Source organism: Paenibacillus sp. GL_099_B (assembly GCF_057835695.1).
In genome coordinates this window covers 4,264,154-4,321,824 of sequence record NZ_CM174430.1, presented here as the reverse complement: position 1 = coordinate 4,321,824, position 57,671 = coordinate 4,264,154, and the positions used below count along the sequence as shown (strand labels likewise).

At 44.8% G+C, this 57,671-nt stretch carries 52 protein-coding genes and 2 riboswitches (1 of these 54 cut by a window edge); of the genes, 42 read left to right on the top strand and 10 right to left on the bottom strand.

Annotation, left to right across the window (positions count from 1 at the left end; all coding sequences use genetic code 11):
- From AC3ITG_RS19515 to AC3ITG_RS19455, 13 genes are all read left to right on the top strand, one after another.
- Positions 1 to 2,052, top strand: partial view of a hypothetical protein gene (locus AC3ITG_RS19515; RefSeq protein ID WP_489251087.1) — the 3' portion only. 15 nt of this gene lie to the left of the window's left edge; the window shows 2,052 of its 2,067 coding nt (coding positions 16-2,067); its start codon lies off the left edge, out of view; the stop codon is at positions 2,050 to 2,052.
- 55 nt (positions 2,053 to 2,107) lie between these two features.
- The gene (locus tag AC3ITG_RS19510; protein WP_063562843.1) at positions 2,108 to 2,593 is read left to right on the top strand and encodes a hypothetical protein; all 486 of its coding nucleotides are present in this window, start codon (positions 2,108 to 2,110) and stop codon (positions 2,591 to 2,593) included.
- Positions 2,594 to 2,715: 122 nt separating this feature from the next.
- A complete protein-coding gene (locus AC3ITG_RS19505) occupies positions 2,716 to 3,009 on the top strand; it encodes a hypothetical protein (RefSeq protein ID WP_489251086.1) in 294 nt (97 codons plus the stop codon).
- Complete coding sequence (locus AC3ITG_RS19500; RefSeq protein WP_489251085.1) at positions 3,006 to 3,560, top strand: hypothetical protein; 555 nt, start codon at positions 3,006 to 3,008, stop codon at positions 3,558 to 3,560. The genes AC3ITG_RS19505 and AC3ITG_RS19500 overlap by 4 nt, the downstream gene beginning before the upstream one ends.
- A gap of 695 nt (positions 3,561 to 4,255) precedes the next feature.
- Positions 4,256 to 6,061 (top strand): group II intron reverse transcriptase/maturase, encoded by a 1,806-nt coding sequence (gene ltrA, locus AC3ITG_RS19495; RefSeq protein ID WP_489251084.1) that lies wholly within the window; start codon positions 4,256 to 4,258, stop codon positions 6,059 to 6,061.
- Positions 6,062 to 6,082: 21 nt separating this feature from the next.
- On the top strand, positions 6,083 to 7,126 hold the full coding sequence (locus AC3ITG_RS19490) for a hypothetical protein (RefSeq protein ID WP_489251083.1): 1,044 nt from the start codon (positions 6,083 to 6,085) through the stop codon (positions 7,124 to 7,126).
- A 132-nt stretch (positions 7,127 to 7,258) separates the two neighbouring features.
- Positions 7,259 to 8,809: an ABC-F family ATP-binding cassette domain-containing protein gene (locus AC3ITG_RS19485; protein ID WP_063562839.1), complete on the top strand. Its 1,551-nt coding sequence runs from the start codon at positions 7,259 to 7,261 to the stop codon at positions 8,807 to 8,809.
- A 135-nt stretch (positions 8,810 to 8,944) separates the two neighbouring features.
- Positions 8,945 to 9,054: riboswitch (TPP riboswitch) on the top strand.
- A gap of 236 nt (positions 9,055 to 9,290) precedes the next feature.
- Positions 9,291 to 9,968 (top strand): thiamine phosphate synthase, encoded by a 678-nt coding sequence (locus tag AC3ITG_RS19480; RefSeq protein ID WP_489251082.1) that lies wholly within the window; start codon positions 9,291 to 9,293, stop codon positions 9,966 to 9,968.
- A gap of 4 nt (positions 9,969 to 9,972) precedes the next feature.
- A complete protein-coding gene (gene thiO, locus AC3ITG_RS19475) occupies positions 9,973 to 11,202 on the top strand; it encodes a glycine oxidase ThiO (protein ID WP_489251081.1) in 1,230 nt (409 codons plus the stop codon).
- Complete coding sequence (gene thiS, locus AC3ITG_RS19470; RefSeq protein WP_063562837.1) at positions 11,199 to 11,402, top strand: sulfur carrier protein ThiS; 204 nt, start codon at positions 11,199 to 11,201, stop codon at positions 11,400 to 11,402. Before thiO ends, thiS begins: the two co-directional genes overlap by 4 nt.
- Positions 11,403 to 11,405: 3 nt before the next feature.
- On the top strand, positions 11,406 to 12,173 hold the full coding sequence (locus tag AC3ITG_RS19465; RefSeq protein ID WP_489251080.1) for a thiazole synthase: 768 nt from the start codon (positions 11,406 to 11,408) through the stop codon (positions 12,171 to 12,173).
- A complete protein-coding gene (locus AC3ITG_RS19460; RefSeq protein ID WP_489251079.1) occupies positions 12,170 to 13,219 on the top strand; it encodes a ThiF family adenylyltransferase in 1,050 nt (349 codons plus the stop codon). Before AC3ITG_RS19465 ends, AC3ITG_RS19460 begins: the two co-directional genes overlap by 4 nt.
- A gap of 409 nt (positions 13,220 to 13,628) precedes the next feature.
- Positions 13,629 to 14,081 carry a winged helix-turn-helix domain-containing protein gene (locus tag AC3ITG_RS19455; RefSeq protein WP_413379718.1) on the top strand — a complete coding sequence of 151 codons (453 nt, stop codon included), beginning with the start codon at positions 13,629 to 13,631 and terminating at the stop codon, positions 14,079 to 14,081.
- Positions 14,082 to 14,207: 126 nt separating this feature from the next.
- Here AC3ITG_RS19455 and AC3ITG_RS19450 read toward each other — a convergent pair whose 3' ends face one another.
- Positions 14,208 to 14,708: a C40 family peptidase gene (locus tag AC3ITG_RS19450; protein WP_053780904.1), complete on the bottom strand. Its 501-nt coding sequence runs from the start codon at positions 14,706 to 14,708 to the stop codon at positions 14,208 to 14,210.
- A 281-nt stretch (positions 14,709 to 14,989) separates the two neighbouring features.
- The gene (locus tag AC3ITG_RS19445) at positions 14,990 to 15,631 is read right to left on the bottom strand and encodes a thiamine diphosphokinase (protein WP_489251078.1); all 642 of its coding nucleotides are present in this window, start codon (positions 15,629 to 15,631) and stop codon (positions 14,990 to 14,992) included.
- A 187-nt stretch (positions 15,632 to 15,818) separates the two neighbouring features.
- Here AC3ITG_RS19445 and AC3ITG_RS19440 point away from each other — a divergent pair, with 187 nt between their 5' ends.
- Together AC3ITG_RS19440 and AC3ITG_RS19435 are read left to right on the top strand one after the other, a co-directional pair.
- Entirely contained in the window at positions 15,819 to 16,487 is a 669-nt protein-coding gene (locus AC3ITG_RS19440; protein ID WP_063563197.1) for a trimeric intracellular cation channel family protein, read from the top strand.
- A 1-nt stretch (position 16,488) separates the two neighbouring features.
- A complete protein-coding gene (locus AC3ITG_RS19435) occupies positions 16,489 to 16,959 on the top strand; it encodes a low molecular weight protein-tyrosine-phosphatase (protein WP_489251077.1) in 471 nt (156 codons plus the stop codon).
- 160 nt (positions 16,960 to 17,119) lie between these two features.
- Here the strand turns inward: AC3ITG_RS19435 and AC3ITG_RS19430 are convergent, their stop codons facing one another.
- Complete coding sequence (locus AC3ITG_RS19430) at positions 17,120 to 17,854, bottom strand: alpha/beta hydrolase (protein ID WP_489251076.1); 735 nt, start codon at positions 17,852 to 17,854, stop codon at positions 17,120 to 17,122.
- A 255-nt stretch (positions 17,855 to 18,109) separates the two neighbouring features.
- Here AC3ITG_RS19430 and pdhA point away from each other — a divergent pair, with 255 nt between their 5' ends.
- From pdhA to AC3ITG_RS19385, 9 genes are all read left to right on the top strand, one after another.
- The gene (gene pdhA, locus AC3ITG_RS19425; protein ID WP_053780908.1) at positions 18,110 to 19,177 is read left to right on the top strand and encodes a pyruvate dehydrogenase (acetyl-transferring) E1 component subunit alpha; all 1,068 of its coding nucleotides are present in this window, start codon (positions 18,110 to 18,112) and stop codon (positions 19,175 to 19,177) included.
- A 105-nt stretch (positions 19,178 to 19,282) separates the two neighbouring features.
- Entirely contained in the window at positions 19,283 to 20,260 is a 978-nt protein-coding gene (locus tag AC3ITG_RS19420) for an alpha-ketoacid dehydrogenase subunit beta (RefSeq protein ID WP_062325380.1), read from the top strand.
- A gap of 175 nt (positions 20,261 to 20,435) precedes the next feature.
- Positions 20,436 to 21,749 carry a dihydrolipoamide acetyltransferase family protein gene (locus AC3ITG_RS19415; RefSeq protein WP_489251075.1) on the top strand — a complete coding sequence of 438 codons (1,314 nt, stop codon included), beginning with the start codon at positions 20,436 to 20,438 and terminating at the stop codon, positions 21,747 to 21,749.
- A 3-nt stretch (positions 21,750 to 21,752) separates the two neighbouring features.
- Positions 21,753 to 23,168, top strand: coding sequence for a dihydrolipoyl dehydrogenase (gene lpdA / locus AC3ITG_RS19410; protein WP_024630356.1), 1,416 nt, complete (start codon positions 21,753 to 21,755; stop codon positions 23,166 to 23,168).
- Positions 23,169 to 23,456: 288 nt separating this feature from the next.
- The gene (thyA, locus tag AC3ITG_RS19405; RefSeq protein WP_489251074.1) at positions 23,457 to 24,251 is read left to right on the top strand and encodes a thymidylate synthase; all 795 of its coding nucleotides are present in this window, start codon (positions 23,457 to 23,459) and stop codon (positions 24,249 to 24,251) included.
- Between the two features lie 25 nt (positions 24,252 to 24,276).
- Positions 24,277 to 24,765 carry a dihydrofolate reductase gene (locus AC3ITG_RS19400; protein ID WP_489251073.1) on the top strand — a complete coding sequence of 163 codons (489 nt, stop codon included), beginning with the start codon at positions 24,277 to 24,279 and terminating at the stop codon, positions 24,763 to 24,765.
- Positions 24,766 to 25,390: 625 nt separating this feature from the next.
- Positions 25,391 to 26,878 (top strand): glutamate synthase subunit beta, encoded by a 1,488-nt coding sequence (locus AC3ITG_RS19395; RefSeq protein WP_413372124.1) that lies wholly within the window; start codon positions 25,391 to 25,393, stop codon positions 26,876 to 26,878.
- 305 nt (positions 26,879 to 27,183) lie between these two features.
- Positions 27,184 to 27,651, top strand: coding sequence for a ferric iron uptake transcriptional regulator (fur, locus tag AC3ITG_RS19390; RefSeq protein ID WP_024633997.1), 468 nt, complete (start codon positions 27,184 to 27,186; stop codon positions 27,649 to 27,651).
- A gap of 125 nt (positions 27,652 to 27,776) precedes the next feature.
- Entirely contained in the window at positions 27,777 to 30,125 is a 2,349-nt protein-coding gene (locus tag AC3ITG_RS19385; RefSeq protein WP_489251072.1) for a type IA DNA topoisomerase, read from the top strand.
- A gap of 92 nt (positions 30,126 to 30,217) precedes the next feature.
- Here the strand turns inward: AC3ITG_RS19385 and AC3ITG_RS19380 are convergent, their stop codons facing one another.
- Both AC3ITG_RS19380 and AC3ITG_RS19375 read right to left on the bottom strand, forming a co-directional pair.
- The gene (locus AC3ITG_RS19380; protein WP_489251071.1) at positions 30,218 to 30,982 is read right to left on the bottom strand and encodes an HAD family hydrolase; all 765 of its coding nucleotides are present in this window, start codon (positions 30,980 to 30,982) and stop codon (positions 30,218 to 30,220) included.
- Positions 30,983 to 31,021: 39 nt separating this feature from the next.
- On the bottom strand, positions 31,022 to 31,942 hold the full coding sequence (locus AC3ITG_RS19375) for an ArsR/SmtB family transcription factor (RefSeq protein WP_413372121.1): 921 nt from the start codon (positions 31,940 to 31,942) through the stop codon (positions 31,022 to 31,024).
- A gap of 201 nt (positions 31,943 to 32,143) precedes the next feature.
- On the opposite strand from AC3ITG_RS19375, the gene AC3ITG_RS19370 reads away from it, so the two are divergent.
- The 5 genes from AC3ITG_RS19370 to AC3ITG_RS19350 all read left to right on the top strand — a co-directional run bounded on the left by AC3ITG_RS19370 (position 32,144) and on the right by AC3ITG_RS19350 (position 37,681).
- Complete coding sequence (locus AC3ITG_RS19370; RefSeq protein WP_489251070.1) at positions 32,144 to 33,343, top strand: MFS transporter; 1,200 nt, start codon at positions 32,144 to 32,146, stop codon at positions 33,341 to 33,343.
- Between the two features lie 83 nt (positions 33,344 to 33,426).
- Positions 33,427 to 34,152: a phosphonate ABC transporter ATP-binding protein gene (locus AC3ITG_RS19365; RefSeq protein ID WP_024634002.1), complete on the top strand. Its 726-nt coding sequence runs from the start codon at positions 33,427 to 33,429 to the stop codon at positions 34,150 to 34,152.
- 67 nt (positions 34,153 to 34,219) lie between these two features.
- Entirely contained in the window at positions 34,220 to 35,497 is a 1,278-nt protein-coding gene (locus tag AC3ITG_RS19360) for a hypothetical protein (RefSeq protein ID WP_413372119.1), read from the top strand.
- A complete protein-coding gene (locus tag AC3ITG_RS19355) occupies positions 35,490 to 36,188 on the top strand; it encodes a response regulator transcription factor (RefSeq protein WP_024634004.1) in 699 nt (232 codons plus the stop codon). Before AC3ITG_RS19360 ends, AC3ITG_RS19355 begins: the two co-directional genes overlap by 8 nt.
- Positions 36,185 to 37,681 (top strand): sensor histidine kinase, encoded by a 1,497-nt coding sequence (locus AC3ITG_RS19350; RefSeq protein ID WP_413372118.1) that lies wholly within the window; start codon positions 36,185 to 36,187, stop codon positions 37,679 to 37,681. The genes AC3ITG_RS19355 and AC3ITG_RS19350 overlap by 4 nt, the downstream gene beginning before the upstream one ends.
- A gap of 106 nt (positions 37,682 to 37,787) precedes the next feature.
- Here AC3ITG_RS19350 and AC3ITG_RS19345 read toward each other — a convergent pair whose 3' ends face one another.
- On the bottom strand, positions 37,788 to 39,014 hold the full coding sequence (locus AC3ITG_RS19345; protein ID WP_413372116.1) for a glucose-1-phosphate adenylyltransferase: 1,227 nt from the start codon (positions 39,012 to 39,014) through the stop codon (positions 37,788 to 37,790).
- A gap of 195 nt (positions 39,015 to 39,209) precedes the next feature.
- Here AC3ITG_RS19345 and glgB point away from each other — a divergent pair, with 195 nt between their 5' ends.
- The 3 genes from glgB (at position 39,210) to AC3ITG_RS19330 (ending at position 44,450) form a co-directional block, all read left to right on the top strand.
- On the top strand, positions 39,210 to 41,231 hold the full coding sequence (gene glgB, locus AC3ITG_RS19340; RefSeq protein ID WP_489251069.1) for a 1,4-alpha-glucan branching protein GlgB: 2,022 nt from the start codon (positions 39,210 to 39,212) through the stop codon (positions 41,229 to 41,231).
- Positions 41,228 to 42,670, top strand: a complete 1,443-nt coding sequence (glgA, locus tag AC3ITG_RS19335) for a glycogen synthase GlgA (protein ID WP_413372114.1) — start codon at positions 41,228 to 41,230, stop codon at positions 42,668 to 42,670. Before glgB ends, glgA begins: the two co-directional genes overlap by 4 nt.
- A 73-nt stretch (positions 42,671 to 42,743) precedes the next feature.
- Positions 42,744 to 44,450 (top strand): NosD domain-containing protein, encoded by a 1,707-nt coding sequence (locus AC3ITG_RS19330; protein ID WP_489251068.1) that lies wholly within the window; start codon positions 42,744 to 42,746, stop codon positions 44,448 to 44,450.
- Between the two features lie 89 nt (positions 44,451 to 44,539).
- Here the strand turns inward: AC3ITG_RS19330 and AC3ITG_RS19325 are convergent, their stop codons facing one another.
- Together AC3ITG_RS19325 and AC3ITG_RS19320 are read right to left on the bottom strand one after the other, a co-directional pair.
- Positions 44,540 to 46,291 carry an alpha-glycosidase gene (locus tag AC3ITG_RS19325; protein WP_489251067.1) on the bottom strand — a complete coding sequence of 584 codons (1,752 nt, stop codon included), beginning with the start codon at positions 46,289 to 46,291 and terminating at the stop codon, positions 44,540 to 44,542.
- Positions 46,292 to 46,536: 245 nt separating this feature from the next.
- Positions 46,537 to 47,712, bottom strand: a complete 1,176-nt coding sequence (locus AC3ITG_RS19320) for a M20 family metallopeptidase (protein ID WP_413372110.1) — start codon at positions 47,710 to 47,712, stop codon at positions 46,537 to 46,539.
- 181 nt (positions 47,713 to 47,893) lie between these two features.
- Between AC3ITG_RS19320 and AC3ITG_RS19315 the strand changes: the two genes are divergently transcribed.
- The 3 genes from AC3ITG_RS19315 (at position 47,894) to AC3ITG_RS19305 (ending at position 51,201) form a co-directional block, all read left to right on the top strand.
- Positions 47,894 to 49,351: an ABC transporter substrate-binding protein/permease gene (locus AC3ITG_RS19315; protein ID WP_489251066.1), complete on the top strand. Its 1,458-nt coding sequence runs from the start codon at positions 47,894 to 47,896 to the stop codon at positions 49,349 to 49,351.
- A complete protein-coding gene (locus AC3ITG_RS19310) occupies positions 49,338 to 50,060 on the top strand; it encodes an amino acid ABC transporter ATP-binding protein (RefSeq protein ID WP_413372108.1) in 723 nt (240 codons plus the stop codon). The genes AC3ITG_RS19315 and AC3ITG_RS19310 overlap by 14 nt, the downstream gene beginning before the upstream one ends.
- Positions 50,061 to 50,345: 285 nt before the next feature.
- A riboswitch (cyclic di-AMP (ydaO/yuaA leader) is annotated at positions 50,346 to 50,542 on the top strand.
- Between the two features lie 2 nt (positions 50,543 to 50,544).
- Positions 50,545 to 51,201 carry a 3D domain-containing protein gene (locus tag AC3ITG_RS19305; RefSeq protein ID WP_413372106.1) on the top strand — a complete coding sequence of 219 codons (657 nt, stop codon included), beginning with the start codon at positions 50,545 to 50,547 and terminating at the stop codon, positions 51,199 to 51,201.
- A gap of 132 nt (positions 51,202 to 51,333) precedes the next feature.
- On the opposite strand, the gene AC3ITG_RS19300 is transcribed toward AC3ITG_RS19305, so the two are convergent.
- The gene (locus AC3ITG_RS19300) at positions 51,334 to 52,122 is read right to left on the bottom strand and encodes a polysaccharide deacetylase family protein (RefSeq protein WP_413372105.1); all 789 of its coding nucleotides are present in this window, start codon (positions 52,120 to 52,122) and stop codon (positions 51,334 to 51,336) included.
- A 147-nt stretch (positions 52,123 to 52,269) separates the two neighbouring features.
- On the opposite strand from AC3ITG_RS19300, the gene lpdD reads away from it, so the two are divergent.
- The 5 genes from lpdD (at position 52,270) to AC3ITG_RS19275 (ending at position 55,200) form a co-directional block, all read left to right on the top strand.
- Entirely contained in the window at positions 52,270 to 52,614 is a 345-nt protein-coding gene (gene lpdD / locus AC3ITG_RS19295) for a prenylated flavin chaperone LpdD (RefSeq protein ID WP_489251065.1), read from the top strand.
- A gap of 129 nt (positions 52,615 to 52,743) precedes the next feature.
- On the top strand, positions 52,744 to 53,415 hold the full coding sequence (locus AC3ITG_RS19290) for a PspA/IM30 family protein (RefSeq protein WP_024634017.1): 672 nt from the start codon (positions 52,744 to 52,746) through the stop codon (positions 53,413 to 53,415).
- Positions 53,416 to 53,510: 95 nt separating this feature from the next.
- Positions 53,511 to 53,912, top strand: coding sequence for a DUF350 domain-containing protein (locus tag AC3ITG_RS19285; protein WP_063562809.1), 402 nt, complete (start codon positions 53,511 to 53,513; stop codon positions 53,910 to 53,912).
- 23 nt (positions 53,913 to 53,935) lie between these two features.
- On the top strand, positions 53,936 to 54,442 hold the full coding sequence (locus tag AC3ITG_RS19280) for a DUF4178 domain-containing protein (protein WP_163757911.1): 507 nt from the start codon (positions 53,936 to 53,938) through the stop codon (positions 54,440 to 54,442).
- Between the two features lie 11 nt (positions 54,443 to 54,453).
- Positions 54,454 to 55,200: a DUF4247 domain-containing protein gene (locus AC3ITG_RS19275; RefSeq protein WP_072733273.1), complete on the top strand. Its 747-nt coding sequence runs from the start codon at positions 54,454 to 54,456 to the stop codon at positions 55,198 to 55,200.
- Between the two features lie 113 nt (positions 55,201 to 55,313).
- On the opposite strand, the gene hlpB is transcribed toward AC3ITG_RS19275, so the two are convergent.
- Positions 55,314 to 55,604, bottom strand: a complete 291-nt coding sequence (hlpB, locus tag AC3ITG_RS19270; protein WP_489251064.1) for an HNH nuclease-like protein HlpB — start codon at positions 55,602 to 55,604, stop codon at positions 55,314 to 55,316.
- Between the two features lie 171 nt (positions 55,605 to 55,775).
- On the opposite strand from hlpB, the gene AC3ITG_RS19265 reads away from it, so the two are divergent.
- Together AC3ITG_RS19265 and mobB are read left to right on the top strand one after the other, a co-directional pair.
- Positions 55,776 to 57,044 carry a molybdopterin molybdotransferase MoeA gene (locus AC3ITG_RS19265; RefSeq protein WP_413379715.1) on the top strand — a complete coding sequence of 423 codons (1,269 nt, stop codon included), beginning with the start codon at positions 55,776 to 55,778 and terminating at the stop codon, positions 57,042 to 57,044.
- A gap of 7 nt (positions 57,045 to 57,051) precedes the next feature.
- A complete protein-coding gene (gene mobB / locus AC3ITG_RS19260; RefSeq protein WP_489251063.1) occupies positions 57,052 to 57,597 on the top strand; it encodes a molybdopterin-guanine dinucleotide biosynthesis protein B in 546 nt (181 codons plus the stop codon).
- Positions 57,598 to 57,671 lie beyond the last annotated feature (74 nt).

The following is a 57,671-nucleotide window of genomic DNA, read 5'->3' as shown; positions in this document are numbered from 1 at the left end:
GTTCTTCTTTTGGTGCTGGGGATATGTGCAGGTGGCTTGATAATCACGCTACTTGTACTGAACCTGTTACGTCATAGAGGAGGAGACAATGCAAGTAAATCTATCGGGATTGCTACGCTAAACGGCACTCGTACGCTGCGGTGGGGATCGGTCCTGTTACAGTCTTATCGGTGGGGCATGAAAGTGCCGCTATTCTCTGCTTATATTTTACAAGTACAGAAACGAATCTCATTCCGGCATGTCGGCGACGAACTAGCATTAAGACGAATGACTATGAACGTGGTTCTAATTATCTTCGGAGGATACGGGAGTATCAGTGTAATCCTTTTCCTTATGCAGCCGGGTATCGCCTTTGTTATATTGTCGGTACTCTGCGCTGTAGTTCTAAACAGCCTTGTACTGGATATGTGTCTGAATCGTATGGAGAAGCGACTGTTGGTACAGATGCTGGACCTGTTTGCCGACGTGAGACATCGGTATCATCAGCATGGAATGGTAGAGGAGGCACTTTATGAAGCGGCGGAAGCAGGTAAAGGAGAGGCTGCCGAGCAAGTGCTGTTGATCTATGAAGCATTGGCTTCTCCGGATCCGAACGAAGCTTTGGAACGGTACTATGAGATTGCGCCAAATCGCTTTCTTAAAGGTTTTGCCGGTATTTCATATATGGTGATGGAGTTCGGGGATAAAGACAGAGCACAGGGTTCGATTTACTTGAAAGGCCTGGGGAATCTGACGCAGGAAATTCATCTGGAGATTTTGCGGCGGGACAAATTGGACTATCTGTTAAAAGGGTTGAATATCATCGCCCTGGCCCCCGTTCTATTCACAGCTCCAATCGAACGTTGGGCCAGAGGAAGTTTTCCAACTATGGATGAATTTTATCGCAGCAAAATCGGGTTTGTAACCAAAATATCGATCTACGTCATTATCATACTTGCCTACCTGCTTTTGCAAAGACTTCAGCAATATGATGAAACTCGTTATCGGACAGGGCGCAAACATTCCAGGATCGATCAGTTCCTATACAAGCAGATGTTCATTCGTAAAGTCGCGATGTTGTTCGTGGCCAAACCTGGCAGTACCCATTACAGTCAAACCGTAAGACTGATGAGGGAAAGTAGCTCGGAACTGAAATATGAATGGCTGGCTATACGAAGGCTGATGTTATTTGCAAGTTGTTTTGTACTGACCATTGGCTGTGTCTTTCTACTGCATCAGGTTGAACGAAATCACATCTTACATGATCCCGTCAGAGATGACCGGATGTTTGGCGCGATGGGAGAGGCGGAGTTGAAGCAGGCTACAGAAAAGACAAGCTTGGATCAAGCTGTACTCGAGCGCATTGAAATGAAGCGAGGAGCAACTTTTGATGAGATCTCCATTGCATTGCAGTCCGTGAATCCCGTTCAACTGGATCATGATACACAGAATGAAACTATTGCACGCATCCTTCAGAAGCTGGAAGGTTACAACAAGCAATACCTTCACTGGTGGGAGTTAATTATTGCAATGATGATAGGTATAGCGGGTTATCACATGCCGATCTGGCTAATGATGTTCCAGCGCAAGATGAGAAGTATGGACATGAGGCATGAAATCTATCAGTTTCAGACGGTTATATCGATCTTGCGGGAGATGGATCGTATGTCTGTAGAGGAGATATTGGAATGGCTCAATCGCTTTGCAGTTATTTTCAAAAGACCACTGCAAAAATGTCTGTTGCACTTTGAACATGGGCCGGAGCATGCACTTGAACAATTGAAAGAAGATGCAGGCCTGCCTGAATTTCAGCGTTTGGTTGAAAAACTGCAACTTGCACTTGGGAAAATTTCGATTCGAGAAGCATTTGATGATCTGGATAGTATGATGGCCTTTTATTTTGAACAACGGAAGCAGGAATACACCAAGATGATTGATGTTAAAGCATCATGGGGAAGAATGATCGGGTTTACACCGATGTATGCCCTGATCTTTCTCTACCTGGTCATTCCGCTGGTAGGCATGAGTTTCCTGCAAATGAACATTTATTATGAACAGATTCAGAAACTGTAACGAACATGTACGTCACAGTCTGAAATAAATTAAAAACGATATAGGAGGATTTATCATGAACAATGCATCAAGCGCTTTAAAGGTGGCAGCCGGCATCTTTCTGACCATCGCCCTTATTACGATTGTGGTTCTATTGTTTATTTCGGCTCAGGAGGCGACCAAAACGGCACAGAACAATTTTGCCGATATCCAGACCGAGTTGTCCCAAGCTGCATTTACAGTTTATGACGGAACAACCATTAGCGGATCACAGGTCACAAACGCGTTGCGTAAATATGCGGACAAGGATCAGTTCGGTATTCAAGTTATTACAGGTAAAAACAAGGGAGGTCAATGGTATGGCAATCAGTTGAATATATCCCAGGATCTCAATAACGCAGATTACGGTTCAGTTATTTCTCCAGATGATAAAGTAGGCATTATTAATCAAACTATGAGTGAAAAAGACAACCAATATGTCAATCCAAGTGGTAAATTCAAAGCAATTATCGTAAAAGACAGATCCAATGTGGTAAGAGGGCTTATTTTCCAGCAATCCTGACAGGAGTTGGTTTAACATGTCCCCAGAATACACAGCAGCTCATGTTGTTCTGTACGGCGGTTGTCCTATTTGTGACAGCCTGCCTGTACGGGCAGCAGAATGTTAGGGTTCTATCAGACGCTTTGAATCATTTGGTGCAGACGACAGAAGACATGGAAGGACGGCTGAATACCACTCTGCGTATAAGCGAGCCAATCCGTTATAGTGGTGCTGAAGTCTTACACACTGTGAGGCAAATGACAGGAACAGCGGTCAGTGTGGAGGTGAACGGGAATGCATATGTCATTGATCCCCTTGTAAACAGAAGAGGAACCATACCTGTCCAGCTTGCTGCTTCGTATAGACCCGAGTTCATAAGAAGTGAGGCTGGCGAACTGCTGAAGATTGCATTTTGGAAGGAGGCCAGTACCCCTTGATTAATGCTGCATCCAAGCTGCTTGCTGTTTTGCTGGCAGTGATTTTACTTTATGTATACCCGGCAGCAGAGACTGCTGATCGACAGGATGACATGGCACGTATGACCGTTGTTCAGACGGTTACCCGTTTTGTTGATGCGGTCAGAACAAAGGGATACATTTCCCCTGCCATGTATGCAGAGTTCGAAGAACAGATGGCCCGAACGGGGAACGCCTATGAGATTTCCATGGAGCATTTGCACAAAAAATATGTTCCTCATTACTCAGATCCGATGGATCAAAGCACATTCTCTGGTACCTATGAAACTGTGCAAGATGGATATTATTCAGCCCAAATTAAAGCAAAGCTGTTTCCTTCGTCCGGTGTGCTAGCTTTAGACGATCCTGGGCGCAGATATACACTGGCAATGGGGGATTTCTTCACAGTAACCGTCAAAAATACCAATCGCACACCTGCCATGTTGATTCGTGAGTGGTTGAACGGGTCTGCGCAGGCTGCAGCCGTGTTTACCACATATGGGGGTATGGTGCTCAATGAAGATTACGTGTGACTTGTTCCGCTATAACCGAACAACTCGGGAAAAGCGGGGACTTAATTAAATAAGTCCAACTTTGCGACCGAGAATTGGAAAGAGGGAACCATGTATCCTGAAACAATTCCGTTAATCTCCTGCGTGCGTGACACGGACAGCGTGTTGGGTATGAAGCACAGGTGAAGTCGGCAAAAGGGAAGCTAAAGCCACTCCTTCGAGAAGGTATGCTAACTGATATGCCGGATGGCTGAAAAGCGGACTATGGTGAGAATGGTTTTAAAACCTGACGAACCTCCGAATGTACGGGTCTAAATTCATAACATATGGAAACATATGTACTGACAAAAGTCAGGGTGGATAGCGTAGAGTACGACTGTAATCTAGGAAACACGCTATATCGAACAATGGCGATATCAAGTCCACAGGCTCAAAGGAGGCACCTAAGGTCTAGCAAGCATAGCTAGGTCTCAAGGTACAAGGAAAGCAAGGAACGTCGGCTTAAAGGACTGTCATCCTAGACGTCTACTATAAGGCAGAAACTTTGCTGAAATGTACTAATCCTTGTGAGAGTAGAGGCACGACCAATGAAGCGGCTGTAATGGTTGTGGAGGAACAGCCTCAAGTCTTTTTAGATAATAAACAATTTTTCCGAAAAGTGAATTGCACCGATCAGGTAAGAACGTGGGGAATCACCGTAAGGAGGTGAAGCCACAGTGCAAACTCTTCGATACTGGGATTACTATGACATGACGAGTACCTTCACTGATTTACACGAAAAAGCACTAGCTAGGAAGAAGTTTGATAATCTATACGGACTTATAAACTCAAGTCAAAACATTCTCCTAGCCTTTCGAACAATTAAATCAAACAAAGGCTCACAAACACCTGGAACAGACGGCAAAACGATAGAGGATATAAAGACACTAACAGAAGAAGACATTGTGAATCACGTAAGAAACAAGCTGTTGAATTATCAACCCAAAAAGGTTAGACGAGTCTATATACCAAAACCTAACGGAAAGAAAAGGCCATTAGGTATTCCATGTATAGTTGACAGAATTATTCAGCAATGTTTTAAACAAATCATTGAACCCATTGCGGAAGCCTACTTCTATAAACACAGTTATGGATTCAGACCTGTAAGATCAACGCATAACGCTTTAGCAAGAGTACAACACCTCATAAACCAGGTGAACCTTCATTATGTTGTTGATGTAGACATTCAGGGATTCTTTGATAATGTCAACCACACATTGCTTCTGAAACAAATATGGAATATGGGTATTAGAGACAAAAGAGTACTTCGAATCATCAGCAAAATGCTTAAGGCTGAAATTGAAGGTGAAGGAATCCCGTTGAAAGGAACACCACAAGGTGGAATCCTATCTCCGCTCCTGTCAAATATAGTACTCAACGACCTGGATCATTGGGTAGCAGGACAATGGATCAACTTCAAAACTCAACATGTCTATGCAGGAGACTTCCACAGGATCAGAGCACTTAAGAAAACCAATCTTAAAGAGGGATACATCGTGCGATATGCCGATGACTTTAAAATTCTTTGTCGGGATTGGAGATCGGCTCAAAAGTGGTATCACGCTGTGAAACTCTATCTTAGAGACCGTCTCAAACTTGATATCTCACCTGAGAAATCACAAATTGTAAATCTTAGGAAACGTAAATCTGATTTCCTGGGCTTCACAATATGGGCCGAGAAAAAAGGAAAAAGAAGAGTTGCCTATACGGGTATAAACGAGAAGAAGAAAGCAGAAATCAAGAAACAAGCAAGAGAACGCATAAAGATTCTGCACAAGTCACCAATTACTCAAAACGCTCTTCTTTTCAACAGCTTTGTACTTGGTTTACACAATTACTTCTCACGTGCAACACATGTTAGTGTGGAATTCTCACGACTTGCTTATGATCTGAAGGCATTCACATACAATCGTCTCAAAGTAATTGGTAAGTACCAATATCCTGATAATGCCCCACCAACCTACAAAAAGTTCTACAAGAACAGGTATAGAACTTTTAAGGTCGCAGGAGTATATCTCTTCCCCTTCAGGGATGTAAAAACGGTAAATAACTTATGCTTTCAGCAAACGTTAAATCCGTATACACCAGAAGGAAGAAAAAGACTCCATAAGGAACTAAACATGGATATTCGATATGAACTAATTAAGCTAATGCAGTCAAACATACCTTATCGTAGCGTTGAATATTTGGATAACAGACTGAGTAGATACAGTATGCAGGCTGGAAAATGCGAAATTTCCGGCATCTTTCTAACTGCTGATTACGTGCATTGTCATCACCTTCTGCCACTTCACTTAGGTGGTACAGACGAGTATAGCAATCTACGTATCCTACACAAAGATATCCACAAGCTCGTTCATGCTACAAAATTAGAGACGATTGCTAAACTCATGTCGCCCTTTGGATTTTCAGACTCTACGATTCTGAAAATCAATCAGTACCGAAAAATGAGTAACTTGGAACCTATTGTATTGAAAATCTAAAAAGATGGAGCGCCGTGTGCGATGAAAGTCGCACGCACGGTGCGGAGAAGGGGAAAAGGCGGTGATCATATCAAATCCTTACCTATTTCTATTGATCTTTCTATTGTGTTTGTGCTTATCTTTTTACCTATATTCTGGGTTATTTCTCACAATACAGACAATGCCCAAGAGGCACAATATTTAAGCAATCGATATAAGATGGCACTTCAGACGGCTGTACTGGATGCAGGGGCCGTGATGCATCAAAATGAGAAGCAAAACGATGAAGCAGGGTATGATTCGACCAAATTTGTAAAAGCGGACAAAGAGCTTGCCTTAACTACGTTTACCCAAACAATGGCTCTAAATATGGGGATTCAGGATGATCCTGCTGCAATACGGGCCATGTTTAATTACATTCCTGCAATGGTCGTGCTGGATTATGATGGTTACTATATTTTGGCGAACGAAACAGAGATGACTGGTGATCTTGAAGATTCATTCCGGCAGGTTTGGAGTCCCAAAAAGCCCTATACATATTCTGATTCAAATGGTAGCAGTATTAACTTCACACTTGATGGGTATGTGTATGCCTATGATGCAGGCTTGGGCATGTGGGTTGAGGGTTTCCAGAAAGAACTGGCCTCCAGCACACAAATCCCTCTGCTTCAGAATACCGAGACGTTTGAGCAGGTCAGACGAAGCCGGATCGTGACAAGTGTGCAGGAAGATTTGGCAGATGTTATTAACCGGCATAATGAGTTTGCAAGAAGGAATGGTGTTTCCTACACCTTTACCATGCCTTTGATTTCCCAGGAAGACTGGTACAATTCGATTAATGACACGGGGCTTATGGCTTTCATTCAGGGGATACCTGTAGGTAACCAAAAGATTAACAATTATGCCATTGGTGGTGGCAGACTGGTGAAGAAAACAGCGATCGTTGGCGGAGTTGATCCGGTAAGTGGAATTAAATACTATTACCTTTCCACATGTAGCAATGGTTACAGAGCCGAAGAAGTGTTTACAAATGCCAAACAAGCGGCAGCACAAGGTTATTTTGAGTATAACTGTTCCATAAATTAAAGGCAGTTTGTTTGTAATATAAAAGCGAGGTTGCATGAGATGTTTACATTACTTTCAGAAAAGGCGACACCTGTGCTAAAATAGGGTTTCGGAACGATAGTAATGTCCAATAGATAGGAGCAACCTCATCTTATGAGTTTATTGTCAGTAGAGAACGTGAGTCACAATTTTGGAGACCGCACGTTATTTAAAAATGTATCTTTTCGTTTACTTGCCGGAGAGCGTGTTGGCCTTGTTGGTGCAAATGGTGTAGGCAAGTCCACACTGATGAACATCCTTACCGGGAAATTGTTAAAGGACGAAGGGAAGGTCGAATGGACCCCCAAAGTTCGTTATGGATATCTGGATCAGCATACCAAGCTCACGCCTGGGAAAACGATTCGTGATGTGCTTAAGGATGCGTTCCTGCCCTTGCTTGAGTTGGAAAAAGAAATGATGTCCATCACGGATCAGATGGCAGACGCCGATCCGGACAAGCTCGAATTGTTGCTGGAAGAAATGGGTGACATTCAAGAGCAATTGGAGCAAGGTGATTTTTATCTGATCGATGTGAAAGTGGAAGAGATGGCGAATGGACTTGGCTTGTCCGCCATCGGTCTAGATCGTGATGTGGCCGCGCTTAGTGGTGGTCAGCGTACGAAGGTATTGCTTGCGAAGCTTTTACTGGAGAAACCCACAGCACTTCTGCTGGATGAGCCGACGAACTATCTCGATGTGGAACACATTGAATGGCTGACCCGTTACCTGAAGGATTACCCGTATGCGTTTATTCTGATTTCGCATGATACAGAGTTTATGAATGAGGTCGTAAACGTTATTTATCATCTGGAATTTGCCAAGTTGACGCGTTATGCAGCGAACTATAACAAATTCCTTGAAATGGCCGACATGAATAAGGCGCAACATATTGATGCTTATGAGAAACAGCAGGAGTTTATCAAGAAGCAGGAAGATTTCATTCAGCGGAACAAAGCCCGCGCTTCTACTTCAGGTCGTGCCAAGAGCCGTGAGAAGCAGCTCGGCAAGATTGAACGGATTGATCGTCCAGACGAAGCGGCCAAACCCACATTCAAATTCAAGGATGCCCGGGCGAGTAGTAAAACCGTCTTTGAGGGTATTGATTTTGAAATTGGATATTCATATGCATTATTGCCCAAAATGACGATGACGATTGAGCGTGGCGAGAAAATTGCCATTGTTGGCTGTAACGGTGTAGGTAAATCCACACTGCTCAAGACTATCTTGGGGAAAATTCCACCAATCAGCGGTAAGACTTTCTTGGGTGATTATCTGGAAACAGCTTATTTCGAACAGGAAGTACGTGCAGGTAATATTACCCCGATCGAAGATGTGTGGAACGAATTTTCTCATCTGACACAGAATGAAGTCCGGGGGCATCTCGCACGTTGTGGATTGAAAAATGAGCATATCACCCGTCCGCTTAACGCGCTTAGTGGTGGTGAACAAGCCAAGGTTCGTTTATGTAAGCTTCTGATGCGTGAAAGTAACTGGATTTTGTTCGATGAGCCTACAAACCATTTGGATGTGACGGCCAAAGCAGAGCTAAAACGTGCCTTGCAAGAATTCAAGGGTACCGTGCTGCTCGTATCCCATGAACCTGAATTTTATGAAGGTTGGGTTACCAAAACGTGGGATGTTGAAGCTTGGTCCGATAAACAATAGTTTCTTCGAACCATTCTTTGCACCAGAACAGCAACCTCGATAACTACATGACTTCAGCAATGGATGAACAACGTAATTCATGGAAATGTACGGTGACAAAAAAAGGTGTCTATGGTAACATAGGCTACAGCTTCATATGAACACTAGGGGGGCCGCACGAGGCGGCTGAGATGGAAGAATGCGATTCCGGACCCTTTGTACCTGATCTGGATCATACCAGCGTAGGGAAGTGGCGCGTTTCAGCTAATGACAAAGAGCGTTATCGTTGACTTTGCGATATTGCCTGCAAGATGAATCATGCGGTTTCTGTGTATACAGCGTTGCGACTATGGATGGATTCTAATAGTTGTTATGCGTTATGTATAGAGTAATTGCATGCGACAGTCATTCAGTTGATCCATGAATTTTAAATTCGTGGCCACTCCCCTACGGGAGTGGCTTTTTTTGTTGTTTATATCAGCTTAAATCATGCAAGAGGAGGGTGAAAAGGACGGCAAACTTCCACGAACATGTAACAACAACACGATCATTCGAACTGCATGTGATTTCACCAGGTACAGGAGACTTGGACTCTTTTCTGAATATTGCTAAGGATATATGGCGGTGGGTCGATTATATCCACATTCGGGAAAAAAAGCTGACCCTTGAGCAACAGATGTATTGGGCGCAAAGTCTGAAAACACAAGGTGTTCCATCTAACCGAATCATTATGAATGGCTCAGATCAGCTGGATCAACATGCGTCGCTTGGTGGTGTGCATTGGGGTCAAGCAGTTATTCGCAGCTACGATAAGGATGAATTGAAGAGAGTCGATCGGCTGCGCGTAGGCATATCGGTTCATTCTCTGGAAGAAGCAAAAATTGCAGAAGAACGTGGAGCGGATTATCTCTTTTATGGGCATGTCTATGCTTCAAATAGTAAACCGAATAGCGAACCGAGAGGGCTAAGTGCATTGGCCGAGGTATGCTCCAATGTTTCAATTCCGGTGATCGCGATTGGCGGGATTAGACCTGAGAATATTGCTACCATTCGAACTGCTGGTGCCAGAGGAGCCGCTGTGATTTCAACGATTTGGACGAACGATAAGCCGGAACTGGCTGCAGCTTCATTGCGACAGGCGCTCACGGATTCAGAGAAGTACGCCGAACCAAGGAGATGAGATCATGAGAGAGGAAGCAAGAAGTCGAAGCAGGAATCGTTCAGGTTATCATCCAGGAATAGTTTCGGGAAGTAAAGTTGGAGCGGAAATTCGAGGCAAGCTTCATGCAGAAACCATTATTGTAGGCGGAGGAGTTATCGGTTGTGCCATCGCATGTGAACTCGCTACCCGAGGCCATGACGTTCTTCTGGTTGAGCGTGCGCGGATCGCTGGGGGAACTTCCTGTGCAGCAGCCGGGATGCTTGCTGCTGACAGTGAAGAATTCACTCATGCTGTGATGGCGAAACTTGCACGGCAGAGCAGAGCTTTACTTCATGAGCAGAAGGAACGAATCAGTTCGCTTAGCGGAGTGGAAATGGGGCTGCAACAGCATGGCTTTATTACTCCTTTTCGTTCATATAGTGAGGTCAGCAGTTACAAGAATAATCGATCGTCTACCTTATCTACAGACCATATTTGGTGGGATCGTGTCGCTGTCCAGCAGGAAGCATCATGGTTAAACAGGGATACGTATGGAGCATATTACAGACCTTCCGAGAGCGAGGTTCTTCCTGTCAATCTAACGCAGGCTTATGTCAGATCGGCTCAAGCCATGGGTGCGAGGGTGATGGAAGGCGTACAGGATGTCCGTTTGCATACGGATGTGAATGGAGTGCAAGGGATCGAGACTTCAATAGGAACGATGACATCGAGAAATGTCATTATTGCTACAGGGTTACATGGTGAAGAATTGATGAGGCATGTGGGTCTGAAATCGCCTGTTTTGCCTGTGAAGGGGGAGATTGTAGCGGTGCAGTTCTCACCCCACCATGCCGGTTATAGACCTGACAAAACGGTGTATGCAGAGGATATATATATTGTTCCCAAAGCCAATGGAGAAGTGTGGATCGGTGCAACAAGCCTTCCAGGAAGAACAGACATGAAAGTTTCGGTTCAAGGCATTCAGAAGCTGCTTGCAGCTGCAACAAACTGGGTACCCGGCATGAAGGAAGCACATTTTATTCGAGCGTGGGCTGGTGTACGTCCTTCGACTACAGATGGATTGCCCTATGTAGGAGCTTGTGAAAGTGTTCCCGGTTTATTCGCTGCTTTTGGACATTATCGCAACGGAATATTGCTTAGTGCGATTACAGCAAGCCTCATGGCTGACTTGATTTGTGGCAAAACCTCAGAAGAACTGGGGATTCAGGACCTTTGTCCAGAACGTTTGAACATAAAGGAGATGTTGCAGTGAACATCATTGTCAACGGACAAACCATGCAAATTGAAGATAGCTTAAATCGTGTGGACAAATTGCTCCATTCATTTAATTTGCAAGTGAAAACTGTCGTGGTTGAATTGAATCGGCAAATTTTAACGCGGGAATATCATGAAACGACAGCGTTAAGAGACGGAGATCGGATTGAAATTGTACATTTTGTGGGAGGTGGTTGAATCATGTTGAGGATTGGAAATTATACGTTTGAGTCTAGATTGCTTCTGGGTACAGGCAAATTTTCGGACTTGGAAGTGCAGAGCCAGGCGGTTGAAGCCTCAGGTACGGAAGTATTAACGTTCGCGGTTCGGCGTTTGAATCTGGAAGATCGAAACAAACAGCACTTTCTGGACACACTGGACTTGAAAAGGTATACCCTGCTTCCCAATACAGCGGGCGCTTCAACGGCAGAGGAGGCTGTACGAATCGCTGAACTTGCTCGGGCTTCAGGACTTTGTGATATGATAAAAGTAGAAGTTATCGGCGATGGAATCACATTGCTTCCCGACCCGATTGAAACCTATAAAGCTTGCGTGATCTTGCTTGAAAAGGGCTTTACGGTACTGCCTTATATTTCGGACGATGTTATTCTGGCCAAGCGATTGCAACTACTCGGCGTACATGCTGTCATGCCTGGGGCTTCACCTATAGGGGCGGGGAGAGGAATTATTAATCCCTATAATCTGGAGATTATTATTGAACAAGCCGTCGTTCCTGTTATTGTGGATGCAGGACTTCGAGCACCTAAAGATGCTGCTCATGCAATGGAGCTGGGAGCTGACGGTGTATTGTTGAATACGGCTGTCTCCGGATCCGGAGATCCGGTGAAGATGGCGAAGGCAATGCGAATGGGGGTTGAAGCAGGCAGACTGGCTTATGAGGCAGGCATGATTCCCGTTAAGCGCTATGCAGCAGCGAGTAGTCAGGCGGAAGGAATGGTTCATACATGACTAATCAGACACGATCTTCTGAACAGGGAGACCGCTATTCCAGACAGGAACGGTATGCACCTATCGGTAAGGAAGGTCAGCATAGATTGAATAACAGCAAAGTATTAATTGTTGGAGCGGGCGCGCTTGGTACGGGTATTGCTGAAACACTGGTACGTTCAGGAATTGGCCATATTACCATTGCAGATCGTGATTATGTGGAGTGGAGCAACCTACAGCGACAGCAATTATATATTGAGCAAGACGCCATTCAGCGAATGCCCAAAGCGATGGCAGCGAAGAAGCGCCTATCTGACATTAATTCTACCGTTGAGGTTGTAGGTAAAGTGATGGACGTCAGAGTAGATGAACTGGAGGAATTGGTTCAGAACGCAGACTTGATCATGGATGCAACAGATAATTTTGATACCCGGCTATTAATAAATGATATGTCTCAGAAGTATCGTATTCCCTGGATTTATGGCGGATGTGTGGGCAGTTATGGAATTACCTACACGTTTCTGCCTGGAGAAACGCCTTGTTTAAACTGTTTGTTGGGTGAGGTTCCGTTAGGTGGGGATACCTGTGATACGTCAGGCATTATCCCTCAGGCGGTGCAGATGGTTACGGCTAATCAGACTGCCGAAGCGATGAAGTTTCTCAGTGGTAATTCAGATGCACTGAGACACAAGTTGTTATCATTCGATGTGTGGAGAAATGAATACATATCCATTAACGTCGACGGTGCCCGAAAAGAAGATTGTCCTTCCTGCGGAGTAAAGGCTAACTATCCGTACCTCTCTGCCTCAAACCTGGAAAAAACAGACGTATTATGTGGTAGGGATACGGTACAGATTCGCCCTTCACGGCGGATGAATCTGGATTTACAGCATACAGCTGATCGTCTCGGCAAGCTGGATGAAGGCAAAGTGGAGGCTAATGCATTTTTGGTTTCTTTTACAACGGGAGTGCACAGGATGGTCATTTTTCAGGATGGTCGCGTTCTGGTTCATGGAACAAAGGACACGGCAGAGGCGCGTACGCTGGTTCATCGTTACTTTGGTTAGAGAAAAAATAAATGAATGTTCCAAGTCCGTTCCTTCCGGGAATGGACTTTTTCATTTTACGGCATGATAAACATACAACAATGCTGCGATGCACAGTGGTCACAAGGATGTGGGCCCCAGTGTAATTGAAACCAATCAATGTAGCAGCGTATTAGACAGGCCGGGTGAAAAAATGAAAACATCCATATTACTGGTTGGCAGGGGCGATCTGGTTTCTTTTATTCAAGGCATATTGTGTGCTGAAGGGTACCAAGTTGAGCAAATGGAATGGACGGATCTGAACCGTCTTTCTGAACTAACACTCACGAATCTCAATATGATCATATTAATAAATGAAGGATGTCATGAAGATACCCTGAAAAGTGGACTAGAGTCTTTCGTGCACATAGGAGTCACATCTCCATTGCTTGTGATAACTCCCAAGATATCGCCTGAATTGATTGTGGAATTGCTCGATTACGGCGCTAATGATGTGATGGAAGCACCTATTCACGGTAATGTGATGATGGCCAGAATACGAAATCTTTTACGTGTATTCTCGCATGCTTCACAGGAAGATGAAGAAGTCATTGTAGTACATGATCTCAAGGTCAATCTGCGTTCACGTCGTGTAAGTCGTGCAGGCGAATATCTGGTATTGACTCCGAAAGAATACGAATTGCTGGAGTTTCTGGCCCGTCATGTGAACGAAGCGTGTCCCCGGAGCGTTATTTTAAGGGAAGTATGGGGGTATGATTTTGCAATGGATACCAATGTAGTGGATGTGTATATCAAACATTTACGGGTGAAGGTGGATAAGGGGAGGAGTATCAAATTAATTCATACCGTTCGTGGCATCGGTTATATGCTTCATACCCAATAAAAGAGGTCGTCTCGCCGAACATAGTTCCTGTTTACCACATTGGAGAGAGAACTTCACTGGGTAAATAGAAAAGGACCGGATCATTAGATCCGGCCCCACTCGCTTCGTTATTTTCTGAAATATGAGCTACAGTACGCGGCGAGCTTTAATATATGTTTTTTTCCAGTTCCCCGAGTTCAAGTCGGAGAGAGTAACACCTGGCGATCCATACGTGTGCAGAACTTTTCCGTCTCCTGCATATACGCCTACGTGAGTAATATTGGAGCCTGTAGAGCGACTACCGCTGGAGAAGAAGACCAGATCTCCCACTTGCAGATTAGCTTTGGAAACAGCTACACCTTCTTGGGATTGCTTAACGGATGTACGTGGCAGGTCTACACCATACTTTTTGAAGATGTATTTCATAAAAGAAGAGCAGTCAAAATTTTTGGTAGTAGAAGTTGACGCACCAAATTTATATGGTGTTCCTGTAAAGGTTTTACCATAGTTTACGATTTGTTGTCCTGTGGATACAGAAGCGCTTGCTGCCTGTGCGACAGGTGCATTAGTCATTAATACAGCTCCAAAACCTAGTGTAGCGCACAACCCGACGGTTACGGCCTTTTGGACAAAGATGTTTGTTTTCATGTGAGTACCTCCAAAATTCGTTTTCGTTTAGTTGCTAGAGCGAGTATAACAGCTTTGTAACAGCCTAGAAATTGGATGGAACCTAATCATCCCTAGGGGCGCAACAGTTTGGGTTTGTTTATTAAAATACCATTAAAAATGTCAAAAAATTAATCATTGACGAACCTCGAATGCTACAAACATAGAAAAGACCCTTGATATATCAAGGGTCTTCGTTGTTTTATACGATTATTTTTAATCTAAATCATAGGTTACAAAAACGTAATAAGTAAGGCGGAAGGTTAATCTTTGCTCTGAATAATGAGTAATAACCCACTATCGATTGAGACGGTGCCAGACTTTCCGAGCAGTTTGTTGCTAATCCCCAAAGATTGTCCCATACGTATAGTAGCTTGATCTAGCGGGTACATGAAACCTTCCAGTGTAATACCTGTTACTTCATTAGTAAGTGGGAGCAGGGAGATGTACTCATATCCACGGTCTTCCACAAAAGCTTCGGAGGTCGTTAGCATCATATAATTGTGTTCATCCTTCAGAGTACAGGAAATATGATGCTGCATAGCGCGGACCATAATATGTACGTTAGCCAGTGTATGATCCATGCGTGTGCCCGTTGCGCCCAACATAAGAATGTCAGTAGGCTCAAGATCCAATGCTGTTTCAAATGCCATCTCGGTATCGGTCAAATCCTTATGCACAGGATCGCAGGTGATTATCCGTTCGCTGTTATCTCGTACACTCTCCCATTCCTGCTCGGTAATGGAATCAAAATCTCCTACTGCGATATGTGGCTGAATCCCGTTCTCTATTAAGAATAACGCCCCACGATCGGCTGCGATAATGATGTCATCCTTAACGATTTCATTTAGAAATTGAGGAGAGAGGTTTCCGCCTGTAAAAATAACAATTCGTTTCTTAGTCATTCTATTTCATCCTTCCTAATCAATAAAGAAACAATTCACTTCTAATTAAAGTGTTAGTATGATGCAAAAATCATTCACAAAACCAGTATAATCCACAAAATGTGGTTGCACAATTTCAGCATGCGCGGATACAATGGGTAGAGCAACATGGAGATGACTTGAAAAGTGAGGTTTGAACAGGTTGGACTTGCACATTTTTGAAGTATTCAGCATTATAGGTACCATTGCATTTGCAATGTCCGGAGCTTTCGTGGCAATGGAAGAGGAATATGATATCTTGGGCGTGCTGGTCCTGGGACTCGTAACCGCATTTGGAGGCGGAGTCATTCGTAATGTTCTCATTGGTGTACCCGTAACGATGCTGTGGAGCCAGGGAATGCTGATTATGCTCGCCCTAATATCTGTAGCGATTGCGTTTGTACTACCTCTTAAGTGGATCGGTCACTGGAAGCGGACAGAAGCGTTGTTTGATGCGATTGGACTTGCAGCCTTTGCGATTCAAGGGGCGCTGTACGCGGCCAATATGGGACATCCCATTAGTGCCGTTATTGTAGCTGCAGTGATGACTGGTATAGGCGGAGGGATCATTCGTGATCTGCTGGCAGGCAGGAAGCCATTGGTACTGCGCGATGAAATTTATGCCGTGTGGGCAATTACAGCTGGTTTTGCCATAGGTATGGGATGGTTTACAACGAACGTTGGGCTTTTAATATGTTTCGCCGCAGTTGTGTTCTTCCGGATGTGTTCTGTTCATTATAAATGGAAGCTGCCCCGTCGTTCTCTGGTACAAACGGAGAGTGTGAAACCTCAGACAGCACCAGCGCCACTAAACCGCACCTTGAGTAAGGGGGAATAACATGATTAACGTTTTGTTTGTATGTTTGGGCAACATATGCCGCTCACCGATGGCTGAGGCTGTCCTCCGTCATAAAGTGAGTGAAAGAGGACTTGATCAGCAGATTTCAGTAGACTCAGCAGGTACAGGAGACTGGCATGTTGGCAAACCTCCGCATGAGGGGACTCGAGCATTGCTGGATTCATATCAAATTTCTTATGCCAATATGGCGGCAAGACAATTTGGGAGTACGGACTTCACACATTTTAATTACATTATATGCATGGATGATTCCAACGCAGCTAACGTAAGAAGTGTAACAGGTGGTGAGGATGCGGAAATTATCAAGATGATGGATCTGCTGCCTGACGAGACGCTCCGAGAAGTACCCGACCCGTATTATACGGGGAATTTTGAAGAAGTGTACAGGCTGGTAGATGCAGGCTGCGACGTGTTGCTAGATCGGATTGAAAAGGAACATTCTTTGATATAACAATCGGTGATGTTTTCTAGGAATGACACGTGTGATACAAAAGAAGAAGCCGGAACGGACAAGCAGATGAAAACCTGCTTCTTTTTTGAGTGTTAATGTAAGCGGTATCATATGATTGTGAAACAAAAGCGGCATTTCAGCCGCCTGTTCAATGATCGAATTAATTTTCTTGAAGAAAGTAAAGCAATGCTTCCGGCAGCTCGTTCTGCCAGAATCCCCATTGGTGATGCCCGTCTTTCTCCTGATAGGAGACGAGAGCACCTCGTTTTTCCAGCAAATCACGGGTATCCCGGTTTAATTGAACAAAATCATATGTGCCGGTGTCGGCTTCAAAGGCAGTCTCTTGCAAACCAACAATCATCCAGATCGATAACCAGGACAAATCTTCAGCTGCAGCGTAGATTTCCTGGGAAGCAGAGTAGTAAGCTCCAGACAAGCTGATGACACGTGTGAACAGGTCTGGATAGAGTAGAGCAAGATGAAGCGAAACGCTCCCACCCAGTGAGTCGCCAGCAAGAACACGTTCCTGCGGAGAGCGGCGCACAGGATATTTCTCTTCTACATAGGGAATAATCTCTTCAGCGAAGCATGAGGTATACGCCTTGAACCGATCGCCGAAAGGGGCGTATTCCTGAGTTCTTACAGACACGTCAACCTGAACTCCTACTATAATGAAAGGTTCGGCTCCCTCGTCGAGAATGATGCGGTTGGCAGTGGTGGCGATACGTCCAAAGTTGAAAAATTCTTCACCGTCCTGACAATAAACGACAGGGTAGGATAACAATTCGTTATAGCCTGGGGGAAGATAAATTCGTAATGTGCGCTTCTCTCCGAGATAGCGGCTCTCAATCTCTTCCTTCACAATCGTGCGTTTCAAATAGCGGGAATCCGTCATAAAACGTCACCTTTCTCGGTTAATTTTTGCATTCGACCGCGCAATACGGTAAGATTAACCTTGTGCGGAGATAGGTCAAATACGCAAACATGTATTATGCTGTTATACCAATATTAAGCCCCTGTTATACATACAATCCGGAAGGAAACATAAAAAAATTACGGATATCTTTGACGTATGAAGTGAAACAGGTGTATAATAATATTATAACAGCGGAACTTGATATTCAAATTTTTTGTTGAGGTGAAGAAAAAAATGAGCAAGGTTCCTTATGAAGTATATACGGAGGATGTAGAAGCTCTGTCCGTGCTGTCTCCTGACGGCGAAATCGTTAACAAAGACATGATGCCTAAGCTTTCCGACGATCAATTAAAAGAAATTATGTATCGCATGGTATTTACCCGTACTTGGGATGACCGTGCAGTAAACCTGGGCCGTCAAGGTCGTCTTGGTTTCTATGCTCCAGTATCTGGTCAAGAAGCTACAATGGTTGGTAGTGAATTTGCAATTGAAAAAGAAGACTTTGTATGTCCTGGCTATCGTGACATTCCGCAACTCGTGTGGCATGGACTTCCTCTTTATCAAGCGTTCCTGTACTCCCGTGGACACCAACATGGTGGACAAATTCCGGATGGCGTTAATGTATTGATGCCGCAAATCATCATTGGTGCACAAATCCTGCACGCAATGGGTATTGCTATGGGTTACAAATTGAAGAAACAAAAACAAGTTGTAATTACGTACACAGGTGATGGTGGTTCTTCAGAAGGTGACTTCTATGAAGGTCTGAACTACGCTGGTGTTTACAAATTGCCTGTTATTTTCTTCGTACAAAACAATGGTTATGCTATCACAACTCCTTTTGCCAAACAAACGGCAGCTCTATCCATCGCTCACAAAGCGGTAGCAGCAGGTATCAAAGGTGTTAAAATTGATGGTATGGACATCTTCGCAGTTATCAAAGCGGTTCAGGAAGCTGCTGAACGTGGTCGTAACGGCGAAGGCGCAACTCTGATCGAAGCAGTTACTTACCGTTTCCGTCCTCACTCCCTTTCTGACGATGCTTCCAAGTATCGTACAAAAGAAGAAGAGGCTGAATGGAATGCTAAAGATCCAATCGCGCGTTTTGCTAAATATCTGGAGAAAAAAGGTCTGTGGACTGAAGAAGATACAGCACGTGTGAAAGAAGAAGCAAAAGCAAAAGTGAACGAAGAGATCAAAAAAGCGGAAAAAACCGAGAAAATGACGATTTCAGGCTTGATCGACAGCATGTTCGAACAAACGCCTAAGCACTTGGAAGAGCAAAAAGCTGATTTCCAATAAGTTTTTTCCGATAAAGCATAAACATCCGGGACGTGTTCCGGTGTCCCGGTATACATGTATGAATTCAAATGTGAACTGTCAATGTTTAAGGAGGAAATGAAGCAAATGGCACAAATGAACATGAAAGAAGCAATCCGTGATGCGCTTCGCGTTGAGTTGAAACGTGATCCTAACGTTCTGCTTTTCGGTGAAGACGTAGGTAATGTAGGCGGCGTTTTCCGTGTAACGGAAGGTCTGCAAAAAGAGTTTGGCGAAGAGCGTGTATTTGATACACCACTAGCTGAGTCCGCTATTGGCGGTCTGGCTGTAGGTTTGGGTGTTCAAGGCTTCCGTCCGGTTGCCGAGATCCAATTCGTTGGTTTTATCTTCGAAGCACTTGACCAAATGGTAGTTCAAGCAGCTCGTATGCGTTTCCGCTCCGGCGGTAAATACAATTCTCCAATCGTATTCCGTACACCATTCGGTGGCGGTGTAAAAGCGGCAGAATTGCACACAGATTCCCTCGAAGGTTTGCTTACGCAAACTCCGGGTATTAAAGTGGTAGTACCTTCTAACCCTTACGATGCAAAAGGTCTGATGATCGCTTCTATTCGCGACAACGACCCTGTATTCTTCATGGAGCACTTGAACTTGTACCATGCATTCCGTGCAGAAGTACCTGAAGAAGATTACACAGTTGAGCTGGGCAAAGCGAACGTTGTTCGTGAAGGTTCTGATGTAACTATCATTACTTACGGTATGATGGTTCACACTTCTGTGAAAGCAGCAGAAGAGCTCGAAAAACAAGGAATCAAAGTTGAAGTTATCGACCTTCGTACGGTTAGCCCGATCGACATCGATACTATCGTTGCTTCCATTAAGAAAACAAACCGTGCAATTGTTGTACAGGAAGCTCAAAAGAGCGCAGGTGTTGCAGCTGAAGTCATTGCACAAATCAATGAAAAAGCAATCCTGCACTTGGAAGCTCCGGTTCTGCGTGTAGCTGGTCCGGATACTGTATATCCATTTGCACAAATCGAAGATACATGGCTTCCTAACCCAGCGCGTATCGTTGCTGCGGTTAATAAAGTCGTAAATTTCTAATTTAATCATCTGACATGCCGCAAGGCGCAGTATGGTGATCCACACCGCAGCGCAAGCTGCACTGTAAACAGCCATTAGCCCCTTGAGTAACAGTTTATTGCACTAGCAGTAACGGTTGTTTCTTGGAGTTAAGGGTTGTTTTCAGGATTGAGACATAATCAAGGAGGTTTTTCAGTTGGCTAAATTTGAATACAAATTCCCTGAACTGGGCGAAGGCCTTCACGAAGGCGAAATCATCAAGATGCACATCAAAGTCGGTGACAAAGTAACTGACGACGACATCATCATGGAAGTACAGAATGACAAAGCGGTCGTTGAAGTACCTTGTCCGGTTAACGGCACAGTAACAGAAGTATTCGCAAAAGATGGCCAAGTTTGCCACGTTGGCGAAGTTGTTGCAATCATCGACGCTGAAGGTGAGCTTCCAGAGCAAGACGACGCTCCTGCAGGCGAACAAGAAAAAGATGCAGCTCAAGGTGGAGCTGACACAAGCGGTTCTTCCGCAGCAGCTTCCAGCTCGGATGCAGCTAAAGAAGGCGGAAACAACAGCGTTCCGGCAGTATCTGCCAAAGACGTTCTGGCAACACCAAGCGTGCGTAAATTTGCTCGCGAACAAGGCGTAGACATCGCTCAAGTTAACGGTACTGGCAACAACGGTAAAGTTACCAAAGAAGATGTTGAATCCTTCAAAAACGGTGGCGGTTCTTCCGCAGCGGCATCTTCCGAAGCTCCGGCTCAAGAAGAGAAAAAATCCGCAGCACCAGCAGCTGCTGCAGCTGATCAACGTGTGGAAGAAGAGCGCGTACCATTCAAAGGTATCCGTAAAGCGATCTCCAATGCGATGGTTAAATCGGCTTACACAGCACCTCACGTTACAATCATGGACGAAGTGGACGTAACTGAACTGGTTGCTTTCCGTACTCGCATGAAACCTATCGCTGAGAAAAAAGGTACAAAAGTAACTTATCTGCCATTCATCGTTAAAGCTCTGGTTGCTGCTTCCCGTGAGTTCCCAGCATTGAACGCTATGATCGATGAAGAAGCTAATGAAATTGTATACAAAAAATACTACAACATCGGTATCGCTACAGATACAGACAACGGCTTGATCGTTCCTGTTATCAAAGATGCTGATCGTAAATCCATCTGGATGATCGCTGATTCCATTCGTGATCTGGCAGCTCGTGGCCGCGATGGCAAATTGAGTGCGAACGAAATGAGAGGAAGCACAATCTCCATCAGTAACATCGGTTCTGCTGGCGGTATGTTCTTCACTCCGATCATCAACTTCCCTGAAGTTGCAATTCTCGGAACTGGACGCATCAGCGAAAAAGCCGTTATCAAAAATGGCGAAGTTGTTGCAGCACCTGTAATGGCTCTTTCCCTGAGCTTCGACCACCGTATCATCGATGGCGCAACAGCACAAAACTTTATGAACTACATTAAACAGCTGCTCGCTAACCCTGAGCTGCTTGTTATGGAGGTGTAAGATATGGTAGTAGGCGACGCTTCTCTCAATATCGACACATTAGTAATTGGTGCGGGTCCTGGTGGCTATGTAGCTGCCATCCGTGCTGCTCAACTGGGCCAAAGCGTATTGATCGTAGACAAATCCGAACTAGGTGGCGTTTGTTTGAACCGCGGATGTATTCCATCCAAAGCCCTGATCTCGGCTGCACACCAATATGAGTCTGCATTGCACGGCGAAGCTTTTGGTATCTCTGCTGAGAACGTAAAAGTGGACTTCAGCAAAACTCAAGAATTCAAAAACGGCGTTGTTAAGAAAATGACTGGCGGCGTAGCTGGTTTGCTCAAAGGCAACAAAGTTGAAGTTTTCAACGGTGAGTGCATGTTCATCAACGAAAACGAAGCTCGTGTATTCAATGATCACGAGTCTCCACGTTACAAATTCAAAAATGCAATCATTGCAACAGGTTCCCGTCCAATCGAGCTGAAACCTTTCCCGTTTGGCGGACGCATTCTGTCTTCAACAGAAGCTCTGAACTTGCCTGAAGTTCCAAAAAGCATGATCGTTATCGGTGGCGGTTATATCGGTGCTGAGCTTGGTCAAATGTACTCTAAATTCGGTGCAAAAGTAACAATCATCGAAGGTTTGGATACTGTACTGCCAGGTTTCGATAAAGACATGACTAGCCTCGTAGCTAAAAACATGAAGAAAACAGGCATCGAAATCGTAACGGGTGCAAAAGCTGAAAGTGCTGAGCAAACGGATAAAGATGTAACTGTTAAATATTCTGTAAATGGTGAATCCAAAGAAGTAACTGCAGATTATCTGCTCGTTACTGTTGGACGTCGTCCAAATACAGACGGAGAGCTTGGTCTGGACCTGATTGGCGTAGACGTTGACGAGCGTGGATTCGTTAAAGTTGATCACCAAGGCCGTACTAGCATTCCTCACATCTTTGCAATCGGTGATATTGTATCTGGTCTGGCACTTGCCCACAAAGCTTCTTATGAAGGTAAAGTGGCTGCTGAAGCGATCGCAGGGCAACCATCTGTAGTTGACTACAAATGTATGCCGGCAGTTGTGTTCACAGATCCTGAGTGCTCCAGCGTAGGTTACACTGAGAAAGAAGCTAAAGAAAAAGGCTACAAAGTAAAAGCTGGCAAATTCCCTTATGCGGGTAATGGCCGTGCTGTATCTTTGAACCACGCTGAAGGCTTCGTGAAAATCGTTGCTGACGAAGAAAGCGGCCTCGTGTTGGGTTGCCAAATCGTAGGTCTGGAAGCCTCCAACCTGATTGCTGAGCTTGGCCTCGCAATTGAAATGGGAGCTACTCTGGAAGATTTGGCGCTGACTATTCACGCTCACCCTACTTTGGGCGAAATCGTGATGGAAGCTGCGGAATTGGTTATGGGTCACCCGATCCACATCATTTCCCGCTAATATCGTCTAAGCTTCGGATTCGTCCGGCATTATACGTAAATCAAGAAGGGATGGATAACGTGTTACAGCGTTGTCTGTCCCTTTTTTTTTATGTGAACTCATAAAGAGAGCGTCTGTTAATTATGCAATAAGAAGCTCAATGTGGTACACTGGAACAACCAATATGACAGCATAGAGCCTTAGGTCGATGCTGCTTTCAAATAAGGCAAATTGGAGCAAACACCAGCTGTGTGAATGTTCTTGTTTGTTTTTATTGCTATGAAATTAGAAGTGCGAGGGGAATATAATTTGAAAAACTATCTTGATTTATTACAGGATATTCTGGATACAGGCGTGCATAAGGGAGATCGCACCGGAACTGGAACACAGTCGGTATTTGGCAGACAGCTCCGATACGACCTATCCGAAGGGTTTCCGCTGGTAACAACCAAGCGAATTCATCTGAAATCAGTCATTCATGAGTTGTTGTGGTTTTTGAGCGGGGATACGAATATATCCTATCTGAAGGAAAATGGTGTAAAGATCTGGGACGATTGGGCTGACGAAAATGGTGATTTGGGTCCGGTATATGGATCACAATGGCGTACTTGGGAAGCGCCTAACGGGGAGAAGATCGATCAAATTACTGCTGTTATTGATTCGATTAAAAATAATCCGGATTCGCGGCGTCACCTCGTTAGCGCCTGGAATGTGGCGGAGATTAACAACATGAAATTGCCTCCTTGTCATTTCGCGTTTCAGTTCTACGTGGCTGAGGGTAAACTATCGTGTATGCTAACAATGCGTTCTGTAGATACGTTCCTTGGGCTGCCATTTAACATTGCCAGCTATGCGCTGCTGACACATATGATTGCCCAGCAGTGTGATCTTGAAGTTGGGGAGTTTATTTGGTCCGGTGGGGATGTACACATCTACTCAAACCATGTGGAACAAGTGAAAACCCAGTTGGAGCGTGAGCCATTCGCGTTGCCTAAGTTGGTTATCAAGCGTAAGCCGGATTCCATTTTCGATTATACGTTTGATGATTTTGAGTTTGAGAACTATCAGCATCATCCGGGTATTAAAGCCCCGATTGCGGTATAACACGGATTGAAGGAGTGTGTAATCTTTGAGCATTGAACTTGTGTGGGCGATGGGCGAGAATGGCGTTATAGGAGTAAATAATTCCATTCCGTGGCGTTTGCCTAAAGATATGGCCTTTTTCAAGCAACGTACGTTAAACAAAACGATTATTATGGGACGCAACACATGGGAGTCCTTTGGAGCCAAGCCACTTCCGCAACGTCGGAATATTGTTGTAACAAGAGATCTGAACTACAAAGCGAATCAGGCTGAAGTGGTGCATACGATTGAAGAGGGTCTGGAAGTTACAAAAGGCGAAGAGCTTTGCGTCATTGGCGGCTCCCAGGTCTATCGTGAGTTTTTGCCACTCGCAGATCGCCTGGTGGTGACCAAAATCCATGAGAATTTTGAGGGAGATACCTTTTTCCCAGAAGTGGATTGGTCGGAGTGGGAGCTAACAGAACAGATTGAAGGCGAGCAGGATGAGAAAAATGTTTATGCATATACGTTTGAGTTCTATGAACGTAAACGGTAAAAGGGACATAAGATGAAGTAGAAGAGCCCAAACATACGCTATTTACGAAATATAGGGGCGCTGATTTACGAAATATTCGTGAACAGCGTCTTTTCTTTTAAAAATAGAATGAAATAAATACGAATTAACATGTAAATGACATGAATATGACGTAAAAATAATGAAAAAATGAATGCAATACATAGCCCCATAATCACTCTGTGGTAAAAAAGTATAAAAATTGTAGGGTTTCACCGTTGTAAAGCCCTAAAATGAGATATTAGTCGGAATTGGTACCGTAAAACAGCATAAATTGTTGTTTTTAATGACAAATTACCTCACATTTAAATGACGTTCCGTCCGTTTTTTCATTAATTAAACGCCTAATTTCTTATAGCCACACCTTAGAAATAACCAATTTAAGGGTATTGACCATGGGTAGACTAGGACGATATGATGTATAAAATACAAATAATTATTCGGATAATCCATTTAATATTCAGCATGCAAAGTGCTACTATAATTGAAATATCTTCGAGAAGATTTTGTGATACAATATACAAAAACTCAAACATGAGTAATCCATTTCATATAGAACCATGCAGATGAAAGGATTAAGACAAGAACGGATGGGGGAAAACGTAAGATGTCTACACCTACTGGATTTATGGAATACAAACGGCAGCTGCCTGCGGACCGTAAGCCGGCGGAGCGGGTTAAGGATTGGGAAGAGTTTCATAAACATATGGCTGAAGAAGAGCTCAGAACACAAGGTGCACGATGCATGGATTGTGGTACCCCGTATTGCCATACAGGTATAGATATGACTGGCGGAACGTCGGGCTGCCCTGTGCATAACCTGATTCCAGAATGGAATAATCTGGTGTATCGTGGTTTGTGGAGAGAAGCACTTGATCGTCTGCACAAAACGAATAATTTCCCTGAGTTTACAGGTCGTGTCTGTCCTGCTCCTTGTGAAGGGTCATGTACAGTGGGACTTATCGGTGAACCTGTAACCATCAAAACGATTGAAGAAGCGATTATTGAAAAGGGTTTTGAAGAAGGATGGGTGGTTCCCCAGCCTCCGGAGAAACGTACGGGTAAACGTGTAGCAGTTGTAGGTTCAGGTCCTGCAGGACTGGCTACGGCAGCTCAGTTGAACAAAGCAGGTCACTCGGTAACCGTATACGAGCGCTCCGATCGTGTCGGTGGTTTGCTGATGTATGGTATCCCTACGATGAAATTGGACAAAAACGTCGTTCAGCGTCGTGTTGATTTGCTGGAAGCAGAAGGCATTCAATTTGTAACAAACACGGAGATCGGTAAAGATATTGCTGCGCAACAACTGGTGGATGAGTATGATGCGGTTGTCCTGTGCGGAGGTGCAACCAAACCGCGTGAGTTCAACATTGAAGGCAGTGATCTGAAAGGCGTGCACTACGCCATGGATTTCCTGAATGGCAGCATCAAAAGTTACCTGGACTCCAACCTGGAGGATGGTAACTACCTGTCAGCACAGGACAAGGATGTTATCGTCATCGGTGGCGGGGATACAGGTTCCGACTGTGTAGCTACATCGCTTCGTCATGGTTGTCGAAGCATTACTCAATTTGGTACACATACTCAAGCTCCTATGGAACGTGATCGCATTAACAACCCTTGGCCGCAATTTCCGAACGTATATACTCTTGATTATGCACAGGAAGAAGCGAAAGCACTGTTCGGTGACGACCCGCGTGAGTTCTCCATCATGACGACCAAATTTGTGGGTGACGATGAGGGTAATCTCAAAGAACTTCACACCGTTCAAATCGAGCGTATTGTAGATGAGACGGGACGTAAAATCTATCAGCCGATTCCGGGTACAGAACGTATCTTCCCAGCTCAAATGGCAATGATTGCTATCGGTTTTGACGGACCGGAACAGACTTTGGTGGAACAACTTGGACTTGCAACAGACCGTCGTACCAACGTTAAGGCGCGTTACGGCAAATACAATACCAATGTGGATAAAGTATTTGCAGCAGGTGACATGCGTCGTGGTCAAAGTCTGGTTGTATGGGCAATTAATGAAGGCCGTGAAGCTGCCCGTGAAGTGGACAAATACTTGATGGGTGCTACAGTTCTCGTATAACGAGTTAATGAGCCGCATATGGATATGGATTTGCAATTTTTGAATAAAATATATAAATGATACAACAAAACTCTCGCAATTAGCGGGGGTTTTTTGTTATTTTTTATGATAACTTGAGACGTTCAGCTACAATTATTTTAGGCAACTGTGAGGTATAGCATTGCTTTTTATCTCATAAAGATTTATTATTACATTATAATGATTATAAATAAGAAACGTAATGACACTTAATTGAAAACTACACGAATTGTGAAATTATAATATCCGGAGGTGCAATCTTTATGGCAAGTAACCGGGACAAATCCATTTCAGAACAGATTGATGACATTAAAAAACAGTTGGTTGCAAAAGGGTATAAGCTGACACAGCAACGAGAAGTTACGGTACGTGTGTTACTTGAGCATGAGAAGGATCATTTTAGCGCAGAGGAAGTATTTCTGCTGGTCAAGGAACAATTCCCCGAGATTGGCTTGGCTACGGTATATCGTACGCTTGAACTGCTTAGTGACCTTCAGGTCGTAGAAAAGATTAACTTTGGTGACGGTGCTGCGCGCTTCGACCTGCGAAGTACGGATGGCTCACATCACCATCATCATTTGATTTGCACAGAGTGTGGCACTGTAGAAGAGATCATGGAGGATGGTTTGCTTCGTCTGGAACAACAAATCGAGCGTCAGTACGGCTTTGCCGTTACAGACCATCGGCTTGATTTTCAGGGCGTATGCAAAGAGTGCAGAGCGAAGCAGGCTTTGAATGAACAAGCAGCAGGGTAAATCCAATGGGGAGGATGCTCCCGCAACCAAAATCTGATATAATAAGTTTCAGAAGCAAGGGGCTTCCGTGGGCGGAAGGCCCCTTTTTGCCGTCATCTGGACGGTGAAGGAGGAGAGATGGACGGATGAAGACACTGGTTATTGCGGAAAAGCCCGACATGGGCCGAACCATTGCCGCCGTCATAGAACCAAGAGCCAAGAACAATCGCAATTATTTGGAAGGTGAGCATTACATTATCACCTGGGCGATTGGTCATCTATTGGGACTTGCTGAACCGGATGCCTATGATTCAAAGTATAAACGCTGGAATATCGGCGACCTGCCGATCATTCCGGATCAGTTCAAGATTGTGCCCAACCCCAGAACGAAAGATCAACTGAAAATGATCGGAGAACTTGCGAAAAGGGCATCGGCCATCGTTAATGCTTGTGATGCAGGGCGAGAGGGACAGTATATTTTTGCCTTAATTCAACAACAGTTGAAGCTGCGTCAGCCTGTCAAACGTCTGTGGATATCGGATTTGACCGCTGAGAGTATTAAACGTGGTTTTGACGGTTTGAAAGATGCCTCGGAATTTGAGAATTTGACCCATGCTGCCAGGGCTCGTAGTGAAGCGGATTGGCTGATTGGCATGAATGCGTCCCGGGCTTTCACTACCCGACACAATGCATTGCTCTCTGTAGGCAGGGTGCAGACTCCGGTACTGGCCTTGATCTATGATCGGGAAATCGAGATTGAAGCGTTCCAGTCCCAGACCTTTTATGAAGTAGCTGCTTGGTTTCGTCAAGAAGGAGTGGAGTACAGGGGCTTACGTCAAGGGGACAAGCTGACCGACCCCGCCGTTGCTGAATCGATTGCGACCAGTGTGAAGGGGAAGACGGGACAGATTACCAAGTACGAAGCTAAACAGACCAAGGAGTATCCATACCGGTTGTATGATCTGACCCTTTTGCAGCGTGAAGCAAATGCCAAGTATGGATATGGAGCTAAGAAAACGTTGGATATTGCACAGGCGCTTTACGAGAAACATAAGGTGATCTCTTATCCACGGACAAATTCAAACTATGTTACGGAACAGAATATTGAAGGTATGCACAAAACGCTGAATCTGCTTAAAAATGGAACCTATAGTGAGCTGGCGCAAGGAGCGAAACCTGAACTCGTTCATAAGAAAAACAAGGGTGTATGTAACCCGTCCAGAGTTGAGGATCACCATGCGATTTTGCCTACATTGAAGCGACCGGGTACGTTATCCAAAGATGAGCAGAATATCTACGATCTAATCGTAAGACGTTTCTTATCCCATTTCTATCCGCCAGCAGAGTATAAGCAGCATACCGTGCTCACTGACGTTGAGAAGCACCAGTTCAAGACATCTGTGAAAGAACTGCTGTCACTGGGGTGGAAGGTGGTACTGGGATCTTCAGATCAGGAGCAGACGGGCAAGAAAAAGACAAAGAAAAACAGCAATGAAGAAGAGGAAGCAGAGGAATGGACAGACAAGGCATTTGCTGTTCAACCTGAATTGCCTGTTCAATGTACCAAGAGTGAATTCAAGGAGAAGGCGACACAGCCTCCCAAGAGTTATACTGAGGGAACGTTGCTAAAAGCAATGGAGAGTGCAGGGAAACAGATCGAGAATGAAGAGCTGCGTGATGCAATGAAAGACAGTGGACTGGGTACACCAGCGACTCGTGCGGCAACGATAGAACGACTTAAAAACGTGGGTTACATTACGATGCAGGGTAAAAAGATGCAACTGACGTTGAAGGGTCGGACAGCCATCGAATTGATCCGCAAGGCAGGCGTAGATCTGTTAACTTCGCCTGAAATGACGGGCCAATGGGAAAGAAGATTGTACCAAATTTCCAAAGGTGAAGCGGGCCAGGACAAGTTTATGGAGAACGTCAAAAAATTTACGATGTCCATCATTGATAAAGTACGTGTGCAGGCACCGGCACCAGCGGATGCTTTTGGGGAAGATACACGTGGGGGGCGGGGTAAAGGCAAGGGAGCCAAAGCCCAGAGATCCAGCACCAGAACAACGTCTGCCAAGACATTAGGTACTGGCTCGGGTACCAGTGCAGGTTCGAAGACTTCACGTCAAACGTCGGGAGCTTCATCCAGAACTGCCAGTGTCGCGAACGCGACGGCGCAAACGCGATCTTCGACTTCCAGTCATTCTGGCGTTCGTGAAATGCTGGCATCCTGTCCATCACCGGGTTGCACCGGTCAGATTATTGAAGGCAAGAAAGGCTATGGCTGTACACGTTTCAAAGAAGGCTGCGGGTTTGTCATTTGGAAAGAGTACGTCGGCAAGAAAATTACCAGTACGATGTTGAAAGCGTTGATTGAGAAGGGGAGTACTCAGGTACTGGCTTTTAAACGAAAAGACGGAAGTACGGTGAAGGCGCGTATTATTTTGCAAGATAAGGCAACAGGCAAACTAACTGCGGAGAAGCAAGATGCATAAGTTTATTGGATGTAAAGGCTGTAATAAGAACGTGAAGTCTGATGTGCCAGCGTCAAATTCAATTGTTAATTAAACAAATAATAAAAGGACCCTTATCCAAGGGTCCTTTTTTGTTGCTGCTGTTGTATGTTTTCATGGATGACCTTCGGTACCTCTTCCAGGGCAGTGATGGTATACATCGATGTCTCGGGATTAGGTTGAAGCTCCACCATGTTGTATTGCCATTCGTTCGGCTGTTTGATATATATGCTATGGATGCCGGCCGTCACTGCTGGCATGATGTCTGTGCGCAGTGAATTTCCAATCATCCAAGTTGCACGACGCTCAAACGGGCCAGTAGAGAGAATACCTTCAAGCGCTTCAACATTCTTATGTTGCCGAATGTAGATCCGGTCATCGAAATAAGCCGAGAGCTTCATCTGGTCAATCTTCCGCTGCTGAATTACGGTTTCTCCACCCGTGTACAGATAGAGGGCATGTCCAGCTGATTTAAGATTCTCCAGCGTTTCAACCATATGAGGATAAGGCTCAACCTCTTGGTCATATACACTCATTCCCAATTTGGTGAGGTAAGACTCTTCTTGGTGAGAGGTGGGCTTTGCGAACTTCTGGGAGAAGTAACGGTAGGTATCAATAAGGGATTGCGGGAAATGGTGACTTGCAAATCCCAGTTTATTGACCCCGGTTACATCAATCTCCAGCTGTTTCTCTCTAATTTGTTGAACCGTTAGGGCATGTCCATCAAACCACTCCTGCATGTTCTCGAAGAATTCACCAAGCACCAGGTTGAAATATTTATTGCAGTACACGAGTGTATCATCGAGATCAAACAAAATATGTTGTTTTATTATTTTCATATCCAATTCACTCCTTGCAGCAGCACAGTTGTTCATATTTTATATGCGAATATAAGATTCCAGGAACATGTTCAATTCAGATACGCCATCTGGTCGAATACTGTATTTCTCTTTGCGATTACTGCCGAGCAGATGGGTTCGTAGCAGTCCGGCGATGCGCAATGCCATAACCTGATCTTTAACCATATCCTCGTCTTTGCCCAACTCCTCACACATCTCAGCGAGTGACTTCGGTTCACCTGAAACGTAGCGGAGCAGACGGAGTCTTTCCGGATCAGCCAGGGCATGTGTGAAACGAAGCAGACAGGTTGGTGGTTGGTCTTCATCCTCTTCGGGTGCATCTACAGGATACTGCATGATCATCATGCCCTCATAGAAGCAGTACATATTAATGGGGCGATTGTGAACGGTTGGAAACAGGATTACTTCATCCAGTCCAGGCATCGGTTCAACCAGAACACCCGCAGTAGCGTATTCAATAAGGAGTTCAGGCCCCATTTTATCAAGCAGTACGCGTTTCTCTTCAGCGTCTTCCTCGAGCCAGGTACGATAATCCTCACTCATATTCTGGCAGTAATGCTGATCCCAGAGTCGCAAAAGTGGCACATAGCTATCCCGAATACGTGTAGATTCTTCTATTGTAAGATGGGGCAGCAAAACAGATACGCGTGCGAACAGCTCTTCGGCTGTTAGTCCAGCAAGCATATCCAGAAAATCAATATTCTCATTAGAAGCGTTCCGATAGGCCGCCCATGCAAACAAAACATCAAAGTCATCAAAAGGCCAGGTGGCAGCAGGTGCGAGCGCTGCTCGAACATTGGAACTTAGTTTGCCTTCCACCTCAATGATCCATTCGGGGCCAACATCCAGATGTTGAATCCACTTCTTCGTTACATATACCAAAAAGCTGTTGAGCATTTCATATATCGGTGAAACATCGATTTTAACATGATAAGCCATATGATGCAGAATCCTCCCGTCACATCTAAATGTACGCAGCGACTTAAGTACTATTATGGCTTGTTTTGCAGGGCGTTGTCCACTATAATGTTCAAGTCCAGGGCAAAACCCCTGGCGTAACCATGCATGATCAATAGAATAGTTATAACATGCGAAAGGTCGTCAGTGATGGCGATTTTTCTTTGTATGCTTGCAGGAGGAATGATTTTCGTGTCATCTATAACCACCCCCAAATTATCACATTCTACATCAAACTATCTCATTCTGATTACCGTTATTGTTGTGGCGGGGATCAGTCAGGGACTTTTATTGCCGGTGCTCTCCATTTTCTTGGAGCAAAAAGGAGTCTCACCGGGTTTGAACGGATTAAATGCAGCCGCATTGTACGTTGGCTCTTTTGCCATGACCTTGGTGGCGGAACGACTGCTGGGAGCTATTGGTTTCAAAAAGCTGATTATCGGTGGACTGTTATTTGTCATGATTCCCCTGATTCTGTTTCCTTATTTTCCGGATATCAAAATTTGGTTTATTTTGCGTCTCGTCGTCGGAATCGGTGATAGTGCACTCCATTATTCTGCCCAGTTATGGGTACTACTGGTGACCGCACCCGAAAAACGCGGACGTTACATCTCTTTATATGGCATGTCCTATGGTTTAGGATTCAGTATTGGCCCATTGGGAATCAAGCTGCTCGGGTTTGGGGATGCCGTACCATTCTGGGTATTGTTTGTTTGTATGGCTGCTGTACTTATCCTTGTATTAATGAAGCTTCCCGATACGAAGCCGGAAAAGGCTGAACATGGACAACTGCCTGAACGTCGTTTCCGTCGCAGTCTGGCCTGGGCATGGTACGCACTGTTACCTGCTTTATTGTACGGGTATATGGAAGCCGGAATGAACAGCAATTTTCCCGTATACGGACTGCGTATTGGTTTGGATGCCAATCAGATATCGTCCTTGCTACCTTTTGTCGGAATTGGTGGTTTGTTTCTGCAATTGCCTCTAGGCATGTTGAGTGACCGTTATGGTCGAAAGCAAACGTTAATGTTTGCCGGCATTACTGGCGGTATCATCTTCATGCTGGTTCCTATGGCCGGTACACATTTCTGGTGGACGCTTGTGCTGTTGACCATAGCAGGAGGTCTGGTAGGTTCATTTTTCTCGCTTGGCCTGGCCTATGCCGCAGATATTTTGCCAAAAGCGCTGCTGCCTGCAGCGAACGTTGTGGCCTCATTTCATTTTACAATTGGAAGCATCATTGGACCAAATCTGGGTGGGCAAGTGATCAACTGGATTTCACCAGGAAGCATGTTTATTTTGCTTGGATTCATGTATCTTCTTTTTGGTGCAGCAGGTGTATTATTTCGTCGTAAACCTTTGCTCGAATCTGTGGTAAAATAGAAGCTGGTGTTCGCTTGGAAATTGATGTCCATTTCCGAGTACACTAGTAGTAGGGAAAAACATGGACAAGAGGAGACATCGCGATGATCAGAGTTGAGGGTTTAAGCAAGTCCGTTGGAGCGGACCGAGTTCCGGTTCTGCGGGATATACGATTCGATATGCAACAGGGAGAAATGATTGGTGTAGTGGGCTCGAGTGGCAGCGGAAAAAGCATGCTGCTTAAATGCCTTGCTATGATGGAAAAATGGGACAGTGGTCGATTTACGGTGGACGGCGCCGAGATTATAAAAGAAGGTTGGTCCGGAAAACGGAAAATTAAACGGGAATGGGCATACTTGGAACAGAATCCGCAATTGTATCCGAGACGTACAGCTTTGAAAAATGTATTGATCGGTCGGTCTGGTCAAACTCCTTTGTGGAGAATGGTAACAGGTATGGTTCGTTCCGATGATTATATGGGTGCGATGGATTATCTGGAAGGGCTGGGATTGCTGGATAAAGCACACCAGACGGCAGAGAAGCTTAGTGGTGGCGAGAAGCAGCGTGTTGCGATTGCCAGAGCGCTTGCGCATGGTGCCAAAGTTGTTTTGGCGGATGAGCCTGTCATCGGACTTGATCCTCATACAGCAGATACGGTGCTGGAAACACTGCGCAAATTGTGCGAAGAGGAACGGGCTACCGTGATTGCGGTATTGCCTATTGAAATGGCAGAGAAACATGCGACCCGCATCTGGGGTCTTGCGGAAGGCAAGATTGCTTTTGATATACGTGGACGTCGGTTGACACAGCAAGAAAAAAATATGATTTAAACTATTGAAAAGAGTGATGAATTTGCTTAATTCACGGTGGGGGCGCCTGTTAGCGGGGGGAGCTGCTATGATTGTACTTGGCTCCGTTCTTAGCGGATGCACTGTCCTGAGTGATCCCAAGCTTTTAATGAAACAACCCATGATGTCGATGGACAAGGAGAGACTTCTTACAATTGTACAGAAAGAACAACCTCCTGAAAGCCAATTAATTCGGCCCAAAGACTTGAACAATACAAGCATGATACGGGTGGCAGATTTGGATGGGGATGGAACCCGAGAAGCCATTGTTTTCTACGAAACTCCGAGTGAAAATGTGCGGATTCATGGCATGCTTCTCGAAGAGCAGGGTGATACCTGGGTGAAAAAACTTACTTTTGATGTTCCGGGAAATACCTTGCAATCCTTTAAACTGCTGGACATCACGAACGATGGTAATCCTGATATTGTTCTTGGAGTGAGCCTCGAAGCACAGAAAGCTTTAATGGCCTATTCCTACAAAGGAGGGGCCCTTGAACAGGTGATGGGCGGAGTACCGTATAATGAGTTAATTATTGATGATTTACAAGGGAATCCTTTGGATCTAAACGGGGACAAAAAAAATGATTTTGCTATCGTTTCGCTCAATACCAGCGGATTTTCCTCCATTGCCCTATATCAATATGATGATGGAAGCTTCAAGGAAGTGGACCGTATACAGACGGACTATACAGTAAAAGAATTTTATAATGCACTTGGTGGTCAAATTGCCAAAGATAAAGTGGGCTTCGTATTGGATGCCGAATTGGACGACCGAAGTACCTTTACACAGATTGTTTATGTAAAGGACAACAAATTGGTGTATGCATTCAATTCCCCTGATCAAACCTATAGAGATGACAAAATTTTAAGCGGTGATTTTAATAATGATGGTATTATTGAATTTGGATTGAAGGAAACACCCAGAGGCTGGGAACATTACGTATTTGATGCTCGAATGTGGTTCTATACTTTCTATCAATGGAATGGTAAGGATGGCAAAGATTTTGTATCCTTTCAATATCGTGATGATGCGAATGCATTCCATCTTAACCTGAAAACGGATTGGTACGGAAAAGTTACAATAGATACCAAATCGGAAAAGGGGAAATATATTCGTTTCAAAATGATTGATACGGATGAAACGGTGGGTGAAATCAAATATTTCACACTTACGCAATGGGAACAAGACAAAGGTAAAGGGTGGAAAGAAATCACCAAATCGAACGATCGAGTGATTGCTTATCGTGGCGCGCAATCTGCGAATAACGATGGTGGATTACTGGACAATATGTCGCATCTGAATAGAAAGGAAGAACTTAATGAGTAAAGTACTTATTCTTGAGGATGAAGAATCCATCCGCAGCTTTATCGTTATTAATTTGAAGAGAAACGGGTTCGAAGTGCTCGAAGCGGGAGACGGACATGAAGCGCTTCGTATTCTTCAAACCGTACCAGATATTGACTTAGCTTTGCTGGATGTTATGGTTCCTGGAATTGACGGGTTTGAAGTGTGTCGACGAATTCGTGAAACGAATGAACGTCTGGGTATTATTTTCCTGACAGCCAAAGTGCAGGAGCAGGACAAGGTATATGCGCTATCAGTTGGAGCAGACGATCACGTAAGTAAGCCGTTTAGTCCAACCGAGCTAATTGCACGCATTCAGTCTTTGCTTCGCCGGGTGAACGTTCACCGCGAGACGGCAGCCAAGGTTACATTCCAATCTGGTCCATTTTCTTTGGATTTGATTTCCAAGCAATTCAAGAAACAAAATGAATTAATTGAGTTAACACCAACTGAATTTTCTTTGATTCAATTTTTCTTAGAAAAAGAAAATACACCGCTTAGTCGAGATGTGCTGCTGGATCACGTATGGGGCAAAGAGTATATGGGTGATCCCAAAATCGTGGACGTAAACATTCGCCGCTTGCGCCAGAAAATTGAGAACAATCCTTCCGAACCTGAATACCTGCAGACTGTATGGGGTCACGGGTACAAATGGAAGGGCCGGGATCAATGATCAAAAAAGGCATTACACGGCAGATCGTACTACATTACTTCATTGTAGTTTTCCTGGCTCTGCTGTTGGTGGAATTCGTATTTTTGATTGCAGTACAAAGGTATTATTACGAGAGTATTTATAATACGATTAATCAGCAGATTACATCGACGAATGATTTTAAAGAAACGTTATCTCGTACGGATGAAGCTAATAATTTATCGTATTTGCTCGCTAATTTACAATTGGGTAGTACCGAGCTGCAAATCCTTGATATGGATGGCCGAGTCTTGGCTAGTTCAACTGCTTTTGAGTCCGAGCATGCCGTTCTTCAAACGAGCGATATATCACAGGCCATGAACGGAAGCATTGGCCGTTGGGTGGGAAGACAACCCCTTACGGGTGAGCAAGTCATGGCGGTATCCCACAAGCTAGATTTGGGTGGCGAAAATACTTATATTGTGAGGTACCTCACCTCGCTGGATATGGTTAATTCCAAGCTTCTGGTTATGGGGCTGCTTGCTGTTGCTGTAGGTGTGGCCGTTCTAGTCATTGTATTAATTATAAGTATCGGAATGGCGAATTCAATTGTGCGGCCCCTCAATAACATTACAGCCGTTTCAGCTCAAATGGCCAGGGGACGTCTGGATGTCAGAGTTAAAGGTAATTACAAGCACGAGCTTGGTGAACTGGCATCTACATTGAATTTCATGGCACATGAGATTGTACGCAGTAACCAGATTAAAGACGACTTTATTTCATCTATTTCGCATGAATTGCGTACACCTCTGACCAGCATTAAAGGCTGGAGCGAAACCCTGGATTCAGGTGGGTACGATCCCGATGAGACGAGAATTGGAATGAGTATTATCTCCAAAGAAACCGAGCGCTTGATCGGTCTTGTTGAAGAAATGCTCGATTTCTCCAAATTGCAGCAAAATCAGATGAAGCTTGTAAAAGGCTCGGTCAGCATTCGAGAAATTGTTCAGGAAACGATGTTGAACGTCTGGGCCAAAGCGGAGCAAAAGCAAGTACATCTCAAGCTGGACACGGATGAGACCCGTGCATTTAACGTATTTGGAGACGGCAATAGGCTGAAACAAGTCTTTCTTAATCTGGTTGACAATGCGATTAAATTTTCTCATGAGAATTCGTGGATTTTCCTTTCTGTTAAAGAAGAGAAGGGGCAGATCATAGCTGCTGTTCAGGATACCGGTATCGGAATCAGTGAAGAACATCTCATAAAAGTACGTGACCGTTTCTTCCAAGTGAATCACCAAAACGGGGGAACAGGACTGGGTCTTGCCATTACGCAGGAACTTGTGGAACTGCATGAAGGTACGATCACGATACAGAGTGAGCTTGGGTCGGGAACCACGGTTACTGTTTCTTTGCCAGCATTGCCTGAGGAAGAGGCTGTGATAAGTGAAGCTCCTAAGCATAACAGTGACTCTGAAGAAGTGCAGGAGACAACACAGGCCCAGCAGACAAACACCGATAAGGAAGAAACATAATCCCTAATTACAAAGTTAAGGCAACGTATATTGTATTGTTTAAAATATCGTTTGGATTTAACGCACCAAAAAGGCGAGCCATATATGGCTCGCCTTTTCTTAATGCTTATGAAGAAAGCTCTCCAGCGCGCAGACGCCCGCTTTTTTCATAAACATCTTTCAGCATGCGTACAGGTTGTGTGCGCACAGCCGGTTTGGCCGAGACAATCTCATTCGGTCCGACAACCACGATTTCATCCGCGGTGCCTTTGACAATGGCACCGTCTTTGATAATGGCACCTTCACCAATGATGGCGCGCTCGATATGAACACCACGACCTACCCGTGCATTTGGCATTATCACGCTGTCTTTAACTTCAGAACCTTTACCAACTTCGGCTCCGCAGAAAATAACAGAACGTTCAGCACGGCCATCCATGTTGCAGGATTCATGGATCATGGACTGAAGGAGCTCAGCACGCGTATGACGTGCTTTGTATGCACTCGGTTTAGTTCTCCAGTCACGAGTAAACATCGGCCAGTCTTCTTTTTGCAGGCTCCAGTCATCATCGTTATGAAGCAGATCCATGTGCGCATCCCATAAACTCTTCACGGTACCCACGTCTTTCCAATAACCATTGAAGTTATATACGAAGAGAGGGGTATTCTCATTCAACATTTGAGGAATCACATCTTTACCGAAGTCATGGCTGGATTCCGGATTAGCGGCATCTTCGAGAAGGTGGCGCTTCAGGTATTCCCATTTGAACATGTAAATACCCATGGAAGCCAGATTACTTTTCGGTTCGGCCGGTTTCTCGGCAAACTCCGTTACTTTCAGATTTTCATCAGCTGCCATAATGCCGAAGCGATGGGCTTCCTCCCAAGGAACCTCCATAACGGAAATCGTCGCTACCGCTTCATTAGCTGTATGAGCTTCCAGCATTTCACGATAATTCATATGATAAATATGGTCACCCGACAAAATTAGAACATTTTCGGGGTTTTGTTGGTCAATATAGTCTATATTTTTATAAATAGCATCCGCGGTTCCCAAGTATTCGTCATTTCCTGTATGATAAGATGGAAGTAAGGAAATTCCTGCCTTACTTGAAGTACCATGTCCCCAAGGTTCTCCGCCACCAATGTGATCATGCAATGAATCAGCTTGGTACTGCGTCAAAACACCTACAGTATCTATGCCTGAGTTTACGCAGTTGCTGAGGGGAAAATCGATAATCCGGTAGTGCCCGCCAAACGGTACAGCGGGTTTTGCGATACTTGAGGTTAAAGGGGCTAATCTTTTCCCTTCTCCTCCCGCCAACAGCATAGCGATGCAATCTTTATTAAACATAATCGTTTCCCTCCCAAGATATTTGTCCAGTGTAGTACATACATAAACGCAATGCGGAGCTATTGAAACGATGTATACTGTAAAAATCCTGAAAAATTACAACATTTTTTTAGACACCGCATTTTTCTTTTCAACTTGGCTAGAATGGGGTAATGGTTACTGTTACATCTATTTTCTGGAGAAGAAGGTGATCTCTTGGCCATTCAACCATTGGCAAACCCGGAAATATCGCCGGAGCATATTTATTTGTTTCATGAAGGAAACCTTCATCACAGTTATCGAATATTGGGCGCACAGCCTGCGATCGAAGATCATCGTCAGGGATATCGCTTTACCGTGTGGGCTCCTAATGCCAAAGAAGTAGGTCTAGCGCTTGATCGCAATGATTGGAAAGGTGAACAGGAACCATTATATAAGATACCCGATTCTGGATTTTGGACTCGTTTTTTTCCGGAAATCAGTGAAGGAACTTTATACAAATTCCGTATATTAACGGAAGAGGGGACCGAATTGCTTAAAGCTGACCCTTATGCTTTCCAGGCTGAAGTTCGTCCGCGTACGGCATCTGTCACCAGCTCCATTGAAGGTTACAAATGGAATGATGGCGCGTGGAGACGCAAACAACGAGGCGTGTATAACAAACCTCTACATATTTATGAAATGCATGCTGGAACCTGGAAACGAAAAGAGGACGGTACTCTATACAGTTATCGTGAACTTGCGGACTTGCTTGTTCCTTATTTATTGGAGATGAAATATACCCATGTTGAGATGATGCCCCTGAGTGAACATCCTTACGACCTTTCGTGGGGGTATCAGAACACAGGATTTTTTGCGCCAACAAGCCGTTACGGGCAGCCTAAAGATCTGATGTATCTGGTTGATACTCTACATCAGGCAGGCATAGGCGTATTGCTCGATTGGGTCCCCGCACATTTTGCCAAGGATGCTCATGGCTTGCGTTTGTTTGATGGAACGCCTTTGTATGAATATGCAGATCCACTGTTAGCAGAGAGACCAGGCTGGGGCACCCTCAGCTTTGACTACTCTAAACCCGAGATTCGTTCTTTCTTGATCTCTAATGCGTTGTACTGGATGGAGATGTACCATTTCGACGGACTTCGGGTCGATGCGGTAACCAGTATGCTTAAGTTGGATTTCGAAAAGCAGCCAGGACAATACCGAACGAATAACGAAGGTGGCCTGGAAAACAAGGAAGCTGTTGCTTTTTTGCAGCAGTTGAATGAAACGGTCTTTAAGTACTTTCCCTATGCGCTGATGATGGCAGAAGAATCCAGTGCATGGCCGATGGTTACTTCACCAGTAGATCAGGGTGGGTTAGGGTTCAACTACAAATGGAACATGGGTTGGATGAACGATACACTCGATTACATGGAATCGGATTTTCACGAACGTCCTTCCAAACATCATTTGCTGACATTCCCGGTCGTATACTCCTTTACTGAAAATTACGTGCTTCCTCTGTCTCATGACGAGGTCGTTCATGGCAAAAAGTCGCTCCTAGACAAGATGCCAGGAACATACGAGCAGAAATTTGCCGGCATGCGTGCCTTCATGGGGTACTTTATGACATTCCCAGGCAAAAAACTGCTGTTTATGGGTGGAGAATTTGGCCAGTTTATCGAATGGAAAGATGAAGATCAACTGGACTGGTTTTTGCTGAACTACGACAGTCACCGTAAACTCCACAAGTTTGAACGGGATCTGTCCGAGCTATACTTGGGCGAAAAAGCTTTGTGGGAGCTTGATCATTCCTTTGAGGGTTATGAATGGATCACTCCGGATGATCAGGACCAAAGTGTCATTTCATATGTGCGCAAAGGAAAAAAATCTGCGGATACACTCCTTGTGCTCATTAACTTTCAGCCAGTCAAGCGGGAGCGTTACCGGATTGGTGTCATGCGTCCCGGTATGTATACCGAAGTTCTGAACAGTGATCATTCCGATTACGGCGGATCAGGCATTATCAATGATATGCAGCTTACTACAGAAAAGATTCCTTTTCATGGGCAACCACATAGTCTGGAAGTTGTTTTGCCACCGCTAAGTGTAGTTATTTTAAAAAAGAGCACACGTCGGAAAACGGATGCATTGCCCTTTGAAGTTCAATCCGTCAGAGCAAAAGTCAGTACCACTAAAACCAGTAAAACAAAAGACAGCACTACAGTTAAACCTAAAAGGAGGACGAAGGCATGAATATTCTATTTGCTGCTGCTGAAGTACATCCATTTATCAAAACAGGAGGCCTTGCTGACGTCATCGGCGCATTACCACAGGCACTAAAGAAGAGTGGGGCAGATGTTCGTGTCATTTTACCCAAATACAAGGACATTCCTGATGAGTATAAAGAGGCGATGGAGCCTGTCATCACAACAGATGTTCCTCTTGGCTGGCGCAGACCGTATTGTGGAATAGAGATGCTGGTCCATGACGGGATTCCTGTCTACTTTGTGGACAATGAATACTATTTTGGACGGGATGGCGTGTATGGGTATATGGATGACGGGGAGCGTTTTGCCTTCTTCAATCGTGCTGTTCTCGAGGTGTTGCCGCAAATTGAATTCAAGCCGGATGTGCTACACAGTCACGATTGGCACGCGGGTATGATTCCTTTACTACTGGAGGCTCACTTTGCTCATGATCCCTTTTATAGTGAGATGAAAACCGTTTTTACGATACATAACCTGTTATATCAAGGTGTGTTTCCACATGATTTATTCAGTGATTTGCTTGAGCTGGATGATCGGTATTTCACGGTGGACGGGGCAGAATATTATGGCAATGTCAATTTCCTGAAAGCAGGAGTCGTTTTTGCGGATCATGTAACAACCGTCAGCCCTACCTACGCCAAGGAAGTACAAACCTCCTACTATGGTTATGGTCTGGATGGATTGCTCAGTTCATTGGGCGATCGTTTCAGTGGGATTGTCAACGGTATTGATACTAAGAGTTACAACCCGGCAGCGGACAATAAAATTGCGGTTAAATACAGAACTAGCCTGTCCAAGAAAATCGAGAACAAGATCGAGCTGCAAAAGGAATTAGGATTGCCTGTACGTCCGGATGCTCCACTTATGGTGATGGTTACAAGACTTGTGGATTCCAAAGGTTTGGATCTGGTATGTCGTGTACTGGATGAATTATTGTACTATGACGACATTCAATTCGCAGTATTGGGTACCGGGGATCCGGCTTATGAGCACTGGTTCCGTGAGGCAGCTAATCGTTATCCGCTGAAAATGTCTGCTCAGATTACCTTCAATGATGGGTTATCCCGCCGTTTCTATGCCGGCAGTGATCTGTTCTTGATGCCATCAAGGTTCGAGCCATGTGGCATTAGCCAGCTGCTTGCACTCCGTTATGGCAGCGTACCACTTGTCCGGGAAACAGGGGGTCTGAACGATACGGTGCAGGCATACAATGAATTCAGCGGTGAGGGGAATGGATTCTCCTTCACCAGCTTTAACGCCCATGACATGATGAACACCATTCGCCGTGCTGAAGAATTTTACCGTCAGCCAGAGCACTGGAAAAAGATCGTGAAAAATGCAATGAGCGGAGACTACAGCTGGAACGTCTCAGCTGAAGAGTATATGGATATTTATCGCCGCATAACGCTTGAATCTGTGAAATAGATTTGCACAAATGAGCCGCAGTATATCGTACTGTGGCTTTTTTGTACGATCATAAGGAGGAGGCGAATTTAAAATGAACAACTACATTAATTTTACCTCTACTTACAATCCTAATTTGCAGGCTTTAAGCAGTGCCGATGGGTATAATGCCGTCAAAATGAATGAAATATTTAGCCAGATCATGGGTAATATCGCCGCTGTGCAATCCACGCTGACAGGCAATATTATTGATGTGAGGAGTTTTGCTCCGGGAGATGGAAGCGATCAGACAGTCCAGATCAAAGCTTTTTTTGACTCGGCACAGGAAGGTGATGTTTTATTATTTACGCCAGGGCACTATAAAGTTGTCAAGATGGGCTGGTTCTATATGTTTAGTGGAAGATCTGTCATCATCAAGGCGTTGCCAGGAGCAATATTGGAGGTCTCGGATCAGGGAATCCGAATTGAAGGAAGCAATCATGTAGAGATTAGTGGCGTGACTTTGGTTCGTACGACTCAAGCAGCTTGGAGTAAAAACAAGACAGGTTTATACATCGAGAATTCAAGCAATGTATTGTTGCAAAATAACGATATTAGTAAATTTACCGATGGGATTGGAGTCAATGGTTCCAGCAGTCAAGACAATCCCGCCCGAAATGTCGTGATAAGAAACAATAAACTTCATCACTTGGGAGAAGAACCGATTGCAGTTCGGAGTCATTTGGTTTTTGTGGTGATTCGTGAGAATGACTGTTACCGATATCTTGGGGATGGCATCCTGGTCAAGGGAACTTGGCATGTTTCGATCACCGATAACTTTCTGCACACTCCTGTATTATCCAGTGATTCAGATTATGCTGCTTTTTCAGGCGGACAACAAGTGAGTAATATGCCTGCAGTCGGCGGTGGGATTACCTGTAACAATGAGGGAGGCGAGACTGGAGCCAAAAATCTGCATATACATGGCAATAGCCTGATTGGAACAGCTTTTGGTGTGGGGCTTATCGGTTTTGAAGGCGCCTTTGTAACCTCCAATGTCTTTAAGGATATCAAAATCACTTCTGTCATTTCGGTATCTTTCTTTCCCTCCAGATACAATCCCAACGGTCTAAGCAACCATCTGTTTGTAATCCAGGGCAACCTGATCGACACCATCTCTAGGTCAAGTGCTACTGCTGCCATTGAAGCGAAAACCAGTACAGGTGCAGAAGGCATGGACATCGGAATTATCTCAGAGAACATCATCATTCCAAGAGGAAAACACTGGGGAATTGTCGCGGATGGTCATATCATCGTAAAAGGCAATTACATTGCACAAGCGGGCATAGCCATGGATATTGCCAATGGAGTGATTGCATCGAGCAACATCATTGAGCCCGGCTTTGAAACTGCTAATCCTGACCGAATGGTCAGTTTGCATAATGATTGTACCTTTTCTCATAATTCAGTTGCAGGAAAAGGTACATGTATTCAATTACGTGGCTCCAATAATATCGTAACTGGAAATCGCTTAAAATATGAGGGAACATGGTGGGCAGTGCATCTGGACATTGTTAATAACACGGTGGAAGGCAACATCATAAGAGATAATATGCTGATAGTTGCGGCAAGTGCGACGGGACGTTATCTCTTTGGCGCAAGTCCCTTTACAAATGGGAAAAACGTAGTCGTTGATCTGGTTAAAGATAATAATGGAACGTTATATCAATTAGTAAACGAAATTGTCATGCTTGGTCCAAATTCTACGCGGTGGAGAATAACCATAGATGCAAAAGGGGATTTGAAAACGGCGAAGTTATAGCTTTAGTTCAGCTCTTCGTCAGAAAACTCCTGAAGCATCTGATGATTATTATAGGGTCATTCATTATTTCAGGAGTTTCCTGGCATGTATTAGCTCGGTTCTAATTGTCTATACAAAATACGGTATCCGTAAGGATCAAGTTTAATATTCATCATTCCATTGGTGGGAACAACAGCATCTTCGGTTAGGGCATCCTTCCAGTCCTTGGTTTCCATCGGATGTGACAGGGTACGTTCTTGCGGAGTATTGTTCATCCACACCGTAAAGTGAAGAGTGTCATCCATACGTTCATAAATGATGCATGGATCATTGTGATCGGCTTTCAAAAAACGGAAGCGGCCTTTGCGCAGAGCTTCATTACTTTTCCGCAAATCAATCATCAGGCGGTAGAAGTCATAAAGCTCCTGATCTTGCTTGGCAGGATCCCATTGCATGCATTTACGGCAATCTGGATCACCTTCTCCGCGTATACCAACCTCATCCCCATAGAATATACAGGGCGTACCAATATAAGTGAAAAGAAACACAACCGACAATTTTAATCTGCGTTTGTCTTCTCCAGCCCGAGTAAGAAGACGTGGGGTGTCATGACTGCATAGCATGTTGAAGATGACTTCATTCGTCTGTTGCGGGTAACGCATAATGAGTGATCCCATCTCGTTAGCGAAGTTATAACCATCCATAGAGCCACAGAAGAATTCAAGCACCTTGTCAGCAAAAGGGTAGTTCATTACGGAATCAAATTGATCTCCCATAAGCCATGTCAGGGAATCACTCCAAACTTCGCCTACAATATAGGCTTCCGGATTGGCGGTTTTGACTACTTTGCGGAAATCGCGCCAGAAATGGTTATCCACTTCATTCGCAACATCGAGTCGCCAACCGTCGAGTTTAATCTCCTTGATCCAGTATTCAGCCACATCAAGCAAATAGTCTTTTACTTCGGGATTAGCGGTATTGAACTTGGGCATATTGCCATAAAACCCAAAGGTATCGTAGGTTGGTATACCATCCTTGATCTGCACCGGATATTCATTGATATGAAACCAGTCTGCATATTTGGAGTTTTTGCCGTTCTTCAGGACATCCTGAAAAGGAGGGAAGTCTTCGCTGCAATGGTTAAAAACTGCATCTAGCATGACACGGATTCCGCGGCGATGACATTGTTCTGCTACTTTTTTGAGCATTTCATTGTCCCCGAATTGAGGGTCTACTTTTTTATAATCAATGGTATCGTATTTATGGTAGGAGTTTGCTTGGAACAATGGAGTAAAGTAAATGGCATTAACACCGAGTTTAGTCAGATCATCCAGGTGATTGAGCACACCTTGCAGGTCTCCGCCAAAGTAGTTTTCCAGTTCAGGTCGGCCACCCCATTCCTGGGTTCCTTCCGGGTTCAGGTCGGGATTTCCATTGGCAAACCTTTCGGTCATGATTTGGTAGAACACGGCTTCTTTGGCCCATTCGGGAACCTTAAATACATCAATTTCATGAATGTAGGAAAATTCATAATATCCTCCTGTAGGGTACGGGGGAGCATAATGAATTCCGTTATCAGCCAAATATATATTTTCGGTACCAGCGGTAATACGGAAGATGTAAGTCAGACGCTTAAATTTGGGCTTAACTGCAGTTTCCCAATAATCAAACATACTGTCTGAAGCCGCTTTTTCCAATTGAATTTCCTTATAGGTTCCATTCCAATCGTATTTATCACCAGTCAGTGCAGTCACATATTGTACATCGTCTCTCTTCGTTCGTACGCGCAGGTGAATCGTCGAGGGATTATAAGCATAAGCCCATTTATCGCGGGGAACGTGATACATCGCTTCGAGCAGCATGACAACACCTCCTGAACTCAAGATAAAGTTATAGCTATAAATAACCAAGTTAGACAGCATGTGAACCATTAGTTCAGCCGCTAAATGTAAGTATTTCAACATTTTTCAACGTTTTCTTTTCACAGCATTTCCAGCTTGTGTCCGTATATACGTATTTATGATAAACAAAAAAGGTGTTCTGTAAGACCTGAAATGCAGGTCCTGCAGAACACCCTGCTGTTAATACGCAGCAGTTTACGAAAAATTTAGCGACTTGCTTGCTTAAATTCTGTTTGAATGGTTTGCAGCAGTTCAGGCTGTGTAAGAACATCATAAGCAGTTGCAGCAAGTGCCTTGGCTCCAAGGATCATACCATCCAGGGCCCGTTCCTGAAGCGCCAGATCACGGAATTCAATGGAATGAAGCGTATGAACTTCGTCCACCACACGGATATAAGGATGGATCGCAGGACAACGCAAGGATACGTTACCAATATCCATGGAACCATGGTCGTTACCACTCACGATCTCTTCTTGAGAAATGCCGAGTTCAAGCAGATTAGCACTAAAAGCAGCAGATAACGATTCATTCGTGACCATCTCATCATAGGAAGTCTCATAATTGGATGTAACAAGCCGGCATCCGGTTTGCAGAGCAGAACCTTCCGCGATCTGAATTACGCGTTGAGTGAGAATATTCAACTCTTTTCTCGTCGAGGCACGCACATAGAATTGGGCAGAAGCGTAGTCAGGTATGATGTTCGCTGCCTGTCCTCCGCTATTGATAACCCCATGAATACGAACTGTGCTTTTCACTTGTTGACGGAACGCATTAATGCCGTTAAACGTCTGGATAACCGCATCCAGGGCATTAATGCCTTCATGTGGACTTGCAGCAGCATGTGAAGATTTTCCATGGAATTCAAATTGTACGGCATCAATAGCCAGGGAACTGCCAGATTTCTCATAGGCGTAGTAAGGGTGAGCCATTAGCGCGACATCACAGTCGTCAAATAACCCTGCTTCAGCCATAGGCACTTTAGCGCCGCGCGTTTCTTCCGCTGGTGTACCGAACACTTTCAATGTTCCGCCGACTTCATCCAGTATGGACTTCAGACCTACTGCAGCTCCGAGGCTCATCATACAGATTAGATGGTGCCCACAAGCATGACCGATTTCCGGTAGTGCGTCGTATTCACATAACAGGGCAATAGTCGGACCTGGCTTGGATGCTGCATACGTTCCGATGAATGCGGTGTCCAAGCCAAGGACAGGAGCTTCTACGGAAAAACCATGGTAGGCTAGTTCTTCTTTTAACCGAGCAGAGGCGAGGTATTCTTCGTTACCAAGTTCGGGATTGGCACCAATGTATGATGAAATCTCCTTAAAACGGGAAGCATATTGATCAATTACAGTTGAAATTTGTGTTTTGGTATGTGTCATGGTGGACTCCTTAAGCAAAAATGAAAATAATTCAATAATTATATCATAGTTGCGGTTATTTTTCAGAAACTAGTCAGGATTTGTAATGTCGAAATGCATTGCATAATCATGCATTCTACTTTATAATGACTCAGGCATCAACAACAGAAAGCATACAAAGTATTATAAGGGGAGAACAGGGTTGAAATTGATTAGTCGTTACACCATGATGCTGCTAGCTCTTGTGGTCTTGCTAACTACGGTTGCTCCTGTTGCGTCGGCAGCGGGAACTACAGGCAGTTCAGGCAGTAAAAAGCTGGTGCTCGGTACAAGTGCCGATTTTGCACCATATGAATTCCATAAAGTGATTGATGGTAAAGACCAAATAGTCGGATTTGATATTTCGATTGCTAAAGAAATTGCTGCCGATTTAGGCGCAGAGCTTGTAATAGAGGATATGGGTTTTGACGGACTTCTTCCTGCGTTACAGAGTGGTCGTGTGGATATGGTCATCTCGGGAATGACACCAACGGATGAGCGTAGACAAAGCATTGACTTCTCCGATACCTATTATAAATCAAAGCAAGTCATCATGATTCGCAATGCGGATAAAGATAAATATCCAACCATGGCTGATCTGGAAAATGAAAAAATAGGTGTCCAAAAAGGCTCCATTCAGGAAACGATTGGCCAGGGAATCCCAGGCGCAAAACTGACAGCACTTGATAAAATATCCGATATCGTGCTGCAATTGCAGACTAATCGTGTAAATGCTGCAATCGTTGAGGATACGGTAGCTGCCGGTTATCTAGATGATGTTATTGGACTAGCTCCCGCTATTCCGGATGAGGAGCAGGCCGAAGCGGCAATCGGGATTCGTAAGGGCAATACGGAATTGCTGAATGCAGTGAACGGAACGCTCGAACGTCTGAAAAGCGAAAATAAAATCGATCAATTGGTTACGGAAGCAAGCCAGATGATGGCAGAGAAGAGTAAACAAAATATTTTTGAAGTATTTTGGCAATACAAAAGCTTTTATGCCACGGGATTAGGGTACACATTGCTGCTTTCTGCACTTGGTGTATTTTTCGGTGTTATCATCGGTCTAATCATCTGTTTGTTCCGTCTGCATGACATCGCCATTTTGCGCTGGATCGGAACAGCTTATGTTGAGCTCATTCGTGGGACGCCAATGCTGGTGCAATTGATGATTATCTATTACGGTGTTTCATTGACCTTTGGAATTAATTTCTCTGCTCTTCAGGCGGGGATTATCACTCTATCCATTAACAGCGGTGCCTATCTTGCTGAGATTTTCCGCGCAGGTATACAGGGTGTGGATCGCGGCCAACTGGAAGCAGCTCGTTCTCTGGGGATGGGCAGAGGTGCGGCAATGCGCTTCATCGTGCTCCCACAAGCGTTCAAAGCGGTGTTGCCGGCGATCGGTAATGAGTTCGTGACCATTATCAAGGAATCCTCCATTATCTCCGTTATCGGTATGGTGGACATTATGTACCAAGCAAGTGTGGTCAAAAACATTACGTATCAAGGGATGAATCCATTCTTGATTGCGGCAGCCATCTACTTTGTGCTGACGTTCATTTTGTCCAAGCTGCTGGGTAGACTGGAAAGGAAGTTGAGTGCAAGTGATAGACGTTAGACAATTATATAAATCCTATGATAAGAACGAAGTGCTTAAGGGCATTAACGTAACGATTGGCAAAGGTGAGGTTGTCGTGGTCATCGGTCCGTCCGGATCGGGGAAAAGTACCTTTTTACGTTGTCTGAACTTACTGGAGCAGCCTACTTCCGGTGAGATTGACTTTGAGGGAGTTTCGATCACTGACCCCAAACATAACATTAATGCAACTCGTGAAAAAATGGGGATGGTATTCCAGCATTTCAATCTGTTCCCGCACAAAACGGTGCAGCAGAACATTACGATTGCTCCCATTAAAGTGAAAAAACAGTCTGCACACGAAGCGGAACAAATCTGCGCAGACTTGCTCAAGACGGTTGGCCTGTCTGACAAAAAGGACGCCTTTCCAAATCAGCTGTCCGGTGGACAAAAACAACGGATAGCCATTGCAAGAGCTCTTGCGATGCAGCCGCATGTCATGCTGTTTGACGAGCCTACTTCTGCACTGGACCCTGAAATGGTCGGTGAAGTACTGGATGTCATGAAGCGGCTTGCAGAGGGTGGCATGACTATGGTTATTGTAACGCATGAGATGGGCTTCGCACGCGAAGTGGGTGATCGCATCCTGTTTATGGATGGTGGGGTTATTGTAGAAGAAGGAACGCCTAATGAAGTGTTTGGTGAGCCTAAGCATGCACGTACACGTGACTTCCTCGCTAAAGTGCTCTAATACATCCAAGTCATTAAGGATGAAGATCAAGATGAAAATACAAAATCTATACTGCGGATGAGAATTTCATCCCCTAAACAATCCCTGTCGACGATTAGTCAATAGGGATTGTTTTGTTATGTAAGGATACGCACGGATTTACATAAAAAGTAACGTTTCTGTCATCAACGATATAAGCCCAAACAGACATTTTTTTGAAAAAGTCGCTAGAATTCAGCATAAATGTTGAAGTGAATTAGCCAGATGGTAACATTTACTACGACTCTTGGTTACAAAATTGTGATATATTTGTTCCTGCCGAAACTTCCGGAGTTGGGAGTGTGGGGGATGTAACGATGCAAGGTGTGCTTGGGGAAGAATCATTTGCACACGGCTTGGGGTGAATTAGGGCTACATAAATTTTTAATGTAATTGAACCTATAGGGTGGTTTCCTCCATCCGAATCCGACAACTAACTTCGCAGGCATAATGAGGGAGGAAGACCATGATTAACAAGAAACGTATAGCCAAAACAGCAACAGCTTTGCTGACAGCAGCAATGCTCATTCAGGCCGTTCCGGCTCATGCTGACTCAGTTCATATGGCCAAAGAGGGGGATACCTTCTACACCTTATCCAAACAATATGGAGTTGGACTTAACGCTCTTATTAAAGCTAACAATGATATCTCAGCTTACAACATTTATGGCGGTTTGAAAATTACGATTCCTGGTAAAACAACGAACACAGCTTCTGCTGCAGCAGCTAAAACGGTAACTGCCGCAAGTCTTGACGTTAACGCGGACAGTAAGGTTGTTCAAGCCTGGGGGAAAACGTTTGATTACAGCAAAGCTGTCGACGTCAAAGCAACAGCATACTCCGCCGACGCTTCCGAAAATGGAGGCTGGGGAGCTGTGGATTACTTCGGTAATCCGCTTGAATTGGGTACCATTGCAGTAGACCCAAGTATCATTCCATTGGGTACAAAGGTACTGGTGACAGGTCATACACATCCAGGACTGCCAAAACAGGCATTTGTCGCTACGGCTCGTGATGTGGGCAGTGCCATTAAAGGTCACAAGATCGATATCTTTATTCCTGGCAGCAAGCAATCCGTGAGCACATTTGGTATTCAGGATGTTGAACTTTACATTTTGAAATAAAATCAAAGCAAGCTTCACATCATCATATGTGACTCCAACTAAATCTAAATTAAACAGTAAAGGGTGTTCTCCAATCACGATAATGTGATTGAAGGACACCCTTTTGAATATCCGACTTAAAGGGATCTTGACCTATTTACCCTTTGGCAGTTCCAGCATTTCGTCCAAAGTCACCAGCTCGTACCCGCGGTTTCGCAATTCCTCGATAACTTCAGGCAACGCCTCAATGGTACCACTCAGCTTTGATCCTACACCGCCTCCTGCATGCTGCAGAACAATCGAACCCGGTTTGACGGCGGACAGGATGTTTTGCTTGACTTCCTCTTTGGAGAGGCCCTTCCAGTCCAGAGAATCGACGTTCCAGTTCACAATGCTATAATGTTGTTTGGCTGCCCATTGCAGCTGTTGCTCGTTAATGTCGCCATAGGGTGGACGAATCATTTTGGGAGTGTAACCCGCCAGATTTCGAATAATATCCCCGGTATGTAAGATTTGTTTGCGAAATGCATTCATGGATAACTTACTGAACTCCGGGTGATTGTAGCTGTGGTTGCCCACAATATGCCCTTCCTTCACCATGCGTTTCACTAAATCCGGATGTTTCTCAGCGCGATTTCCCACAATGAAAAACGTAGCCCGCACCTTGTATTTTTTTAGAATATCCAGTACCTGCGGTGTGAACCTTGGATCAGGTACGTCATCAAAAGTCAGAGCGACCTTTTTTGTTGAGGGGCCATTGGTTTTGAACGTATCCGCATATTTCTGTCTGAGTTGTCCCAGAGTTAACTGTTCTTCTTCAGGAGAATCAGACTTCGAAGCAGGTTCGGCTTGCGGGCTTGAAGAAGCCCATAACTGAGCAGGAGCATAACTTCCTCCCAGAAGAATGACCATGATGGATAACATTATGAGGCGTATACGCATGTTCGTGCCTCCTTTTCCCAAATTGCGTTCTCTTTGGTATGCCCGGGGCCATCCGTATTTATGCATGATGTGAGATGTTTCATTGCTGATTCGCTAAATCGGAGCCATAATTCCACCATATATATAGAAAAGGACAGGTGGAGCAGGATGAGTACATACGACTTAAACTCCGTTCGTTTACAGGTGATTGAGGCAGGGGAAGACAAAGTGTTTATGGTAACTGGAGGAAGATCACATATTGGAGCAGTAGCAACATTTTATCCAGACCTTGAACGAGTGAGTGGGGCTACGGTGCATATTCCAGGGCATAAAGAACAAGAGTTGTGTGAAAGGCTCGCACGTAAGGCTGCCCTTCATTTAAAGGTAACCGTAACCGTAATAATGGGGATTCACTTTGATGCAATTACGCGGATGCAGATTGATGAGATTGTGCAGACTGCAGAGAAGCTGCTTGATGAAGAGCTGTGCCAAACGGGTCGATTGATTCAATAGTTCCATATAGGCTAAGCAGGCTAAAATCGTTTTTTATGATTTTTTTTGTTAAAATTGAAACGAGTAGAACATTGCCACGTATGTATGATTATATACAAGGATGAACTATCGACTAGGAGGAATACCATAATGTCCATTTTCAAACGATTGCGCGATTTAACGATGTCTAACATTAACTCTATTATTGACAAGGCAGAAGATCCGATCAAGATGACGGATCAATATATCCGAGATATGCAGGAAGATCTGGAAGACGCGGAGAAAGCTGTTGCTGCACAGATCGCCATTGAGAAGAAATTCAAGCAGCTGTTCGAAGAACAGGAAGCTCTCGTGAAGAAACGTGAGGAGCAAGCACATACAGCAGCACGTGCACAGAATATGGATTTGGCTCGTCGGGCACTGGAAGAGAAAAAAGTTGCTGAAGAGAAGATGGCCGAATACAAAACAAGCTATGATCAAAACAAGGCTTCTGCCGATAACCTTCGTGGCAAGCTGGACGAAATGCGTAAACAATTGACCCAAATGAAAAATAAACGTGAAACATTGGTTGCGCGCTACAACGCTGCAAAAGCTCAAACCGAAATCAACAAGGCGCTGAACGGATTTGGCTCCGATACTGCAAGTGCCGGCATGAAGCGTATGGAAGAAAAAATGATGCAGATGGAAGCTCAGGCTGAGGCCAGCAATGAAATGTCGTCCAAAGGAAAATCGCTGGATGATGAGTTTGAGAAGCTTGGCAAGGATCAGGCTGTTGAGGATGAACTGGCAGCATTGATGAAGCAATACGAAAATAAGAACTAAACCTTGTAAGCAAGCAGGGGCACCAGCGGAGGAGAGACCAGCGTTTCTCCTTCGCTTTTAATTGCGGTTCATGTTGAAATGTGGGGGCTATGTAAATGGATTTGAACATTTTGGCAATGCTGGTCTGGACGTTATCGGGTTCGGTTTTGCTGTTTGTTTTAATGTATGTGGATTCTTTGTTCACGAAGTATAAGGATTTTGCCGAAGTGAAGGCGGGCAATATGGCCGTTACGACACGTATGGTTATGAAGCTGTTTGCTCAGGGATATGTACTCGCCACCTCCATTTCGACAGCGGGTCATCTTGGAGAAGCGTTGTTGGTATCCGTTGTTTCATTTATCATTTTGCTGATTCTGGAGAGTGTGGTTCACTTTATGATTCGGAGATGGGCCAATCTGGATCTGGATACGGGAATACAGCAGGGCAAGACAGGTTACGGTTTGTTCTCGGGTGCACTACATATCGTGGGCGCATTAATTATTGCAGCTTGTTTATAAGATAAAGAACAGGAGTAATGGGCATGAGTGTGTGGAAACGGATTAAAGGTATACTAGCCAAACCTGAACCGCCCCAGGCAGAGAAAACAATGCTTCAGCTGGCACCTGGTGATATCTGTGAGGTTTCGCTGGTCACCTATGAAGTTGTTGGGCGGGTACATCATCGAGCACGGAATGCGGCTGTCCTCACGTTGCAGGATGGTACGGCAATCCGACATTTGCATATTGAAGAACGGGAAATGACCCGGTATGCCCTCTATACACCAATTGATGGCCGTCTTGATGCACCAGACGAGGTGCCTACGTTGCTGGATCTGGATGGACGTGCGTATCATCTGGAGGAAGAATACGGAGGAATGGTAACCACTGCAGGCAGGACACCCTATGGTCAGGCTGGGGAACAATTAGTATGGCAATATCAGTCTGATGATAACATGCTTTTGCGTGTGGAGTGGCAAGACAGAAGATTTACGCTGTATGAGGGTGAGTCCATTCTTCCTGCGGATATCAAAGTGATTCGTTCGAGCTAGGAGAGGTTCCAATGAAAAAGCGCTTGGCACATGGATTAAAATTAATGCTGGTCCTCAGCCTTGTGATGTCGCTGCTGTCCGCGTGCGGAGCACCTTCCGTTCAGGACACATATCCGCTTGAATCGGTCAGTGGCAGTGGTAACACGACATCCTATGTGTACCGAGCTGCCGATCGTACCGTTCCAGAGGTTGCTCAGGAATTATCTGAACAGCGGAAGCCGGATCAGATCTCGGCGGAAAATACAGAGCGGATGTTCCTGGTGTATCAGGACCAGTATTATCATTTGCAGCAAGACCCGAATAAAGCGGAAGACACCTTGGTTGAGGTGGATTCCAAGGAATATGTTCGGCAGAATTATGATTCGTCCTTTTTGCAAGGTTACTTAACTGCAACATTAATCGGTAATTTGTTTGATTCGTTTGGGGGTAGAGGGTCCGGTACGTATCGGGGTTATACGAACAAGGACACGTACAAACCAAGTGAAGGTTCCTATCGGACACCGACGAGTAAAGATAAAAAGGTTGCTCCGCCGATTACCGTTGACCGGAAAGGGTCAATTACCCGGCGTGGTAGCGATAAGGATTCCAGCGTAGGCTCCGGTGGAGGATTATTCAGCCGAAATAAGGAACAAAGCAAAGGCACAATTGATCGTAATAAAAGTAGTGGCGGCCTTGGAGGATTATTTGATTCACCGAAGAGCTCTTATAAAAAGCCCAAAACGAGGGTTGGCGGCGGCCGAATCATGAGGCGTAGGTAGCACTTCTCATGAATGGGGCCCACAATATCAAATCATTCGCAGAAGAACAGTGAAAAGGTAAGGTGGAGCGAGCTATGCCACTGAAAATGACCTTGGACGCTGTTCTTTTTGTTTTACGATTTGCGGACATGATGGGACTTTCGAACACGAGGAATGGTTGTGGCAGGTTGTTTGCGAATCCAGCGGATATAAGGAGCGATGCGCTCATCTCGCCTTAGTGCCTGTATCTCAGTTAAACCCAAAGTTATAATATCGCGATTGGTATACAAAGAATGAATTTGTTTGTGGCAAGGGATACAGAGTTCGGCAGTAGGCATGTGCGTTCCACCCATTTCTTTCGGTGTCAGGTGATGGACTGTTGTCTCGACAGGCTCCCTTCCACATAATTCGCATCGTTGGTTCATAAAGGTCAGCTCCTTTCTCTTACATATTATAGTCTGTCAATTCGTCTTTCATGTGAATGGTATGTTGGAGAGTACTTGTCATGACCTAGCTTTCGGGCTACACTTTTTAATATGAACAAATGACCCAGGGAGGTTCTATCACCATTGAAAATAAATTCACATTCAACGGATATGACGACTGCGAAATTTATCCGTAAAGCTATACAAGTACCGGATGCGCAGGCGAAAGTTGCTGCTCATGTCAGTTCGGGTTCAATAGAAAAAGTAACACTTGAGCAAGCACATGGTCGAACGCTTGCTGAGACAATTCATGCTCCCCATCCTTACCCATTCTTTCGTCGTTCCGGAATGGATGGGTTCGCGATTCTAAGTTCGGATACGATTGGAGCATCCAGCGAGCAGCAGATTTGGTTCCGTGTCATTGATGAAATTCCATGCGGGTATACATCGGATCTTACGATTACATCTGGTACAGCTGCTCGGATCATGACAGGAGCTCAAGTACCGGAAGGTGCAGATGCTGTTGTTATGATGGAGATGACTGAAAGTAAAGAAGAGCACGGGGAACAATGGATTGCCCTGAAGCGTCATATTCAGCCTGATGCTAACATTACGCCAATTGGATTGGAAGTTCATGAGGGCCAATTGCTGCTGGAAGCAGGAACGATTATTCAGGCAGGTGAACAATCCGTGCTGGCGACTTTCGGCGTAGGTCAAGTGCCTGTATATAAACGCCCAAAGGTAGCTATTTTTGCAACAGGTACAGAATTATTGGAAGTGGACGAGCCATTGCAACCAGGGCGTATCCGAAACAGTAACAGCTATATGCTTCGTTCTCTGGTCGTTGAGGCGGGAGGCGAACCGGTTATGTATGGTTCAATCGCTGATGATGTGGATACCGCACGTACGAAGCTTGCAGAAGCGCTTGAACATAATGATATGGTGGTCACAACAGGTGGGGTATCCGTAGGAGATTATGATATTATGGGTGACCTGGTTCGGGAAGGGAATATGGAGATGCTGTTTAACAAAGTGACTATGCGTCCCGGTAGTGTTACGACGGCTGCTGTGGTTAATGACAAGCTCCTATTTGCGCTTTCGGGCAATCCTGGAGCTTGTTTTGTCGGCTTTGGGTTGTTTGTTCGGCCAACGATTCGCACGATGCAGGCCGATGCTCATCCTTATTTGGAGGAATGGACAGCTATTTTGGATGATGACTATACAAAGGTCAACAATTTCACACGATTTGTACGCGGACGGACAGAGATACGTAACGGAATGGTGTATGCTAAACCTTCTGCCTCGCGTGTGGACGAATCCAGTGTCATGATTACTATTAAAGATAGCGATTGCCTGATCGTTGTTCCGCCCGAGAAAAAGGGCATTCCTGCTGGTGAACAGGTTCGAATTCTCAGACTTCCCACGGGTCATGTCAGGTAGGTCATACATGTCTGAAATAAGCAGCACTTCACCACATATCATGCAGATTGTTGGATATAAAAACACAGGCAAAAGCACCTTAATTGCTGCACTTACCCGATACCTTACTTCTGCTGGACGAAGAGTGGCTGTAATTAAACATGATGGACATGATCATTTTGAGATGGATCACGAAGGAACAGATTCCTACAGCTTTGCTCAGGCGGGGGCCGATGCAGTCGTTGTCATGTCGGATAAACGTACTGCACTCATTGAAAGACAAGCAACTCCGTTGGAAGACATGATAAACTATCTGTCAGCGTACGACTGGATTCTCATTGAGGGATACAAACAAGCGCCTTACCCCAAATTGGTCATGGTCCGTGAAGTGAAGGACCTTTCTCTAATCGAGACGTTACAGGATGTAGTTGGGATTGTTTCATGGCTGACGGATGAAAGGAGAGAATGTGTGAAGGCAAGAGGGAGCCTCGTTTGGCATTCTATTCATGAGACAGATGATATAGCAAGATGGCTGGTCTCGCTTGAGCGTCATGAAGAGAAAAGAAAATTATGACGAAATAATTATTATGTAAACTTAATGGTATGAAATGTAAGGAAAAGAGTATGTTTTCATTAATTTTGCGAGTG

Bases quoted from the DNA above. Each gene is read 5' to 3' on its own strand.
- AC3ITG_RS19510 (WP_063562843.1), top strand. From the start codon at position 2,108: ATGAACAATGCATCAAGCGCTTTAAAGGTGGCAGCCGGCATCTTTCTG.
- AC3ITG_RS19490 (WP_489251083.1), top strand. From the start codon at position 6,083: ATGAAAGTCGCACGCACGGTGCGGAGAAGGGGAAAAGGCGGTGATCAT.
- AC3ITG_RS19485 (WP_063562839.1), top strand. From the start codon at position 7,259: ATGAGTTTATTGTCAGTAGAGAACGTGAGTCACAATTTTGGAGACCGC.
- thiO (WP_489251081.1), top strand. From the start codon at position 9,973: ATGAGAGAGGAAGCAAGAAGTCGAAGCAGGAATCGTTCAGGTTATCAT.
- AC3ITG_RS19465 (WP_489251080.1), top strand. From the start codon at position 11,406: ATGTTGAGGATTGGAAATTATACGTTTGAGTCTAGATTGCTTCTGGGT.
- AC3ITG_RS19460 (WP_489251079.1), top strand. From the start codon at position 12,170: ATGACTAATCAGACACGATCTTCTGAACAGGGAGACCGCTATTCCAGA.
- AC3ITG_RS19450 (WP_053780904.1), bottom strand. From the start codon at position 14,708: ATGAAAACAAACATCTTTGTCCAAAAGGCCGTAACCGTCGGGTTGTGC.
- AC3ITG_RS19445 (WP_489251078.1), bottom strand. From the start codon at position 15,631: ATGACTAAGAAACGAATTGTTATTTTTACAGGCGGAAACCTCTCTCCT.
- AC3ITG_RS19435 (WP_489251077.1), top strand. From the start codon at position 16,489: ATGATTAACGTTTTGTTTGTATGTTTGGGCAACATATGCCGCTCACCG.
- AC3ITG_RS19430 (WP_489251076.1), bottom strand. From the start codon at position 17,854: ATGACGGATTCCCGCTATTTGAAACGCACGATTGTGAAGGAAGAGATT.
- pdhA (WP_053780908.1), top strand. From the start codon at position 18,110: ATGAGCAAGGTTCCTTATGAAGTATATACGGAGGATGTAGAAGCTCTG.
- AC3ITG_RS19420 (WP_062325380.1), top strand. From the start codon at position 19,283: ATGGCACAAATGAACATGAAAGAAGCAATCCGTGATGCGCTTCGCGTT.
- lpdA (WP_024630356.1), top strand. From the start codon at position 21,753: ATGGTAGTAGGCGACGCTTCTCTCAATATCGACACATTAGTAATTGGT.
- AC3ITG_RS19395 (WP_413372124.1), top strand. From the start codon at position 25,391: ATGTCTACACCTACTGGATTTATGGAATACAAACGGCAGCTGCCTGCG.
- AC3ITG_RS19385 (WP_489251072.1), top strand. From the start codon at position 27,777: ATGAAGACACTGGTTATTGCGGAAAAGCCCGACATGGGCCGAACCATT.
- AC3ITG_RS19380 (WP_489251071.1), bottom strand. From the start codon at position 30,982: ATGAAAATAATAAAACAACATATTTTGTTTGATCTCGATGATACACTC.
- AC3ITG_RS19375 (WP_413372121.1), bottom strand. From the start codon at position 31,942: ATGGCTTATCATGTTAAAATCGATGTTTCACCGATATATGAAATGCTC.
- AC3ITG_RS19370 (WP_489251070.1), top strand. From the start codon at position 32,144: ATGATTTTCGTGTCATCTATAACCACCCCCAAATTATCACATTCTACA.
- AC3ITG_RS19365 (WP_024634002.1), top strand. From the start codon at position 33,427: ATGATCAGAGTTGAGGGTTTAAGCAAGTCCGTTGGAGCGGACCGAGTT.
- AC3ITG_RS19360 (WP_413372119.1), top strand. From the start codon at position 34,220: ATGATTGTACTTGGCTCCGTTCTTAGCGGATGCACTGTCCTGAGTGAT.
- AC3ITG_RS19355 (WP_024634004.1), top strand. From the start codon at position 35,490: ATGAGTAAAGTACTTATTCTTGAGGATGAAGAATCCATCCGCAGCTTT.
- AC3ITG_RS19350 (WP_413372118.1), top strand. From the start codon at position 36,185: ATGATCAAAAAAGGCATTACACGGCAGATCGTACTACATTACTTCATT.
- AC3ITG_RS19345 (WP_413372116.1), bottom strand. From the start codon at position 39,014: ATGTTTAATAAAGATTGCATCGCTATGCTGTTGGCGGGAGGAGAAGGG.
- glgA (WP_413372114.1), top strand. From the start codon at position 41,228: ATGAATATTCTATTTGCTGCTGCTGAAGTACATCCATTTATCAAAACA.
- AC3ITG_RS19330 (WP_489251068.1), top strand. From the start codon at position 42,744: ATGAACAACTACATTAATTTTACCTCTACTTACAATCCTAATTTGCAG.
- AC3ITG_RS19325 (WP_489251067.1), bottom strand. From the start codon at position 46,291: ATGCTGCTCGAAGCGATGTATCACGTTCCCCGCGATAAATGGGCTTAT.
- AC3ITG_RS19320 (WP_413372110.1), bottom strand. From the start codon at position 47,712: ATGACACATACCAAAACACAAATTTCAACTGTAATTGATCAATATGCT.
- AC3ITG_RS19305 (WP_413372106.1), top strand. From the start codon at position 50,545: ATGATTAACAAGAAACGTATAGCCAAAACAGCAACAGCTTTGCTGACA.
- AC3ITG_RS19300 (WP_413372105.1), bottom strand. From the start codon at position 52,122: ATGCGTATACGCCTCATAATGTTATCCATCATGGTCATTCTTCTGGGA.
- lpdD (WP_489251065.1), top strand. From the start codon at position 52,270: ATGAGTACATACGACTTAAACTCCGTTCGTTTACAGGTGATTGAGGCA.
- AC3ITG_RS19290 (WP_024634017.1), top strand. From the start codon at position 52,744: ATGTCCATTTTCAAACGATTGCGCGATTTAACGATGTCTAACATTAAC.
- AC3ITG_RS19285 (WP_063562809.1), top strand. From the start codon at position 53,511: ATGGATTTGAACATTTTGGCAATGCTGGTCTGGACGTTATCGGGTTCG.
- AC3ITG_RS19280 (WP_163757911.1), top strand. From the start codon at position 53,936: ATGAGTGTGTGGAAACGGATTAAAGGTATACTAGCCAAACCTGAACCG.
- AC3ITG_RS19275 (WP_072733273.1), top strand. From the start codon at position 54,454: ATGAAAAAGCGCTTGGCACATGGATTAAAATTAATGCTGGTCCTCAGC.
- hlpB (WP_489251064.1), bottom strand. From the start codon at position 55,604: ATGAACCAACGATGCGAATTATGTGGAAGGGAGCCTGTCGAGACAACA.
- AC3ITG_RS19265 (WP_413379715.1), top strand. From the start codon at position 55,776: ATGACGACTGCGAAATTTATCCGTAAAGCTATACAAGTACCGGATGCG.
- mobB (WP_489251063.1), top strand. From the start codon at position 57,052: ATGTCTGAAATAAGCAGCACTTCACCACATATCATGCAGATTGTTGGA.